The following is a 56,639-nucleotide window of genomic DNA, read 5'->3' on the forward strand; positions in this document are numbered from 1 at the left end:
ACGTGAAACAGGACGCCCCTCGCCATGCTGTGCAATGTCATGATCCATGACCCGACTTCGCCGGGCCGCGTCTCAGAGCTGCAGCTTGAAACCGACGTGCGACGCGGTGAAGCCGAGGCGTTCGTAGAACCGGTGAGCATCCGTCCGGCTGGCGTCCGACGTCAGCTGTACCAACTGGCAGCCCTCGCTCCGGGAGCGGTCCACGGCCCATTCGATGAAACGGGTGCCCAGACCGTTGCCCCGCTCGTCGGCATGGACGCGTACGCCTTCGATGATCGAGCGGGTCGCTCCCTTGCGGGACAGCCCGGGAACGATCGTCAGCTGGAGGGTGCCGACGATCCGGCCCTCCCGCACGGCGACGACCACGTGCTGGTTCGGATCGCTGCTGAGGCGTTCCAGTGCGGCCAGGTACGGGGGCAGGTCGTCCGGGGACTCACGCTGCGAGCCCAGCGGGTCGTCGGCGAGCATCCCGACGATCGCGGGGATGTCGTCGGCGACCGCGGGGCGTATCTCAAGATCTCCCATGGCGTCAGCCTATGCAGCCATGCGGAACGAGAACGGCGCAGCCGTGTCCGCGGTGGATCCGTCTAGGCGGGCGCGGGCAGGCTCGCCGACTCCACGACGCGAACCAGCGGGGCCAGCTCGGGGCTCCTGGCTGCCTCGTCCAGCGCCTCCCGCAGGGCCGCGTCGTTGGTGGGCCGGGCCTCCTCCAGAAGCTTGAGCCCCGCCTCGCTGACGTTCGTGTAGATGCCGCGGCGGTCGGTCGGGCACAGATAGCGCGAGAGCAGGCCTCGGTCCTCCAGCCGGGTCACCAGCCGGGTGGTGGCGCTCTGGCTGAGGACGACCGCGTCGGCGACCTGCTTCATCTGCAGATGGCCGCCGTCGCCGTCGTGCTGGCGGCTGAGGACGTCGAGGAGCGAGTACTCGCGCACGCTCAGGCCGTGCCGCGTCTGCAGGGCTCGTTCGATGTGCGCCTCGATCCTCCCGTGCAGCAGAGAGAGGGCGCACCAGCCCTGGGCGAGAGCGGTGAGCGCGGGGTCCGTCGCTGTCATGGCAATTCCTCCGTCCCGGAGTGGCTGACACCAGGATAGGGCACGGCCGCAATATCCTGCGCTTGCACTTAACCCGCGTCTGCAACTATTGTGAACGCACGTAAAGCGCTCCTGCAATCTTCTGGGAAGGTCGTCCCCCATGCCTCTCGCGCTTCTGGCCCTCGCGATCGGGGCCTTCGGAATCGGAACCACCGAATTCGTGATCATGGGCTTGCTGCCCGAGGTCGCCGACGACTTCGGTGTCTCCATCCCCACCGCGGGTCTCCTCGTGACCGGCTACGCGCTCGGAGTCATGTTCGGCGCGCCCCTCATGACCGTGCTCGGCACCAAGATCTCCCGCAAGCGGATGCTGATGCTGTTGATGGGGCTCTTCATCATCGGCAACCTGATCTCCGCGGTCGCCCCCACCTTCACCGTCATGCTGATCGGACGCGTGATCGCCTCGCTCGCGCACGGTGCCTTCTTCGGCATCGGCTCGGTCGTCGCGGCCGACCTGGTCGCCCCGGACAAGAAGGCCGGTGCCATCGCGATGATGTTCACCGGTCTGACCGTCGCCAACGTCGTCGGCGTACCGCTGGGCACCCTCATCGGGCAGTCCGCCGGCTGGCGCGTGACCTTCACGGTCGTCGCCGCGCTGGGCGTCCTCGGCCTCGCCGGCATCGCCAGGCTGGTGCCCGACATGCCCAAGCCGGAAGGCGTGCACCTGCGCCACGAACTGGCCGCCTTCAAGAACGTCCAGGTCCTGCTCGCCATGGCGATGACCGTGCTCGGCTTCGGCGGAGTCTTCGCGGCGATCACCTACATCGCGCCGATGATGACCAACGTCACCGGTTACGCCGACGGCTCCGTCACCTGGCTGCTCGTCCTCTTCGGCCTCGGCATGGTCGGCGGCAACCTCATCGGCGGCAGGTTCGCCGACCGCGCCCTGATGCCGATGCTGTACGTGTCACTGGGCGCCCTCGCGGTCGTACTCGCCCTGTTCACCCTCACCGCGCACAACAAGATCGCGGCGGCCGTGACCATCACGCTGATCGGAGCCCTCGGGTTCGCCACCGTTCCGCCGTTGCAGAAGCGGGTGCTCGACCAGGCGCACGGCGCCCCGACCCTCGCCTCCGCTGTGAACATCGGCGCCTTCAACCTCGGCAACGCCCTCTCGGCCTGGCTCGGCGGCGTCGTGATCGCGGCCGGCATGGGCTACACCGCCCCCAACTGGGTCGGCGCCGTCCTGGCCGCAGCGGCCCTGCTGCTCGCTGTCCTGTCGGCCGCGCTGGAGCGCCGCGCCGACTCCACCGATCCGGCGGCCCCGGTCGTCGTGAAGGCGGAACAGGCGCACTCCGCTCAGCAGCAGGCCGTCGTCCACCACTGAGCGTCGGCCGCCAACCCCCACACCGCACCACCTCGCAAGGAGAAACCCTCATGAGCACCACCACCGTCACCCCGCTGACCATCCAGGACGCCGAGGCGCTCGTCACGGCCGCCCGTCGTGCCGCGGAAGCCGCGGACGTCAAGGTCAGCGTCACGGTCCTCGACGCGGGCGGCCATCTGCTCGCCTTCCGGCGGGACGACCGGGCCGTCCTGATCTCGGGCGAGACCAGCACCCGCAAGGCCTACACGGCGCTGCAGCTCGGCGCTCCCACCGCGGATCTCGTCGAAGCGGTCCAGCCCGGAGGGCTCTTCCACACCCTGCCGACCGCGCTCGACCGTCCGCTCCTGTTCATCGCCGGCGGTGTGCCGGTCCACCGCGACGGCCGCCTGATCGGCGCGATCGGAGTCGGCGGTGGCGCCCCGGAGCAGGACCACGGCTTCGCCACCGCCGCGGTGCAGTCCCTCGCCTAGGAGGACCGCGCCCGGAGCACCCGTACAGCGAACCGCCCGCTCATCCCCGAGCGGGCGGTTCGCTCTGTTCTGCCCGCGCCACTCGGTTCAGCCGGCGGCCACGGTGAGCGGAGCGAACCGCCGCGTCCAGTCGCCGGGCAACTCCCCGATGCCGTACGTCATGACCGCGTTGAAACTCACGGAGGCGAGCCCGTGCTCCTTGACCCACGCCAGCAGTTCCTCATGGCGTACGTCGATGTCCGTGCGCAGGGGGCGGTCGGTACGCGAGGCCAGCGAGGTGATGAGCGCCTTCGCCGTCTCCGTGTCCCGGGCGATCAGCGGGCCCACGACATGGTTGTCCATGTTGGGCCAGGCGGCCGCGTACCCGATGATCCGGCCGTCCTCCTCCGCGACGCGCAGGTGGTCGGAGAAGGCGGGCAGCCGCGTGATCATGTGCGTCCGGTCCGTGCCGAAGACCTCTTCGTCGAGGCGGAGGATGGTGACGAGATCCTCGGCCGTGGCCGCGCGCGTGGCAACCCCGGGCTCCGGGCCCAGAGGGCTGAAGCGGCCACGGACCATCTCGGCGCGCCCGATGGTCTTGAAGCCCAGTTCCTCGTACAGAGGGCGCCCGTACGGCGTGGCGTGCAGGGTGATCGGGGTGGTGCCCAGTTCGGCCACGACATGGCGCATGAGGCGGCGCCCGATGCCCTGGCGGGCGTACCGCTCGGCGACCAGCACCATGCCGATGGCTGCCAGTTCCGGCTGTTCCCGGGGCCCGTAGGCGGTCACGACGCAGACGGCGACAAGGCCTCCACCGGGGTCGTCGATGCCATGGCCCGTACCGGCGGCGAGCAGCAGACCCCATTTGTGTTCCTCGCGGGGCCAGCCCCGGTTCTCGGAGAGGTCGGCGCAGGCGGAGAGATCGCGGGGCGTCAGACGGCGGATGGGCAGAGCGGCGGGGGAAGGAGTCGGCACGCAGGTCAGGCTGTCCGACGGGCGGCTTCCGCGTCCACCGGTTTGCGGGCGGTCGTACGGATCTTTTGCCCGCGCCGGGTCAGCCCCCAGGGCTTGAGGACCGAGATCGCCGTCATGAAGAGGTAAGCGGACAGCGAGACGATCGGTCCGAACAGGACATCACCGGGGTCGGGCAGCGGTCCGCCGTCCGACACCGCGGCGACCGCGGTGTCGACCCCGGGGCGCAGGGCGAAGACGGTGGCCGTGGTGGTGGCGAGAGTCAGCCAGAACTTCGTGTAGACCCACCGATGCCTCGCCAGGCCCCAGGGCGTGCCCAGGGAAAGCACCAGGCCGGTGAGGAGCGTAAGGAACGCGAGGGGGAGCAGAAGCCAGTCGGCGAAGGTCTTCATGGCGCGGACGGAGGCTTCCACGGTCACCGCGGACCCGGTGGTGGTCGCGGTGATTCCCAGGGCGAGCAGCCCGAGCGTGAGCCCGAGCCAGCAGGCGGACGCGGCTACATGGACGACGAGGTTGGCCCGGCGCGCGGGTCGGCTTAGTTTCACGTGAAACACCGTGCTGCGCGCGAGCGGCTGAGGAATCTGACAGCGGGAGTAACCCCGCGTACTCGCCTCGGCGTACACCGTGTGAATTGGCCTGTCCCGCCCGGCAATTGAAAGAATTGCTGAGACGTCCACCACGCAATTCCTGACGTAAGGAATGGGGGACTTGTGTGTCGGACCGCGGCCGGTATGGTCGACTCCGGTTCGTGTCCGACGAGGTGTCCGCACATCCCGTCGGGGCGATCCCAGAGCAATGCAGCCTAACGGGACAGAAAGATCGAAGACCCGCATTTCCGGTTACGCGACCGGCTGGTGGTAATGGGTGGGATGCTGGCTTGGCTGTAGTGCGGCCAATGTCACATTCTCGGCCCACTTGTCCCCAGTGTGCGAGGACGCGGTCCACTATGGGCGCATTGGCCGACAGGACGGAACGGGGCGAAGCAAGCAGTCTGCGGGGGGAAAGCAGGCATCTTCCGATCGAGGAGGTGCGCAGACCGACCGAAAGATGTTCGAGGCGAGGCACAGCATGGACGCTCCGACCACCACGTCGGCCGACAACGGCACTTCAGGGGGTGGCGGCGGAGGCGGCTGGTTCACACCGCACACGCCACCGGAGCCGCCCGCGGGCGGCGAGCAGGGGGCGACCGAGGGGCGACGCCTGGCCGCGTTGCGGCCGGTTCGCAGGTCCCCGGGGGGAGACGGCGGCGCGGCACCGGGGCGAATACCCCCGAGTGCGCATCCCGGACCGGACACGGATCGAGCCGACGCCGACCGAGCCGAGGCTGACGCCGATGCCGATCAAGCCGGCCCCGATCTCGGCCCCGGCCCCGGCCGCGCAAGTGTCCCCGGCGGGAGCGAAGGCCCCGCCCGTGGCGTCCCGCCCGTGCCCCCGGCGGCCTCACGCGAGGCGACAGCTCGCGCAGTGACGCACAACGACCCTCCCTCTCCGCCGAGGCCGGGCCATGAGCACCCTGGCCGTCCCCATCCGAGCCATCAGCATGCGGGCTACGAGCACGCGGCTCCCGGCCGGCGGCCCTCCCACCCCACAGCTCCCACAGCAGCCGCCCCCACGTCGGTCTCGGCCCACGCAGCAGCCCCCGCAGCAGCCCCCACGGCAGTCTCCGCGCCCGCCCCTGACTCGGTGCCCGCGCCCGCGCCCGCCCCCACGAGGCCCGCCTCCCCCGACGCCGTCCTCATCCGCCGCACCATGGCGGAAGTGGCGCCCGTCGCCGACAAGGTCACCTCGTACTTCTACGCGCTGCTCTTCGTCCGCCATCCCGACCTGCGCCCTCTGTTCCCGGCCGCGATGGACACCCAGCGGGACCGGCTTCTCAAGGCCCTGCTGACGGCGGCCGAACACATCGACAACACCGACGTCCTGGTCTCGTATCTGCAGAACCTCGGCCGCGGCCACCGCAAGTACGGCACACGCCCCGAGCACTACCCGGCCGTCGGGGAATGCCTCCTCGGCGCACTCGGCCGGTTCGCCGGGCCGGTCTGGGACGGGGAGACCGAGGCTGCCTGGGTCAGGGCGTACACGACGATCTCCCAGGTCATGATCGACGCCGCGGCTGCGGACGAACTGCGCGCCCCGGCCTGGTGGTACGCCGAGGTGGTCTCGCACGATCTGAGGACCCCGGGCGTCGCCGTCGTCACGGTCCGCCCCGACCAGCCGTATCCCTTCCTCGCGGGCCAGTACGCGAGCCTGGAGACCCCGTGGTGGCCTCGTGTGTGGCGGCACTACTCGTTCGCCTCCGCGCCCCGCTCGGACGGGCTGCTGTCGTTCCACGTGAAGGCGGTACCGGCCGGCTGGGTCTCCAGTGCGCTGGTGCACAGGGCCCGCCCCGGCGACATCGTCAGGCTCGGCCCGCCCGCGGGTTCGATGACCGTCGACCACACCACCGACAGCGGACTGCTCTGCCTGGGCGGCGGCACCGGCATCGCGCCGATCAAGGCGCTGGTCGAGGATGTCGCCGAACACGGACAGAGGCGCCCGGTCGAGGTCTTCTACGGGGCCCGCACCGACCATGACCTGTACGACATCGACACCATGCTCCGGCTCCAGCAGAGCCACTCATGGCTCTCGGTGCGTCCCATAGTCGACCAGCTGGCGCATCTCCAACTGCCCGACGCGGTCCGTGAATACGGTCCGTGGGACGAGTACGACGCGTATCTCTCGGGCCCGCCCGGCATGATCCGCAACGGCGTGGACGCGCTCCGGGACATCGGTATCCCCTCCGCACGGATCCGTCACGACGCGGTGGAGGACCTGGTCGCGGCACGCGACTGACACGATTGACACCGGACTGGCCCCCGCCCCGCCTCAGGCCCCGGTCCCGGCTCGCGTCAGCGGGGGCGACCGGCCCGGCAACCAGCGGGGCGTCAGCCCAGGTCGGGTGCCTGCATCGCCCGTACGCCCTCGATGTTCCCGTCGAGATAGTGCCGCAGCGACAGCGGTACGAGGTGGACCGAGGCGATGCCGACGCGGGTGAACGGGATTCGCACGATCTCGTACTCGCCGCTGGGCTCTTCGATCTCGGGGCCGTGGCGCAGCGAGGGATCCATGGATTCCAGGTTGCAGACGAAGAAGTGCTGCACTTTGACCCCGGTCGAACTGCTGTCCGCGCCGATGTGCTCGACGGTGTCGACGAAGCAGGGCACGACATCGGTGATCTTGGCGCCGAGTTCCTCGTGCACTTCACGGTGGAGCGCGTCGACGACGGTCGTGTCCTCGGGCTCGACCCCGCCGCCGGGCGTCAGCCAGTAGGGATCGACGCCGGGTTTGGTCCGCTTGATCAAGATCAAGTCGTCGCCGTCCAGCAGGACGGCCCGGGCGGTGCGCTTGACCACGGGTCGGTCGGTCATGGGAGGAATGTGGCCCGGTTGGTTCCACGTGAAACATCGCCGTCCGCACCGGGCGAGGCTTCTGCGTCACGACCAGCCGGTAGCGGCGCGCATCAGCCATTCGTGGGCCCGCGCGATATGCGGCATGGCCAGGGTGCCGGTCCGTACCACCAGGAAGTATGTACGAAGGGGTGGAACCGTCGGCTCGCTCAGCGCCACCACGTCGCCCCGCTCCAGGGCCGGTCCGCACAGATAGCGCGGCAGGACCGCGAGTCCCGCGCCGGTGGTGGCGCAGGCAAGCACGGCCCGCAGGTCGGGAACGATGACCGTGCCCGACGCGGCGGGCAGGGAGTCGAAGACGGAAGCCCAGTAACGGGCGATGAACGGCAGCGACTCGTGCACCTCGACCACGGGCAGGTTCTCCAGGGCGGGCGCGCCCTGGAGCCGTAACTTGTCGGAGTCGATGCGGGCGACCCAGCGCGGGGCGGCGACCAGCACATGCTCCTCGTCGCAGAGCGGAGTCGCGGTGAGCAGCGGGCCCCGGGGGCGTGCCGTGCTGATGGCCAGATCGTGATGCCCGGCGGCGAGTCCTTCGAGCGTTTCCTCCGCGTTGCCGAACGAGGCCCGCAGCGCGAAGCCGTGGCCGTCGTCGCCGATCAGCTCGGTGAGCGCGGGCAGCGCGCGCTCGGCGGTGAACTCCGGTGGCCCGGCGAGGTGGAGGGTGCGCACGGAGGAGTCCGCGTCGAGGCCGGTTTCGGTGATCTCCACGAGGGCGTCGAGATGCGGAGCGGCCTTGTGGGCGAGTTCGTCCCCGATGGTGGTGGGGGTCACCCCGCGGGCCTGGCGCAGGAACAGGGGGCGTCCCAGCTGCCGTTCGAGTGTGCGGATCTGTGAGGTGACGGCCGGCTGGGAGAGGCCGAGCAGGGCGGCGGCCCGGGTGAAGGAGCCGGCCCGGTGCACGGTCACAAAGGTCCGCAGCAGGGCCAGATCCATGGCTTCCCTTCGATCCCCAGCGTGCCGGAAGCCCCCAACTATAAATAAGTCGATAGCTCCCTGTCGCTACCGTGATTGGACACTGACACAGAGTCAACTAGCCTTGTTCGCGCGGTTCTTAGCGCAGAGAACCGGGGCGGTCCGAGCCACGAGGGGGGAGGCTCGGACCGTCCGTTGTGCGTACCGCGGCTACTGGCCGGTCACTCAGCAGGCGCTCACTTCGCGGACTCGGCGAGCGCCCGCCGGACATCGGCCACCAGATCCTCCGGATCCTCGGCGCCGACCGAGAAACGGATGAAGCCCTCCGGGACCGCGTCGCCGCCCCAGCGCCCGCGCCGTTCGGCGGTCGACCGCACGCCGCCGAAGCTCGTCGCGTCGTCCACGAGCCGCAGTGCGTCGAGGAAACGGTCGGCACGCGCGCGCGTGGGCAGGGTGAACGACACCACGCACCCGAAGCGCCGCATCTGCTGTGAGGCGATCTTGTGCGAAGGGTCGCCGGGCAGGCCGGGATAGCGGACACCGAGCTCCTCGGGCCAGTCCCGCAGTGTCTCGGCGATCACCTGGGCGGTCGCGTTCTGCCGGTCCACGCGCATCTGCAGCGTGGCCAGCGAGCGGTGCGCGAGCCATGCCTCCATGGGCCCCGGGATCGCCCCGACGATCTTGCGCCAGCGCCGTACGGAGGCCATCGCCGAGGCGTCGGCACCCGTGACGTACCCCAGCAGGACGTCTCCGTGCCCCGTGAGCTGCTTGGTGCCGCTGGCCACGGAGAAGTCCGCGCCCAGCTCCAGCGGCCGCTGCCCGAGCGGTGTCGCCAGGGTGTTGTCGACCGCGACGAGTGCGCCGCGCGCATGGGCGGCCTCGGCAAGGCGTCGCACGTCGCACACGTCGAGCCCCGGGTTCGACGGGGTCTCGATCCACAGCAGCTTCGCTCCGTCGAGGACGTCGAGCTGCGCGTCGCCGCCGGTCGGCGCCGTGCGCACCTCGATGCCGTACGCCTCCAGCTGTCCGCGGACGAGCGGCAGGACCTGGTAGCCGTCGTCGGGCAGCACGACCGTGTCGCCGGCGCTCAGCTGGGAGAAGAGGACGGCGGAGATGGCGGCCATGCCGGAGGCGAAGACGAGCGTCTCGACGCCGTCCCGGCCCGGAGCCTCCAGCTCGCCGATGGCGCGCTCCAGATGGGTCCAGGTCGGGTTCTCGTCCCGTCCGTACGTGTAGGAGCCCGTGGGCTCGCCCGGCAGGTGGAAGTGGGCGGCGAAGACCGGGCCGGGGAGGGTCGGCTCGTGTTTGACCGGCTCGGGCAGCCCCGCACGCACGGCACGTGTGCCGTCACCCACTCCCTCGGAACCCGCTCCCTCGAAAGAATTCGTCATGCCGCCTGTTCCTCCACTTGCTCGCGTACAGCGGCGAGCAGTCCGCCGCTCGCCGCCTCCACCATCTCAAGACACTCCTCGAAACCGTCCATCCCCCCGTAATAGGGATCAGGTACGTCGAGATCGGCGCCGGCGGAGACGTCGTACGAGCGCAGCAGCCGGACCTTCTCGGCGTCGGCCGGGGTCGGCGCGAGGCGGCGCAGCGCCCTGAGGTGCCCGGCGTCGAGGGCTATCACCAGGTCGAGCCGGGAGAACCAGTCGGGCCGGAAGCGGCGGGCCGCATGTTTGCTGCCGTAGCCGTTCGTCTCCAGTACGGAGACGGTGCGCGGGTCGGCGCCGTCACCCTCGTGCCAGCCGTCGGTACCCGCGCTGTCCACCTCGACCAGAGCGTCGAGCCCTGCCTCGGCCACCCGCGCGCGGAAGACGGATTCGGCCATCGGGGAGCGGCATATGTTGCCGGTGCATACGAAGCACACGCGATAGGGCATCGGGGTCGCTCAGTCCTCGTCGGGAAGGACGACGTTCAGGGCCCAGGAGACGATCGAGATGATCAGGCCGCCCAGGACGGCGGTCCAGAAACCGTCGACGTGGAAGCTCAGGTCGAGCTTGTCCGCCAACCACGAGGTGAGCAGCAGCATCAGGGCGTTGACCACCAGCGTGATCAGTCCGAGCGTGAGGATGAACAGCGGGAAGGTGAGGACCTTCACGACCGGCTTGACCAGGAAGTTCACCAGCCCGAAGAGCAGTGCGACAAGCAGCAGCGTGCCGATCTCCTTGCCCGTGCTGTCACCGCTCAGGGTGATCTTGTCGAGCAGCCACACCGCGACCGCCAGGGCACCCGCGTTGGCGATCGTCTTGACTACGAAATTCTTCATGTGTCTGATCGTGACAGAAGAGATCGAAAACGAGCAGCGGGGCAAGGGCGGAGCAGGGCGATGAAGGCATTCCGGCTGGACGAACTGGAGGCGGAGCGCGCCGCCAACGACGGCGCGTACCTCCAGTTCCTGCGCGAGAAGAACATGTCGGTCGGCCTGTACGCGCTGGACGCGGGCGCACAGGACCCGCAGCAGCCCCACCGCCAGGACGAGGTCTACCTCGTCGTCAGCGGCCGTGCCGCGATCACGGTCGGCATGGAGACGACGCAGGTGGCGCGCGGCAGCGTCGTGTACGTGCCCGCGGGGGTGGCCCACAAGTTCCACCACATCAGCGAGGATCTGCGGGTCGTCGTGGTCTTCTCTCCGCCGGAGAGCTGACGTCCGCCTCAGGGTTCCCTAGGGGAACGGTCAGGGGCAGACAAGGGGTGCGAGGCCCCCGCCGGCACCCCTGTCGCGCCTAGCATCGAGGCAGGACATTCGTGGCCCGCCGGCACGGTGGGGACGATCAGGGACAGCACTCGGAAACGGGCAGAGAGACAAGGAAGCACGAGCGATGCGAGAGATCTTCGCGGGGATGCCGTGGTGGGTTAAGTGGGTCGCGGTGCCGGTCATCGCTCTGGTCGTCTTCGGCGGCCTGATAGCGAGTGTCGTCGGATTCGTGATCGGCCTGCTCTTCAAGCTGCTGCTCTTCGTGGCGCTGGTCGGCGGACTGATCTACGTCGTACGGAAGTTCATGTCGGGCTCCTCGTCGAGGAGCGACTGGTAGAGGGGCGGCACGGGGGACAGGTGAGTGCCGGACCCCACCGTCCGGCAGACCCGTTCCGCTGAGGGAAAGCGTCGGTTCCCTCGGGTGGGGGAAGTTTTCGAGGCATGTCGTCAGCGATCGGTGGCAGACGGTTAAAGTCCGGAACTCGCCGCGGGGTTGATCCTCGGGAGCGGCGTTCCGAATCCTCCCGTGTCACCCTCGCACGGGCGGCCCCCTCGCGCTCGGGAGTGACCTTTGGCCACGGTTGACACCGCACCCCCAGGACCGAAGGTTGCGGCCTCCGAGCCGCATCCCACGACCCTCATCGGTTCGGTGCAGCGTGCGATGCGTCTTCTGGAGTCCGTCGCGCGTCACGAGCACGGAGCGCCCGCGAAGCAGCTGGCCCGTGAGGCCGGACTGGCTCTCCCCACGGCGTACCACCTGCTGCGCACCCTGGTGCACGAGGGATATCTGCGCCGCGACAAGGGGCTGTTCTTCCTCGGTGAGGCGGCCGAGCGGCTGAGCCACAGCGGCGCCCAGCAGAAACGTCGCAGCACGATCGCCGACGCCCTGGGAAGCTGGCGCGATTCGATCGGTGCTCCGGTCTACTACGCGGTCTACCGCGGCGGGGAGATCGAGGTCGAGTGCGTCGCCGACACCCCCGGCAATCCCGCTGTCGAGGAGTGGGCGGACTTCCGGGAGACGGGGCACGCCCACGCGATCGGCCAGTGTCTGCTGTCCCAGCTCGACCCGGAGGGGCGCAGGAACCACCTCGACCGCTACCCCGTGCGATCCGTCACGCCGTACACGGTGCGTGACGATCAGACCTTGATTCGCCGTCTCGAATCCGCCGGACGCATGCAGCCCGTGCTCGAACGTCAGGAGTACGCGCTGGGCACGGTCTGTGCCGCGATCCCGCTCACCCTGGGCAGCACGGCCGCCACCGTGGCCATCTCCATGCCGTCCCACCAGGCCGAACGGCTGCTGCCCGCGGCCCGGCGACTGCAGAGCGAGATCGACACGCTGATGGGGACACTTGCGGTCTCTATCAGCATCTGAAAACTCACTCCTTGTGATCTGGTGTACACGTTCAGCAAGATGCCAGAAGTGTTTAGGTGGACGATTCCCGGCCATGGACGGCAAACGACGGGGTAGGCGATGCGCGAGTCGGTAGTACAGGCAGAGGTCATGATGAGCTTCGTCGTCTCGGAGGAGCTCTCCTTCCGCATCCCGGTGGAGCTGCGTTACGAGACCTGTGATCCCTATGCCGTGCGTCTGACCTTCCACCTGCCCGGCGACGCTCCGGTGACCTGGGCCTTCGGCCGGGAGTTGCTGATCGACGGTGTGGGCCGGCCGTGCGGGGACGGAGACGTGCACATCACTCCCTCGGACTCCGAGAGTTTCGGCGACGTGCTGATCCGACTTCAGGTGGGCGTCGACCAGGCCCTGTTCCGCTGCGGTACGGCGCCGCTGCTGGCGTTCCTCGACCGCACGGACCGGCTGGTGCCGCTGGGCCAGGAGCGTTCCCTCGCCGACTTCGACACGCATCTGGACGAGGCCCTGGACCGCATCCTGGCGGAGGAACAGAGCGCGGGGTGACGCTGCGGCGGCCGACCTGAGATGCCGCTTCCCCGTTCGTCGGCCGTCGTTCTCGGCTGCCTGCTGCCTGCTGCCTGCTGCCTGCTGCCTGCTGCCTGCTGCCCGCTGCCCGCTGCCCGCTGCGGCTTCAGTGCTTGCGGCGCCGGCCGCTCCCGCCGCGCAGCGGTGCCTTGGAGCCGGAGGGGGTCGATGGCTGCGGTTGTTGAGGCTGCTGGGCCGGAGCGGCGTCGCCCTGTCGGTCGGCCGAGACCACCAGGGCCGCGAGGGCCGTGGTGACCGGAACCGAGGCGACCAGTCCGATCGAGCCGACGAGGGTGCGGACGATCTCCGCGGCCACCAGTTCACTGTTGGCCACGGTCCCCACGCTGCTCTGCGCGATGGAGAAGAGCAGCAGCAGAGGCAGGGCCGCGCCCGCGTAGGCGAGGACGAGCGTGTTGACGACGGACGCGATGTGGTCGCGGCCGATACGGATGCCCGCGCGGTACAGACCCCGCCAGCCCATCGTCGGATTGGCCTCGTGCAGTTCCCAGACCGCCGACGTCTGCGTCACCGTGACGTCGTCGAGCACTCCGAGCGAACCGATGATGACACCCGCGAGCAGCAGACCGCTCATGTCGATGGACGGGTAGAGACCGTGGATCAGGCCGGTGTTGTCGTCGGTGTTGCCGGTCAGCGCGGCCCAGTCGATGAACAGTGAGCCGAGCAGCCCGATGAGCACCAGGGACAGCAGTGTGCCCAGCACGGCGACCGACGTCCGGGCGGAGAGGCCGTGGCACATGTAGAGCGCGATCAGCATGATGGCGCTGGACCCGACCACCGCCACGACCAGCGGATTCGACCCCTGCAAGATCGCGGGCAGGATGAAGAACGTCAGGATCAGGAAGCTGACGGCCAGCGCGATCAGCGCCATGACACCGCGCATCCGGCCCACCACGACCACGGCGAGGGCGAAGATACCGGCGAGCAGCGCCATGGGGAACTTGCGGTTCACATCGGTGACCGAGTACTGGAGTTCCTTGGGGGCGTCGGGCGCGTAGGCCACGATCACCTCCTGGCCCTGCTCCAACTGGCGTGAGGAGTCCGGCTGGACGATCTCCGTGAAGGTGCGGCCCTTGTCCTTGCCGGAGTCGACGCGGATCGTCGCCTTCTTGCAGGTGCCTGATTCCTGCTGCTGAGCCGACGAGCCCTCGGCCGTCGAGGTGTCGCCGGTCGGAGTCTCGCCCGAGGCGTTCACCGACTTGCAGTCGACCGTGTCGACCTTGGTCACGGTGGCCTGCTGGGTCTGCCGGTCGAAGCCGACACCCGTGCGCTCGTGTCCGGGAGCGCCGCCCGGCCAGAGCACCGCGAGACCGACAACGACCGCCGCGGCGAAAGGAATCAACACCGCCGCGATGATCTTGCGCAGATGCATGGAGACAGGGGCCGCGGGGCCATGACTGTGCGAGTGGCCGTGCCCGCCACCGACAGGTCCGTCGCCGCCTGGCCGGTCGCCACCGCCTCCGGGGCCATGGGGTCCCTGTCCAGGTCCGCCGCCGTGCCCGTGGCCGTCGTGGCCGTGTCCGTGGGGCGGTTCGGACGGCGGAAGTGGGGGCTGCTGCGTCGTGGTCACCGACCGATCATCGCAAGAACGAGAGGGGCCCACTGTTCACCGCGCCCATTGTGACGCTAGCGTGGAAGCACCTTTGCACACGCGGGAGCTCGGAGCACCGGGCTGAGAGGGCGCTGACCTCCGTATCCGCGATGTTTCACGTGGAACATCGCCGGACGGGAAACGCTGCGTCGACCGCCGAACCTGTTACCGGGTAATGCCGGCGTAGGGAGTAGGTCTCATGACCAACAAGGACGTACGCACGCCTGCCTCCAGTCGGACGGGCGGGGCGCTCGCCCCGGTCGACGGCATCGAGGCGTCCGCATCGGCCGAGGACGGCGGAACAGCCGCCTCGCCCGAGAACGGCGAGGGCGGTAAGTCCGAAACCGCGAAGTCCATCGGCTGGCACAAGGCGTATGTCGCGGGCTCGCGCCCTGACCTGCGGGTGCCGGTCCGTCAGGTGCATCTCACCAACGGTGAGTCGGTCACCCTGTACGACACCTCCGGCCCGTACACCGATCCGGTCGTCGACACCGATGTACGCAGGGGGCTGGCACCCCTGCGCGACAACTGGATCATCGCCCGTGGTGACACCGAGGAGTACGCGGGCCGTCCCGTGAGCCCCGAGGACGACGGGATCAAGCACACCTCGCCGCGCGGCGGACTGCGCAACCTCGACGCGGTCTTCCCGGGGCGTCCGCGTCTGCCCCGCCGGAGCCGTGACGGGCGGGCGGTGACCCAACTCGCCTACGCGCGGCGGGGCGAGGTCACGCCGGAGATGGAGTACGTGGCCGTCCGAGAGAACGTCGACCCCGCGGTCGTCCGTGAGGAGATCGCGGCGGGCCGGGCGGTGCTGCCGGCCAACGTCAACCATCCCGAGATCGAGCCGATGATCATCGGCAAGCGGTTCCTGGTGAAGGTCAACGCCAACATCGGCAACTCCGCGGTCACCTCCTCCATCGAGGAGGAGGTGGACAAGATGACCTGGGCGACGCGCTGGGGCGCCGACACGGTGATGGACCTGTCGACCGGCCGCAACATCCACACCACCCGTGAGTGGGTGCTGCGCAACTCCCCCGTCCCCATCGGCACGGTCCCCCTGTACCAGGCGCTGGAGAAGGTCGACGGACGGGCCGAGGAACTCACCTGGGAGATCTACAAGGACACGGTCATCGAGCAGGCCGAGCAGGGCGTGGACTACATGACCGTCCACGCGGGCGTGCGCCTGCCGTACGTCCCGCTGACCGCGAACCGCAAGACCGGCATCGTCTCGCGCGGCGGCTCGATCATGGCGGCGTGGTGTCTGGCGCACCACAAGGAGTCGTTCCTGTACGAGCACTTCGAGGAGCTCTGCGAGATTCTCGCCGCGTACGACGTCACGTACTCGCTCGGCGACGGGCTGCGGCCCGGGTCGATCGCGGACGCCAACGACGCCGCGCAGTTCGCGGAGTTGCGGACCCTGGGCGAGCTCAACAAGGTCGCGAAGCGTTTCAACGTACAGACCATGATCGAGGGCCCGGGGCATGTCCCGATGCACAAGATCAAGGAGAACATCGATCTTCAGCAGGAGATCTGCGAGGAAGCCCCGTTCTACACGCTCGGCCCGCTGACGACCGACATCGCGCCGGCGTACGACCACATCACCTCCGGCATCGGTGCCGCGATGATCGCCTGGTGGGGCACGGCGATGCTCTGCTACGTCACGCCCAAGGAACATCTGGGCCTGCCCAACCGTGACGACGTCAAGACGGGGGTCATCACCTACAAGATCGCGGCCCACGCGGCGGATCTCGCCAAGGGGCATCCGGGCGCACAGGAGTGGGACGACGCGCTGTCGGACGCCCGCTTCGAGTTCCGGTGGGAGGACCAGTTCAACCTGGCCCTGGATCCGGACACCGCACGGGAGTTCCACGACGAGACGCTGCCGGCCGAACCGGCCAAGACGGCGCACTTCTGCTCGATGTGCGGGCCGAAGTTCTGCTCGATGAAGATCAGCCACAGCATCAACGAGCAGTTCGGCGGTACGGCGGACGTGGGGGCCACACCCGAAGAGGTCGCCGACGGGATGCTCCAGAAGTCCAAGGAGTTCGCCGCCGCGGGCAACCGGGTCTATCTGCCCATGGCTGCGAGCGAATAGGGTTCGTTCACCTTTGGCCGACCGAACGGTCGTGGTGCTGCGATGCCGAGGTCCTGGACGATCATTTCCAGGACCTCGGTGATCCGGCCCGTCCGGCGCGCGGGTGGGGCCGGTGGTGAGAGAGGTGCGCTATTGCTTTTCGAGCCACCAGATCAGCAGGGAGACTGCGCCGGCCCCAAGAGCCGTGCAAGCTCCCTTGAATGCGTTGGCGCCTGCGGAGCGCGCCCATTGCTTCCAGTTCGTTGAGCTGGTCTTGTGTGGTGAGTAGCCCTCCGGGATGGAGTCTGTAGACTCCATGGCAGAGCTCCTTTCGGTTTCGTAGACGGGGGTGCTTGGCGCAAGGGAGTCCGCGACCTGAAGCTTGCCGGCCGGGTCGCAGGGCTCCCTTTTGCTGTGTTCATTCGGAACAATCTTGGTTTCTTTTCGGCCAGCGGTTTGTGTGATGCTGCTGGCATTTTAAAGTGTTTACTATGCATATACCTCCATTTATCGTAATGTGATGGGTGCTTCAGTGCGTCTTGGCAGCATCGAAGACGGCATCCATACTGATATGGATGCCGAAATGCCTCGGTGTTGCCACTTTTCGCAGGTGAAGGCGTGGGGGATTGCATGGCGATCGATGGTGCTGAAGGCCTGTGGCGGAAGAGTTCGGCGAGCGGCACTGGCGACTGTGTTGAAGTGGCTTTCATCGAAGAGGTGGCGGTACGCGACTCACGTGATCCCGATGGTGTCCTCCTGGAATTTACGGCATATGCTTGGGTCTCTTTCCTTTCCGGGTTGAAGGGTTTTGACGGAAGGGTGGGCGGCGCACCGTAACGCGTCGCGTTCTGTGTGAAGAGGTCAAGCGCGGGCTTCCGCCAGGATTCTGCCTAGCAGGCTCCCCTTTGCTGCTGTCATTCCTGGCCGAACAGGAACTCCCGCGTCACCTCTTTGGCCACCTCCCTTTCTACCTCCCAGAAGTCGTCAAGGTAGTCGGTCGGCCGATGCTGGGATGTTCGACCGAGTGCCTTCTCGCTGAAGATCACCTCGCCGTTCGCATTCTCCAGGTAGGCGACCAGTTCGTCCTCGTCGTCAGGAAACTGAAAGAGAACGTATGTATTTCTGAATTGTCGATAGATTCCGGCGCTGAACGGAACAGTGAGTACTTTGACATTGGGCATCTCGTTGACCGCCAGCAACTTCTCGTACTGTCGCTTCATGGTCTCCCGTGAACCTACGGTTCTGCGGATTACCGACTCGTCCAGGATAAAGAAGAGTTCAGGCCCGTCCGTATGGACGAGTCGATCCTGCCGTTCGAGGCGCAGCTGAACGAGTTGCTCTGTTCGCTCGGCGCCCGTGTTGAGGCGTGTGAGGATCTCGCGAGCGTATTCCTCTGTCTGTAGGAGGCCCGGAACAAGATCCGGCTGAAAGCTTCGGAGGATCGAGGCGGAACTTTCGTATCCGAGATAGGTTTCGAATTCCTGGGAGACCCACGTACGGAAGGGTGACCACCACGGTGGTCGCCGAGCTTCGCGAGCGATGTCAGTCAGTGTCCGCAGCTGCTCCGGATCGGTGATGCCGTAGTGCGACAGCAGCACGCGTACGTCTGTGACCGACACGCCGACGGTGCCGGCCTCGATCCGAATCACCTTTGAGGGTGACCAGTCGAGCTGCTCAGCCACCTCGCGCTGCTTCAGTCCTGCGCCCTCCCTCGCCTTCTTGAGGCGGTCACGCAGTCGTGCACGCTGGAATCCGGGCTCTTCCTGTGGCACCGAGGTCTCCGTCCTGACGCAGATGGCGTTGTCCGTCAGTAGGCTAGTGGCCTCAAGGCCCTCCGGCATGCCGCTTTCGGCCGCTCGGCCGAGCGGCCACCCGCCGATCGCTGCCACTCTGAACGCCTGACTGCCATGGGCTGCGAAGCGAAGCGCTCGCTGCCTCAAGGCCGCCTACCTGCCTGCCTCTGTGCCGAGTGCGTCATGCTGGATTGCCACATGGCATATAGCATCCTTCGATCCATCAGATAAAACAAGCCCACCTGCAAATCTGTGCATGAGAGTTGATTAGTGGGGCTCGCCTTACGGTAGAACGCTTATTGACTCACACGTGGTGATGAATGATGGAAGAGGAGAGAGTGTCGTATTCGGCGACACAATTGAGCAGAACGTAAAAAGAAAAGATCGACGACGGATTCCCGTCGTCGATCATTCTTGCCGAAGCCCTGGTGCTTGTCGGCGCACGCGCCGTCCGCAGTCCAGCTCCTACTCCGGAGCGTGCTCCGGGCCCCCGAAGTCCGGGCTGCTGAAGTCCGGGCTTGAGTAGCTGGGGCGGGGGCCGGCCGCCGCACCCCCGTCGGGGCTGCTGAAGCCCGGGCGGTTGTAGCCGAGCTGCGGCATCCGGCTGACCGGTTCCGTCGGCTTCGTACGGCCGAGGGCCGCCGTGCCCGGGTCGGCGAGAGCCTCCCTGAGGAACGGCATGAGGCCGCGCTCCAGGAGTGCTTCGTGCCAGGCTTCCCTGGCCAGAGCGACCTCCTCGCTCCGCTCCCCGTGCACACCGGCCTGGAGCGAGCTGGCGCCGTTGCGCAGGGCGGCGAGCAGCAGGCCGACCGCGGCGACCAGGATCGAGACCGCGGTGATGGCGCCGAAGACCCAGCCGGTGGTGAGCAGGGTCCGTGCGATGCCCGGCTCGGGGCTGAGCATCTTCAGGATGTAGCCGACGAGCAGGAAGATCGCCGCGGCGGTGCCGGCGAGGACCGGGGCGAGCACGGCGACGACCGCGGCGGCACCGGCCCCTGTGGTCTCGGCGACTTCGCCCATGGCGGTGGCGAGCCCCACCGCGCTCGTGCCCGGATCCGAGGAGCTGCTGGATCCTTCGCGGACGGGAGGGGCGGACGGCGCAGGCTGGCGCAGTTCCTCGCGGACCTTCACGTAGTGCTGGTACTCGCTCGCCGCGGCCGCCGTGATGAGTGCGGTGGCGTTGAGCGCCATCGTGCGCAGTTGCTCGGGGTTGAGCCGCTGACCGACAGCGGCGAGTTCCGGACGGTGTGGTGCGGAGCGCAGCGCCTCGTCGAGGATCCGCTCGTACTCGTGGCGGTCCTCGCTCAGCAGGTGCTGCGGAACGCTGTTCATGTGCATCCCCCGATGCTCCGTAGGGCTGGGTGACTCGGCATGCTGACGAGCCGTCGGGCAGAAACGGAGGGGAGCCTGCTACGGATAAGCCGATGGTAGAGCGATGACGGCACAGGGTGACAGGGGGTTTCCAGAATTTGCCCCCGGACCGCACGCGTCCTCCATCCCAGGACGGGTGCCCCGTGAACGCCTAGCTATCCAGGGGAAGCTGCTGGACCAGCAGTTTTCCGGCCATGGTCACGCCGCCGTCCATCGCGATCGCGAGCTTGTCCGCGTACACATGAGGTTCTTCGACCGCGAGAGGCGGCGAATTCTCGCCGTCCTCGGAGCCGACCTCGCCCCGGAGGTACGGAATGGGGCTGTGACCATGGACGATGCGTGAACCGCCGTAGGTCTCCAGCAGGGAGCGGACCGCCTGCGCACCGCCGTCGTCGCGGAACGCGAAGCGCTTGGTGAACTTGCGGAACAGGTCCCAGCACTCGTCCGCGTCATTGCGGGTGAGGGTTTCGCGGATGGTGTCGTTGACCGCTTCGATGGAGTCGCCGTAGTCGAGATAGGCGGTCGTGTCGGAGTGCACGAGCAGATGCCCGTCGGCCAGTTCCATCGCGTCCAGGCGGGCCATCCACTGCAGATGATGGTCCTGGAGCCGCTCCATGTCGGTCTTCTGGCCGCCGTTGAGGAGCCAGGCGGCCTGGAAGGTGGCGGTTCCCGCGCCGGAGTTGACGGGGGTGTCCCCGAACCGCCGGGCGCCCAGGAGCAGCAGCTCGTGGTTGCCCATCAGCGCCTTGCAGTAGCCGCCGACCGCGGCGGCCTCGGCGGACAGCCGCATGACGAGGTCGATCACGCCGATGCCGTCGGGCCCGCGGTCGGTGAAGTCGCCGAGGAACCACAGCCGGGAGGTCCCGGCCGCCCAGCGGCCTTCGAGGTCGATGAGTCCCTTCTCGTGCAGCGCGGAGACGAGTTCGTCGAGGTATCCGTGCACGTCGCCGACGACGTACAGCGGACCCGGTCCCTCGTCGGGCTGCGGGATCGGCGCGGCCTCGGGGTCGACCGGCACCTGGACCGTGTCGCCGCGGTTGATGACCGGCAGGTCGCGCTCCGTCGGCGTGTAGCCCTCCGGCTCGGCGGCGGGGACGCCGGCCTCACCGTGCGGCGGTCCGCCCGCGTAGGAACCGGATCGGACGTACGGCTCCGGGGGCCCGGTGTACGGGTCGGCCGCCTGGTCGTACGGCTCGGCGGAGCGGTCGTACGGTTCGGCCGACCGGTCGTACTGCCCGGGCGGTGCCGGGTGCGGTCCGGGCGGCTGCGCGTACGGACCGGCTTCGTGGACGTACGCCGGTACGCGGAAGTCGCGCACCGTCGGCGTCCGCATCTCGGGTCCCTGACCGGCCCCCTGAGTCATCGACCCCTCCACCACCATCGCGCCGCATCTGCACCGCGTCGGACTGCCTGGTCGCAGCGGCCCGCGGTGTCGTCCGCCCATCATAGGAATGCGGATCGCGCCATGTGATGACCCAGGGGTGGTGAATCGGAGCAGAACCCCAGTTCACCGTGGTTTTCTCCCGAATTGGGAGGGCCTTTCCGCGTCGGAGGTCACCCCTGCTCCGGAGACCTCGGCGGACTGACGGTCGTCCGCGGCGGCCGTCGCTCCGAGGAGGTGCGCACGATCAGCTCCGTCGGTATCACCTGCTCGACCGGTTGGTCCGATTCGACCCCCTCGATGGCGTCGATGAGGAGCTGGACCACGGCCGTGCCGATTCGTCTCGGTTTGAGCGAGAGGGTCGTGACGGGCGGTTCGGTGTTGGCGTAGACGGTGGACTCGCTGCAGCACACGAGCAGCAGGTCGTCCGGTACGCGCAGACCGTAACGCCGGGCCGCCGCGAGGAGGTCGGTGCCGTTCGGGTCGAAAAGACCGTAGACGGCGTCGGGACGGTCGGGCCGGGCGAGCAGCCGGTCGGCGGCCACCGCCCCCGCGCACGGGTCGTGCGCGGGATAGGCCTCGTACACGGGATCCTGGCCCACACGCTCGCACCAGCGGAGGTACGCGGTCGTCGAGAGGTGCGTGTACGTGTCCGTGGTCGTCCCGGTCAGCAGGCCGATCCTGCGGGCTCCGGCAGCGGCCAGGTGGTCGAGGATGCCCAGGACCGCGGCCTCGTGGTCGTTGTCCACCCAGGCGGTCACCGGCAGCGAGCCGGCCGGGCGGCCGTCCGAGACCACCGGTAACCCCTGGCGGACGAGTTCGCTGACGACCGGGTCCTGGTCGGAGGGGTCGATGACGACCGTCCCGTCCAGGGCCACGTTCGACCACACGTCGTGGCGCGAGGTCGCCGGGAGGATGACCAGGGCGTAGCCCCGGGCGAGCGCGGCCGAGGTGGCGGCTCTGGCCATCTCCGCGAAGTACGCGAACTCCGTGAAGGTGAAGGGTTCGTCCCCGTAGGTCGTCACGGTCAGGCCGATGAGGCCCGACTTGCCGGTACGGAGGGTTCGGGCCGCCGCGGAGGGCCGGTAGCCCAGCCGATCGGCGACCTCGCGGACATGGCGTCTGGTGGCGTCCGGGAGCCGTCCCTTGCCGTTGAGGGCGTCGGAGACCGTCGTGATGGAGACTCCGGCGGCCGCGGCCACGTCTCTGATGCCCGCCCGGCCCGGCCGGTTTCCTCGACGCGAGGTATCCGACCGGCTCACCTGGTGCTTCCCTGCTGCTGTCATGGCGAGCCGATAGTAGGGCTCATGCGGTGGGGTAGTGCGGACGCATATGCACTCGTTGACAGGCACGTTTCTGCATGGTCATTACTGCCTAACTCCCTTGGAAAGCAAGGGAGTTGACCGATTCAATGGCGATACGTCACTTGTCGACGCGCATGAGCCTGCCAAAGGGGCCATGTCTCGAAGAGGTCTCAACTCACCTTCACGAGGGATGCGCGCCACGGCGCGAGCCACCGGCGCGGGCTGTGGCGGGCGGCGCGCCCCCTCTTTCGTACGCCTTCGTGCGCTGATGCCCGGGAGTGCGCAGGCGGATCTTCCGTGCCGGCCGGGAGGTCGGTCCCGGCCGTACTCAGCGGCTCCGAATCCTCTTAAGGTGAGCAGTATTGGTAGCCGGTGGTGGTGATGAGCCGGAGACGGTCACGAGGAGGACTGCGGTGAGCGAGACGAGCCCGAGGCTGCGAGCCGAGCTGGACGGTATCCCCACGTACAAGCCGGGCAGGCCCGCGGCGGCGGGCGGTCCGGTGGCGTACAAGCTGTCCTCCAACGAGAATCCCTATCCGCCGCTGCCGGGTGTGCTGGAGAGCGTGACCGCGGCGGTCGGGACCTTCAACCGCTACCCCGACATGGCGTGCACGGGGCTGATGAGCGAGCTGGCGGACCGGTTCGGGGTGCCGCTCACGCATCTGGCCACCGGTACGGGCTCGGTCGGCGTGGCCCAGCAGCTGGTGCAGGCGACCTCCGGACCGGGTGACGAGGTGATCTACGCCTGGCGGTCCTTCGAGGCGTACCCGATCATCACCCGGGTGAGCGGGGCGACGCCGGTCCAGGTGCCGCTGACGCCGGGGGATGTCCACGACCTCGATGCGATGGCGGACGCGATCACCGACCGGACCCGGCTGATTTTCGTCTGCAACCCCAACAACCCCACGGGTACGTCGGTGCGCCGGGCCGAGCTGGAACGATTCCTCGACCGGGTGCCGGGCGACGTCCTGGTGGTTCTCGACGAGGCGTACCGGGAGTTCGTGCGGGACGCCGAGGTGCCGGACGGCGTCGAGCTGTACCGGGAGCGGCCGAACGTGTGCGTGCTGCGTACGTTCTCCAAGGCGTACGGTCTCGCCGGGCTGCGGGTCGGCTTCGCGATCGCTCATGAGCCGGTGGCGGCGGCGCTGCGCAAGACGGCCGTGCCCTTCGGGGTGAGCCAGCTCGCGCAGGACGCGGCGGTCGCCTCGCTGCGCGCCGAGGACGAGCTGCTCGGGCGGGTCGGTTCGCTGGTCTGCGAGCGCACGCGGGTGGTCGACACGCTGCGCGGCCAGGGCTGGACGGTGCCGGACACCCAGGCGAACTTCGTGTGGCTGCGGCTCGGGGAGCGCACGGTCGACTTCGCCGCCGTGTGCGAGCAGGCCGGGGTCGTCGTGCGGCCGTTCGCGGGCGAGGGAGTCCGGGTGACGGTGGGCGAGACCGAGGCCAACGACATCTTCCTCAAGACGACGGAGAACTTCCGCAAGGAGATCTAGCCGGACCGACATCTGACCGGACCGTCGGCAAGAGCTGTTGATCAAGGCCCTGGCGCCCCGCGAGAGCGGGCTGCCGGGGCCTTGTGGCGTTCGTCTCGTTCGTTGCTCGCGCGCGCCTCTGACCTGGTGTTTCGCGCCGTACGCGCCGGGGCCCGCAGCAAGGCACCCCCACCTGTCACCGCTCGAACGGGCATGCGTCATAATTGCTTGTGAATGTGAACGCGTTCACAAGCGCGTCCCATTTGCTCCCTGGATGTCTGGGGCAAGCGGGACAAACTGCCGCGGTTACCACGGCGACGTAAGGAGTTGACGACGTGGAATTGGCTTTGGCGCCGGAGACGATAGCGCGATGGCAGTTCGGCATCACCACCGTCTACCACTTCCTCTTCGTCCCGCTCACGATCTCGCTCGCCGCGCTCACCGCGGGCCTGCAGACCGCCTGGGTGCGCACGGAGAAGGAGAAGTACCTCAGAGCCACCAAGTTCTGGGGCAAGCTCTTCCTGATCAACATCGCGATGGGTGTCGTCACGGGCATCGTGCAGGAGTTCCAGTTCGGTATGAACTGGTCCGACTACTCACGTTTCGTCGGTGACGTCTTCGGTGCCCCGCTCGCCTTCGAGGCCCTGATCGCCTTCTTCTTCGAGTCCACGTTCATCGGGCTGTGGATCTTCGGCTGGGACAAGCTGCCGAAGAAGATCCACCTGGCCTGCATCTGGATGGTCTCGATCGGCACGCTGCTGTCCGCGTACTTCATCCTCGCGGCCAACTCCTGGATGCAGCACCCGGTCGGCTACCGCATCAACGAGCAGAAGGGCCGTGCCGAGCTCACCGACTTCTGGCTGGTCCTGACCCAGAACACCGCGCTCAACCAGGTGTTCCACAGCTTCTCGGCGGCCTTCCTGACGGGCGGCGCCTTCATGGTGGGCATCGCGGCGTTCCACCTGATGCGCAAGAAGCACATCCCGGTGATGCGGACCTCGCTGCGGCTCGGCCTGGTCACCATGGCGGTCGGCGGCCTGCTCACCGCGATCAGCGGCGACACCCTCGGCAAGGTCATGTACGAGCAGCAGCCCATGAAGATGGCCGCCGCCGAGGCCCTGTGGGACGGCGAGGAGCCCGCCCCCTTCTCCGTGTTCGCCTACGGGGACGTCGACAAGGGGCACAACTCGGTGGCCCTGGAGATCCCCGGTCTCCTGTCCTTCCTCGCCCACAGCGACTTCGACTCGTACGTGCCCGGCATCAACGACACCAACAAGGCCGAGCAGGAGAAGTTCGGCCCCGGCGACTACAAGCCCATCGTCCCCGTCGCCTACTGGGGCTTCCGCTGGATGATCGGCTTCGGCATGGCGTCCTTCTCCCTGGGCCTGCTGGGACTGTGGCTGACCCGGAAGAAGTTCCTGCTGCCGGCCGCCCGGCGCACGGGTGAGGACGAGGTACCGCATCTGGTGCTGCTGAGGAAGCCGCTCGGCTCCAGGCTCACCCGGCTGTACTGGCTCCTGGCGGTCTGGACGATGGCCTTCCCGCTGATCGCCAACTCGTGGGGCTGGATCTTCACCGAGATGGGCCGCCAGCCCTGGGTCGTCTACGGCGTCATGCAGACCCGTGACGCGGTCTCCCCCGGTGTGTCCCAGACCGAGATGATCATCTCGCTTGCCGTCCTGACGACGATCTACGCGATCCTCGCCGTCGTCGAGGTGAAGCTGCTCGCGAAGTACATCAAGGCCGGACCGCCCGAGCTCACCGAGGCCGACCTCAACCCGCCCACGAAGATCGGCGGCGACCCCCGGGACGCCGACAAGCCGATGGCCTTCTCGTACTAGGCCCAGGGAGCTGCTGAGTCATGGAACTTCACGACATCTGGTTCGTCCTCATCGCCGTCCTGTGGACCGGCTACTTCTTCCTGGAGGGCTTCGACTTCGGGATCGGCGTCCTCACCAAGCTGCTCGCCCGCGACCGGACCGAGAAGCGGGTGCTCATCAACACCATCGGCCCGGTCTGGGACGGCAACGAGGTGTGGCTGCTCTCGGCGGGAGGCGCGACCTTCGCCGCCTTCCCCGAGTGGTACGCCACGCTCTTCTCCGGCTTCTATCTGCCCCTGCTGCTCATCCTCGTCTGCCTGATCCTGCGCGGAGTCGCGTTCGAGTACCGGGCCAAGCGGCCCGAGGAGCAGTGGCAGCGCAACTGGGAGAACGCGATCTTCTGGACCTCGCTGCTCCCGGCGTTCCTGTGGGGTGTGGCCTTCGGCAACATCGTCCGGGGCGTGAAGATCGACCAGAACTTCGAGTACGTGGGCAGTCTCGGTGACCTGCTCAATCCGTACGCCGTCCTGGGCGGGCTGGTGACGCTGACGCTGTTCACCTTCCACGGAGCGGTGTTCGCGGCGCTCAAGACCCTCGGTGACATCCGGGAGCGGGCGCGGAAACTGGCTCTGCGGCTCGGAGTGGTGACGGCCGCGCTCGCGCTGGTCTTCCTGCTCTGGACCCAGGTCGAGAACGGCGACGGCACGAGTCTGGTCGCGCTGGTCGTGGCGGTGGTCGCGCTGGTCGCGGCGATCGGCGCGAACCAGGCGGGGCGTGAGGGCTGGGCCTTCGGGCTGTCGGGCCTCACCATCGTCGCCGCGGTCGCGATGCTGTTCCTGACGCTCTTCCCGAACGTCATGCCGTCCTCGCTGAACGACGAGTGGAGCCTCACGGTCAGCAACGCCTCGTCCAGCCCGTACACGTTGAAGATCATGACCTGGTGTGCGGTGATTGCCACACCGGTGGTCATGCTCTATCAGGGCTGGACGTACTGGGTGTTCCGCAAGCGGATCGGTACCCAGCACATCGCCGACGCCGTGCACTGAGGCCCATCGATCCGGGGGCATGTTTCACGTGAAACATGCCCCATGAGAAGAAGGTGTGTTTCACGTGAAACCGATCGACCCGCGACTTCTTCGATACGCCCGTGCCACCCGTCTCTTCCTGATGGCGGTCGTGGGACTGGGAGTTGTGGGAGCGGGGCTGGTCGTCGCCCAGGCCATGCTCATCGCCGAAGTGGTGGTCGGCGCCTTCCAGCACGGGCTGTCGACGGCTGAACTCCGCACGCCACTGCTTCTGTTGGCGGCTGTCGCGGTCGGACGCGCGCTCATCTCCTGGCTCACCGAACTCGCGGCGCACCGGGCGAGCGCGGCGGTCAAGTCGGAGCTGCGCGGACGGTTGCTGGAACGGGCCGGCGCGCTCGGTCCGGAGTGGCTGGGTGGGCAGCGGACAGGTTCACTGATCGCGCTCGCCACCCGAGGGGTGGACGCCCTCGACGACTACTTCTCGCGCTATCTGCCGCAGTTGGGGCTCGCGGTGGTCGTACCGGTCGCGGTGCTCGCGCGGATCGTCACCGAGGACTGGGTGTCGGCGGCGATCATCGTCGGCACCCTGCCGCTCATCCCGATCTTCATGATGCTCATCGGCTGGGTCACGCAGTCCCAGATGGACCGGCAGTGGCACCTGCTGTCCCGGCTGTCGGGGCACTTCCTGGACGTCGTCGCGGGGCTGCCCACGCTCAAGGTCTTCGGGCGGGCGAAGGCGCAGGTCGAGTCCATCCGGCGGATCACCGGGGAGTACCGGCAGGCGACCATGCGGACCCTGCGGATCGCCTTCATCTCGTCCTTCGCGCTGGAACTGCTCGCCACGATCTCGGTCGCCCTGGTCGCGGTGACCATCGGCATGCGGCTCGTCCACGGCGAGATGGAGCTGTACGACGGACTGGTCGTGCTGATCCTCGCCCCCGAGGCCTATCTGCCGCTGCGCCAGGTCGGGGCGCAGTACCACGCGGCGGCGGAGGGACTGTCGGCCGCCGAGGAGATCTTCTCGGTCCTGGAGACGCCGGTGCGGGAGCCCGGGACCGCTGTGGCGCCCGCCCCCGGTGAGCTGCGCTTCGAGGGAGTGACGGTCCGCTACCCCGGGCGGACGTCCGACGCGGTGTCCGATGTGTCCTTCACGGTGGCCCCCGGAGAGACGGTGGCGCTCGTCGGGCCCAGCGGCGTCGGCAAGACGACTCTCCTCAATGTGCTGCTGGGGTTCGTCCGGCCCACGCAGGGGCGGGTCGAGGTCGGAGGGGTCGATCTGACGGACGCCGACCCGCAGAAGTGGCGTTCGCACGTCGCCTGGGTGCCGCAGCGGCCCCATCTGTTCGCCGGGTCCGTCGCCGAGAACGTGCGGCTGGCGCGACCGGAGGCGGACGACGCCGCGGTGCGGGAGGCGCTGGCCGACGCCGGGGCCCTGGAGTTCGTGGACGCGCTCCCCGACGGACTGCGCACGCTCCTGGGCGAGGACGGTGCCGGGCTGTCCGCCGGGCAGCGGCAACGGCTAGCCCTGGCGCGGGCGTTCCTCGCGGACCGGCCGGTGCTGCTGCTCGACGAGCCGACGGCCTCACTCGACGGGGCGACCGAGGCCGAGGTGGTGGCGGCGGTCCGGCGCCTCGCCGTCGGACGGACCGTCCTCCTGGTCGTCCACCGGCCCGCCCTGCTGGGCGTGGCCGACCGGGTGGTGCGCCTGGAACCGGCGGCTTCGGCGGACCGAACCGCCGCAGGGCCCGGCGCCACGCGGCCGGACCGCTCCGACGTGGTGGCGTCCGTGCCCGTGGCAGACGCGGAAAAGACGGCCGCGGTCCCGGACGGCCGCGGCGACGTGCTGGCGCGTGTCCGTGCCATGGCCGGTCCGCGCCGGGGTCGCCTCGCGCTGGCCCTTCTGCTCGGCAGCCTCGCGCTCGGAAGCGCCGTCGGCCTCATGGCCACCTCGGGCTGGCTGATCTCCAGGGCCTCGCAGCAGCCGCCCGTGCTGTATCTGATGGTCGCCGTGACGGCCACGCGGGCCTTCGGGATCGGTCGGGCCGTCTTCCGGTACGCCGAGCGGCTGGTGTCGCACGAGGCGGTGCTGCGGATGCTCGCCGACACCAGGGTCGCCGTGTACCGGCGTCTCGAACGGCTGGCACCCGCGGGGCTGCGCACCACCCGGCGTGGTGATCTGCTCTCACGGCTCGTCAGCGATGTGGACGCGCTGCAGGACTACTGGCTGCGCTGGCTGCTGCCCGCCGCCGCGGCGGCCGTCGTCTCCGCCGGTTCGGTCGGGTTCACGGCCTGGCTGCTGCCCGAGGCGGGTGCCGTGCTCGCCGTCGGGCTGCTGGCCGCGGGCGTGGGCGTGCCGCTGGTGACCGGCGCCGTCGCGCGCCGCGCCGAGCGCCGGCTGGCACCGGCACGCGGTGTCCTGGCGACCCGGGTGGCCGATCTCCTCACGGGAACCGCCGAGTTGACCGTCGCGGGCGCGCTGCCCGCCCGTACCGCCGAGGCGCGGCGGGCCGACGCCGAACTCACCCGCATCACCTCGCGCGCCGCCACCGCCACCGCGCTCGGCGACGGACTGACCGCGCTGATCTCCGGCCTCACCGTCACGGCCGCCGCGCTCGTCGGCGCCCAGGCGGTCCTCGACGGGCGCCTCAGCGGCGTGGCGACGGCCGTCGTCGTCCTCACACCGCTGGCCGCCTTCGAGGCAGTCCTGGGCCTGCCGCTCGCCGCCCAGTACCGACAGCGGGTGCGCAGAAGCGCGGAGCGCGTGTACGAGGTCCTGGACGCGCCCGAGCCCGTACGGGAACCGGAGCGGCCGGCGAGGGCGCCCGGATCGCCGTTCCCGGTCGTGGTGAAGGATCTGGCCGTCCGGTACGAGGGGCAGGAGCGGGACGTGGTCGCCGGGGTGGACCTGGTGCTCGAACAGGGGCGCCGGACCGCTGTCGTCGGGCCGTCCGGATCCGGCAAGACGACGCTGGCGCAGGTGCTGCTGCGCTTCCTGGACCCACGCGGAGGGACGTACACGCTCGGGGGTGTGGACGCGTACGGCATGGACGGTGACGACGTGCGGCGACTGGTCGGGCTCTGTGCGCAGGACGCGCACCTGTTCGACAGCTCGGTGCGCGAGAACCTGCTGCTCGCGCGGAAGGACGCGACGGACTCCGCGCTGCGGGACGTGCTGGGCCGGGTGCGACTGCTCGACTGGGCCGAGGGCCTGCCCGACGGGATCGACACGATGATCGGTGAGCACGGGGCCCGGTTGTCCGGGGGACAGCGGCAGCGGCTGGCGCTCGCCCGTGCGCTGCTCGCGGACTTTCCCGTGCTGGTGCTCGACGAGCCCGCCGAGCACCTCGACCTGCCGACCGCCGACGCCCTCACCGACGATCTGCTGGCCGCGACCGAGGGACGTACGACGCTGATGATCACTCATCGGCTCGCGGGCCTCGAAGCGGTGGACGAGGTGATCGTCATGGCCGAGGGACAGGTGGTGCAGCGGGGCGCCTTCGACGAGTTGGTGCGTGCCGAAGGGCCGTTGCGGGAGATGGCCGAGCGGGAGAGCCGGATGGAGATGCCAGCCTTCGCACGGTGAGACAAGCGCACGGAATCACATGCCAGGGTTCGACTTTCCCAGACAAATGGGACTAACTAGGCTCGGTGCATGTCAGTCGAGCCGGGCCCCGGTGGCGCCCCGAACCCAGACGACGTGCCGCGGCTGCTGGAGGCGATGCGGGCGGTCGGAAGCGGTCTGCGGCTGCGGTCCACGCTGGAACGCATCTGCGAGACCGCGGCGGACCTGGCGGACGCACGCTACGCGGCGGTCGGACTGACGGCGGAGTGCGGGGACGGCCTCGCCGAGCACGCGGGCCCGGACACCGACGGACAGCCGGTCCGCTGGATCGGGCGGCTGCCGGACGGCTACGCGGAGACGGAGGGGACCGAGGGGCCATGTCGTTCACCCGAGGCCGGCTTCCTGGCCGTACCCGTCCGCGTACAGGGCGAGAGCCTCGGCACCTTCTACCTCGCCGAGAAGCGCGACGGACGCCCGTTCGCTGAGCACGACCTCGACATGGTGCGCGTACTCGCGCGCGAGGCGGGCATCGCGGTGGGGAACGCGCGCCTGTACGGGGCCGCCAAACGGCGGGAGCGCTGGATCGACGGATCGGTGGCCGTCACCACCGCACTTCTCTCCGGTGGAGACGCCGACGAAGCCCTTCAGGTGGTCGCCGAACAGGCCCGCCGGCTCTCCGACTCGATGGCCGGGCTCGTGCTCCTGCCCGCGGCGGCGGGCGGCCTGGAGATCGTCGCCGTGGCGTCCGAGCATCCGTCGAGGGCCCTGGGCCTCGTCGTGCCGCCCGAGAACGCGGTGGCGGGCCAGATCCTCGCGGGCAACGCCGTGTTCGTCGAGGACGCGGCCTCGGACCCGCGGATGCTCGCCGACCTCTCCCGGGGCTACGGGCCGACGATGCTCCTTCCGCTCCAGAGCGGCGGCCGGGTCCTGGGGACCCTCGTCATGGCACGCGCGGCGGACGCCCGCCCGTTCACGGATGCCGAGCGCACCCTGGCGACACAGTTCGCCTCCCAGGCCGCCCTCGCGCTCATGATGGCCGAGGCGCAGCGGGACCGGGAACAGCTCGCGGTCTACGAGGACCGTGACCGGATCGCCCGTGACCTGCACGATCTCGTCATCCAGCGGCTGTTCGCCACCGGGATGCTGCTGGAGAGCGCCCAGCGGCGGTCCGTGCTGCCCGAGGTGCGCAAGGGCGTCGGCAAGGCCGTCGACGAACTCGACGTCACCATTCAGGAGATCCGTACGGCCATCTTCGCACTCCAGCAGGGACCCGCGGAGTTTCCGACCCGGCTGCGGACGCGCGTCCTGCGGGAGATCAACATGGCCGCCGTACCGCTCGGCTTCAAGCCGTCCCACCGATTCGTCGGGTCCGTGGACACGGTGGTCGGCGAACTCACGGCCAAGAACCTCGTCGCGGCCCTGCGCGAAGCCCTGTCCAACGCCTTCCGGCACGCGGGAGCGGCCCACATCGACGTCACCGTGGACGCGACCGTACGGCTTCCGGGCGAGCGGACCGGCGTGCGTCTGACGGTGACGGACGACGGCGTCGGTATCCCCGAAGGGGGCCGGCGCAGCGGCCTGAAGAACCTGAAGCGGCGCGCGGAGTCGCTGGGCGGGGACAGCTGGTACGGCCCGGGGTCCGGGGAGGACGGCGGCGGCACGTCGGTGGTCTGGGAGGCGCCGTACTGAGTCCGGACGGGCCGTGCGTGCCGTGCTTGCCGTGCGGACCGGGTGGGCCGGGCGGCGCGAGGCGCGTGGGGCGACTCGCCGAAACGGCATCGGCGGGGCCCTGTTCAGCCCAGCGCGGTGGTCCATCCGTGCCTGCCGCTCCCCCAGGTGTACGACTTGAACAGGACCGGAGCCGTCCCCGCGCGACACGATCCATGTCATGCGCTCACGTCGACCTCGCCGTCACCTGCTCGTCGCGGCGCTGTTGTGCGCGCCCGCCGTCCTGGCGGCGGGGCCCGCGACGGCCACCGGGGACGCCGACGGCTCCGACGGCTCCGGCGGGGCCGGCGCCGAGGTGGTGCGGCTGTACGAGGAGGCGGCGGCGGCGACGCAGCGGTACGAGGCGGGGCGCCGCCAGGCCGACGAGCAGCGGCGCCGGGCCCAGCGACTGGAGCGGCTTCTCGACCGGGAGCGGCGGGACATCGCGGTGCTGCACGGGGACCTCGGCCGCATCGCACGCGCCCAGTACCGCACCGGCGGTGGGCTCCCGCACACCGCGCAGCTGCTGCTCGCGGACAGTCCCGAGGAGCTGATGCGCGGTCGGCGTGCCCTCTGGCGGGCGGATCTGGCGGTCGACAACGCCGTCACCAAGAGCCGCCGGGCCGAGCGCAGGCTCACCGCCGACGAGTCCAGGGCGGCATCCGCCTGGCAGGTGCTGGAGCGGCGCAACGACGAACTCGCCGGGATCAAGCGCGGCATCGAGCGAAAACTGGAGGAGGCCCAGGGCACGCTCCAAGGGCAGGCGGACGCCTCGGCCGCCGCCGGTGCGTGCCGGGGCCCCGTCCGGCTCGACCAGCCGGACGAGGCCTTCACCCAGCCGTGGATCCCGCCGGTGGAGACGTACGGACTGTCCGCGGGGTTCGGCAGCGGCGGTGAACGCTGGGCGAGCCGGCACACCGGGCAGGACTTCGCGGTGGACATCGGCACGCCGGTGCGTGCGGTGGGCCGGGGGCGGGTGGTCAAGGTGTCGTGCGGCGGCCCGTTCGGCATGGAGGTCGTGGTGCGGCACGCGGGCGGCTACTACACGCAGTACGCCCATCTGGCGGCCGTGACCGTGGACCAGGGGGAGCGGGTGTCCACGGGCCAGTGGGTCGGCCAGTCGGGCACGACCGGCAATTCGACGGGCCCGCATCTCCACTTCGAGGTACGCCTGACGCCGCAGCCGGGATCGGGAGTCGACCCCCGGGAGTGGCTCGCCGAGCGGGGAGTGCGGCTGTAGCCGTAGGAGCGGGCCGGCCGCCGACTGCCGACTGCCGACCGCCGGCCAGCCGGACGACGGCAGCCGGACGACGGGCTGCGGGCGAACTGGCTCAGTGGTCCGATCCGCCGCCGTCGTCCGTGCCTACCGGCGCTCCGCGAGTATCCGCTCGATGACGACGGCCACGCCGTCCTCGGTGTTGGCGGCCGTGCGTCCGGACGCCGCGGCGATCACGTCGGGGTGCGCGTTGCCCATCGCGTACGACGTGCCCGCCCAGGTGAGCATCTCGACGTCGTTCGGCATGTCACCGAAAGCGACGACCTCCTCGTGCGAGATACCGCGCTCGGCGCAGCACAGCGCGAGCGTGCTGGCCTTCGAGACGCCGGGGCCGCTGATCTCCAGCAGCGCGCTGGGGCTGGACCGGGTCACGTTGGCCCGGTCGCCGATGGCCAGCCGGGCGGTCATGAGGAAGTCGTCCGGGGCGATCTCGTGGTGGAACGCGAGGATCTTGAGCACCGGCTCGTCGGCGCCCGGGGCGTCCGGGGCCAGAAGTTTCTCGGCGGGCGCGACGGTGTCGGGCGCCTCCAGGTGCAGCTTCGGGTACGCGGGCTCCTGGTAGAAGCCGTAGGTCTGCTCGATGGCGAAGAGGGTGCCCGGAGCGGCGTCGCGCAGCAGCCGTACGGCGTCGAGCGCGTTCTCCCGCGCCAGTTCGCGCACCTTGACGAAGCGGTGGGCGCCGGGGCCGCCGTGCAGATCGACCACGGCGGCGCCGTTTCCGCAGATGGCGAGGCCGTGGCCGTGGACGTGGTCGCTCACGACGTCCATCCAGCGGGCCGGGCGCCCGGTCACGAAGAAGACCTCGATGCCGGCCGCCTCGGCGGCGGCGAGGGCTGCCACCGTGCGCGGTGAGACGGACTTGTCGTCGCGCAGCAGGGTGCCGTCGAGGTCCGTGGCGATCAGGCGGGTCGGGAGGGGGGAGGCCGGGATCCCGGGCCGTCGGGTCGCTGAGGTCACCGCGCCATTCTCCCGCATATGCGCGCACGGGCGTGCGGCGGTCCGCACATGTGAGTGACGCAACCCCTCACCTGCCGTTTTTCCCCCACAAGCCGCGAGCTGCAAGCCGCAGCCGCTGGGCGGGGCGCCCCGGAAGGGGCGCGGGGAACGGCGCGAGCAACCAGAGACGACCCGCAGTCGCGTACCGGGCTTCGGCCCCTGACCGGGCTTGGGCCCCTCCCCGGCGGGCGCCGGACTTCGAAGGGGCGTCAGCCCAACTGCGCGACCGCTTCCAGCGCGATCTGCTCGAAGACCTTCTCGTCCGCCGCGAAGTCGGAGTCCGGGATGGGCCAGTGGATCACGATGTCCGTGAAACCCAGCTCCTTGTGGCGGCCCGCGAAGTCGACGAACGCGTCGAGGGACTCCAGCGGACGCCCGCGGTCCGGGGTGAAACCGGTGAGCAGCACCTTGTCGAGCTCCCGCACATCGCGCCCGACCGTCCCGCACGCGACGGCCAGCTTCTCCAGCTGGCCGCGCAGGGCGTCCACCGACTGCTCGGGCGTGCCCGTCTCGAAGATCTTCGGGTCCCCGGTGGTCACCCACGCCTGTCCGTGCGCGGCGGCGAGCCTCAGCCCGCGCGGCCCGGTGGCGGCCACTGCGAAGGGCAGCCGGGGGCGCTGCACACAGCCGGGGATGTTGTAGGCCTCACGCGCCGAGTAGAACGTGCCGTCGTACGACACGGTGTCCTCGGTGAGCAGCCGGTTGAGCAGCGGTACGAACTCGCCGAAGCGGTCCGCGCGCTCGCGCGGTGTCCACGGCTCCTCGCCGGTGCGCAGCAGTGTCGTGGCGTCGAACCCGGAGCCGCCCGCGCCGATGCCCAGCGTGATCCGGCCACCGGAGATGTCGTCGAGGGAGATCAGTTCCTTGGCGAGGGCCACCGGGTGCCGGAAGTTCGGTGAGGTCACCAGGGTGCCGAGGCGCAGCCGGTCGGTGGCGCCCGCGGCGGCGGTCAGCGTCGGCACGGCGCCGTACCAGGGGCCCTCGCGGAACGTGCGCCAGGCCAGGTGGTCGTAGGTGAAAGCGGTGTGGAACCCGAGCTGCTCGGCGCGCTGCCAGGTGGAACGTCCTCCCTCGTGCCAGCGGAGGTACGGCAGGATCACGGTGCTCAGGCGCAGACTCATGCCGCAGAGCCTAAGCGCAGCCGTGCGGCACACCGAAGCGGCCGACCGGCGGGGTGGCGGTGTGGCCGGGATTCCGGCCATGGCCGGAGTCCCGTCGGGTAAGCGGCAGCGGCACGCGGCGGCCCGGCGCGGGCCACCCCGCTCACCGGTTCCTCAGTGCGTGGCCGGAAACCGCAGGTAGCGTGGGGGTACGGCGGCCGTGAGCCAGACGCCGTTGGCGCTGACCGTGAAGACGTGCCCGTCGCGGCTCATGGCGCCGGCGTCCACGGAGAGCACGACGGGGCGGCCCCGGCGGGCTCCGACGCGGGTCGCCGTCTCGCGGTCGGCCGAGAGGTGCACGTCGTGCCGGTTCATGGGCCGCAGCCCCTCGGCGCGGATCGAGTCCAGGCTGCGGGCGACGGTGCCGTGGTACAGGTACGCGGGCGGGGTCGCCGAAGGCAGCCCCAGGTCGACCTCCACGGAGTGGCCCTGGCTGGCGCGGATCCGGGTGCCCTCGATCGCGAAACGCCGCTTGTCGTTGGTGGCCACCACATGGTCCAGCTCGTCCCGGGTGAACGGGAAGCCGTGCGCCGCCGCCGCGTCCATCAGCGTGCCGATCTCGACCCAGCCGCCGTCGTCGAGCGTGAGCCCGATGCGCTCGGGCTGGTGCCGCAGATGCTTCGAGAGGTACTTCGACACCTTCACGGTGCGCTTCTCTTCAGCGGTGCGCTGCTCGCCGGCGGTGTGCCGCTCGCCAGCGGTGTGCCGCTCGCCCGCGATGCGCTTCTCGTCCGTGGCGCGCCTCTCGTCCATGGGTCTCTCGTTCATCCCGTCAGGGTGCCTGGAGAGACACTGATCACGCATTTGATTTTGGCCCGGAGGTTTGATCCACAGCCAAATGCGTTATCCACAGCCGGAGTTGGCGAATCTGTGGACAACTCCCTGACATTTTATGATGGTTCGTCAACGTCCGCCGTTTGAGAGCGATGTGCGGCAAGTGTGTCCAAGGCCCGCGCTCTGATCTCGCGTTCAGCGGCCAGCGCGATGAACTCGGCCGCGTGCTCCGCGCCGACAAGCCCTTCCACGGCGGACATTGTCGTGGCCGGAACGGTCACAGTACGCGTCTCCTCCTGGTCCGCCAGGGGTTTCTCCACACCGAGATGCCGGCGCAGCTGTCGATGGGCGAACAACTGCATGGCCCGGGCCAGTTCGGCATCCACCGTCTGGCGTGCGAGCGGCCTGAGCCGTCGTACGAGGGCTGCCGCTTCCGTGGCGTCGGCGTCGTTCGGCGGGTGTTCGCCGAGGTAGCGGGCGAAGACGTGCTCGGCCGTGAACTCCAGGAACCGGGAAGCGATGTGCTCCACCTGACCCCTCAACTCCCGCAGATGGCCCGAGATCGCGGACAGCGGGACGCCCGCCTCGTACAACTCGGCGGCCACCGCCAGCTCTTGGGGGCTCGGCACGAGGAACGTGTCGTCCTGGTCCGGGATCCGTTCGAGCACTCCCAGCTCGACCGCCTCGGCCACCGCCGCGTCGTCCGGGTGACCGCCGAACCGTTCGTCGAGCTCGGCCCGCGAGATACGGACCGCCTCCTCGTCGGTCCACGGCCCGTCGACCTCCGCGACCAGACCGAGCACGCCGCCCAGGCCGCGCCCCGCGTCCCAGGCCTCCAGGAGCTCCTTGATGGAGGCCAGGGTGTAACCGCGGTCCAGCAGGTCCGCGATCTGCCGCAGCCGGGCCAGATGGGCGTCCGCGTAGAGGTTGGCGCGCCCGCGCCGCTCCGGGCGGGGGAGCAGCCCGCGGTCCTGATAGGCGCGGATCGTGCGGACCGTGGCGCCACTGCGGTGCGCCAGGTCCTCGATCCGGTACGCGGCGCCGGCCGGCTCGTCGATCACAGTCCCTGTCCTTTCGGTTCCCTGCCCTTTCAGTTCCCTGCGCTTTCGGTTCCCTGCCCTCCCGAGCGCCCGTCGCTACGCGATCGCCGCCCCGCCGATCGGCCCCCCGGACCGAGGAAGACCCGGCGGGGCGTGAGGGCGTGGTGGTCTGTCACAGCGGCGGCTCCATCCGTGCGATCGCACGCAGCGCCCTGGGAGCGAACCGGGACATGAGACGGCCGCCGCGGGCCTCCGCCGTCACGGGCACCACGGCCTGGTTGCGGACGACGGCCCGGACGATGGCCCGGGCGACCTTCTCCGGCGGGTAGTTGCGCAGCCCGTACAGCCGCGCCGACCTCTTCCGGCGCCGTTCCTCCTCGTCGGCGTCGACTCCGGTGAAGCGCGCGGTCGACGTGATGGCGGTGTTGACGAATCCGGGGCAGATCGCCGAGACGCCGATGCCCTGGCCCGCCAGTTCGGCACGCAGACACTCGCTGAGCATCAGCACCGCCGCCTTGGAGGTGCTGTAGGCGGGCAGTGCCTTCGAGGGCAGATACGCGGCAGCCGACGCGGTGTTGACGATGTGGCCGCCCTGCCCGCGCTCCGCCATCTGTTTCCCGAAGAGCCGGCAGCCGTGGATCACGCCCCACAGATTGACGTCCAGGACGCTTCGCCAGTCCTCCGCGGTGGTGTCGAGGAAGGAGCCGGACAGCCCGATCCCGGCGTTGTTCACCAGGACGTCGACCACCCCGTATTCGGCGGCGACCTTCGAGGCCAGTTGTTCCATGGCCTGCTCGTCCGAGACGTCGACGGTCTCGGCCCAGGCCTCCGGGGCGCCGGCGAGCCGGGACAGTTCCGCGGTGCGCGCCGCGCTCCGCGCGTCCCGGTCGACGGCCACCACGCGCGCGCCGGCCTCCGCGAACGCGAGGGCGGTGGCCCGTCCGATGCCGCTGCCCGCGCCGGTGACCAGGACGAGCTGCCCGCCGAAACGCTCGGCGTGCGGGCCGCTCACTGCGGGCGCAGGCCGTCCGCCCTCGGTCGCGGTCACGAACTCGGTGATCCAGGCCGCCACCTGGTCGGGCCGGGTGCGCGGGATCCAGTGCTTGGCCGGCAGGGTGCGGCGCACCAGCTGCGGGGCCCACTGCTCCAGTTCGTCGTAGAGCCGCTCCGAGAGGTAGGCGTCGCCCAGGGGCGTGATGAGCTGCACGGGCGCGTGGGCGTACGCGTCGTCGCGGGGCCTGCCCAGGCGGGGGCGGATGTTGTCGCGGTACAGCCAGGCGCCGTTGGCCGCGTCCCGGGGCAGCGACGAGGTCGGATAGCCGCCGGCGGGGACCTTCTCCAGGCGGCGAAGGATCTTCGGCCACTGCTTGCCGAGGGGGCCGCGCCAGGCCAGTTCGGGCAGGGCGGGGGTGTGCAGCAGGTACACGTACCAGGACTTGGCGCCCTGGCCGAGCAGTTGCCCGACCTTGCGGGGCGTGGGGCGGGACACGCGCTTCTTGATCCAGTGCCCGAAGTGGTCCAGGGACGGACCGGACATCGAGGTGAAGGACGCGATCCGTCCTCTCGTGCGCTCGACCGTGGTGAACTCCCAGGCCTGCACCGAACCCCAGTCGTGGCCGACCAGATGGACCGGCCGGTCCGGGCTGACCGCGTCGACGACCGCCAGGAAGTCGTCCGTCAGCTTCTCCAGGGTGAACCCGCCGCGCAGGGGCCGGGGCGCGGTGGATCCACCGTGGCCGCGCACGTCGTACAGCACGACGTGGAAGCGCTCGGTCAGGCGCCCGGCGACCTCGGACCACACCTCCTTGGAGTCCGGATAGCCGTGCACGAGCACCACCGTGGGCTGCGTCGCGGGATCTCCCCACTCGGCGACGCACAGCTCGACACCACCCGTACGCACCCGGCGCTCGCGGCCGCCCGCGAGGGGCACTCGTCCTTCGGCAAGGGTCACTCGTCCTCCGCCCGGCGCCGCACGTGCGGCACGTCGTCGTACAGCCGGAACGCGCTCTGCTCGGGGTCCCGGGAGTCCGTGACCACGAGGATCTCCTGCCGTACGCGCCCGTAACTTGACACTGATGAATGTGACCATTGTCGGCGGCTGCGTCAAGGGGTGGGTGCGAGACCTGTGGAAAACCGTGTGGTTGTGGACAACACGGCCGACTCGGGTGACCCGGGCGACCCGGGCACAGCGGCGGGCGTCGGTTGTTCGACCTGAGGGGGACCCCTACGGGCCCGTACGCCTGAAGAGTGACAGCGATACAGCTCCCAGGTCTGACGACCGATGTGGCCTGCGCCACTACCTTCGAAATGTGACTGTGATCGCGACCGAAAGCCTGAGCAAGCGGTTCCCCAGGGTGACCGCTCTTGACCGGCTCTCCGTGGACGTCGGACCCGGTGTGACCGGACTCGTCGGAGCCAACGGAGCCGGCAAGTCCACACTGATCAAGATCCTGCTGGGGCTGTCCCCCGCCACCGAGGGCCGCGCCGCGGTGCTCGGCCTCGATGTCGCCACCAAGGGCGGCGACATCCGGGAGCGCGTCGGATACATGCCCGAGCACGACTGTCTGCCGCCCGACGTCTCGGCCACCGAGTTCGTCGTCCACATGGCGCGCATGTCCGGCCTGCCCCCGGCGGCGGCCCGCGAGCGCACCGCGGACACGCTGCGCCACGTCGGCCTCTACGAGGAGCGGTACCGCCCCATCGGCGGCTACTCGACGGGCATGAAGCAGCGCGTGAAACTCGCGCAGGCGCTGGTCCACGACCCGCAGCTGGTCTTCCTCGACGAGCCGACGAACGGCCTCGACCCGGTCGGCCGCGATGAGATGCTGGGCCTGATCCGGCGCATCCACACCGACTTCGGCATCTCCGTCCTGGTCACCTCGCACCTGCTCGGCGAGCTGGAGCGCACCTGCGACCACGTCGTCGTCATCGACGGCGGCAAGCTCCTGCGGTCCAGCTCCACCACGGACTTCACGCAGCGCACGGCGATCCTCGCGGTCGAGGTCACCGACACGGACGAGCACCCGGACGGCACGGGCGCACTGCGCGAGGTGCTGCACGCGCGCGGGGTCGAGACCCACGACGGCAGCGGACTGCCCGGCGCGGGCCACATCCTCCTGCTCACCGCGCAGGGCGAGGAGACGTACGACCTCGTACGGGACGTCGTCGCCGACCTGGGCCTCGGTCTGGTGCGCATGGAGCAGCGCAGGCACCACATCGCGGAGGTCTTCAAGGACAGCGACGAGCAGGCGGCCAGGGACGCCGAAGCGCGGTCGGCCCTGAAGAACGGCGACGAACAGCGGAAGGAGGCGGTCGGCCATGGCGGTTGAGCAGCCCCAGGCACAGGTCCCGGCTCCGGCCCGCGGGGGCGAGCAGACCCGGATCCACAACATCGGCTACCGCAACTACGACGGCCCGCGCCTGGGCCGCGCGTACGCCCGCCGCTCGCTCTACTCGATGTCCCTGCGCGGCTCGTACGGCCTCGGCCGCTCGGTGAAGTCCAAAGTGCTGCCGATGCTGCTCTTCGTGGTGATGTGCGTCCCCGCGCTGATCATGGTCGCGGTCGCCGTCGCCACCAAGGCGAAGGACCTGCCCGTCGACTACACGCGCTACGCGGTCATCATGCAGGCCGTCATCGGTCTGTACGTCGCCTCCCAGGGACCCCAGTCCGTCTCCCGCGACCTGCGCTTCAAGACCGTCCCGCTGTACTTCTCCCGTCCCATCGAGACCGCCGACTACGTACGCGCCAAGTACGCGGCGCTGGCGTCGGCACTGTTCATGCTCACCGCCGCCCCGCTGCTCGTGCTGTACGTGGGGGCGCTGCTGGCCAAACTGGACTTCTGGGACCAGACCAAGGGGTTCGGACAAGGGCTCGTCTCCGTGGCACTGCTTTCCCTGCTCTTCGCGGGCATCGGCCTGGTCATCTCGGCGGTCACCCCGCGCCGCGGCTTCGGTATCGCCGCCGTCATCGCCGTGCTGACCATCTCCTACGGAGCGGTGTCCACCGTCCAGGCCATCGCCTACGACCAGTCCAGCACCGACGCGATCGCCTGGCTCGGCCTCTTCTCGCCGATCACGCTGATCGACGGGGTGCAGACCGCCTTCCTGGGCGCCACCTCCGCCTTCCCCGGCGGCGAGGGCCCGTCGAGCGCCCAGGGCGTCGTCTTCCTGGTCGTCGTCCTGGGGCTGATCGCAGGCTGCTACGGCCTCCTGATGCGCCGCTACCGAAAGGTCGGACTGTGACCGCCCGCCCGTCGTCCGCCACCACCCTTCGAAGGAACGGGCCGCGCCCATGAGCACCCTCACCATCGACCACGTCTCGCGCTGGTTCGGCAACGTGGTGGCCGTCAACGACATCACCATGACCATCGGCCCCGGCGTCACCGGCCTGCTCGGCCCGAACGGCGCCGGAAAGTCCACCCTCATCAACATGATGGGCGGCTTCCTGGCCCCCTCCACCGGCTCCGTCACCCTCGACGGCCGGCCGACCTGGCGCAACGAGGAGATCTACAAGGAGATCGGCATCGTCCCCGAGCGCGAGGCGATGTACGACTTCCTCACGGGCCGCGAATTCGTCGTCGCCAACGCCGAGCTGCACGGCCTCGGCGACAAGGCCGCGCACCGGGCCCTCGCCACGGTCGAGATGGAGTACGCGCAGGACCGGAAGATCTCGACGTACTCCAAGGGCATGCGCCAGCGCGTGAAGATGGCCTCCGCGCTCGTCCACAACCCCTCGCTGCTGCTGCTCGACGAGCCCTTCAACGGCATGGACCCGCGCCAGCGCATGCAGCTGATGGACCTGCTGCGGCGGATGGGCGACGAGGGCCGCACGGTCCTCTTCTCGTCGCACATCCTGGAGGAGGTCGAGCAGCTCGCCTCGCACATCGAGGTGATCGTCGCCGGCCGGCACGCGGCGAGTGGCGACTTCCGCCGGATCCGCCGCCTGATGACCGACCGCCCGCACCGCTATCTGGTCCGCTCCAGCGACGACCGCGCACTCGCGGCGGCGCTGATCGCCGACCCGTCGACGTCCGGCATCGAGGTGGACCTCCAGGAGGGCGCCCTGCGCATCCAGGCCGTCGACTTCCCGCGCTTCACGGCACTGCTGCCGCGCGTGGCCCGCGACCACGGCATCCGACTGCTCACGGTCTCGCCGTCCGACGAGTCCCTTGAGTCCGTCTTCTCGTATCTCGTCGCGGCGTAGGAGGCCGAAAGATGTACGACCCCACAGTCGCCCGGCTCACCTACCGCGGCCTCCTCGGCCGCCGCCGGGCCCTCATCCTGGGCGCCCTGCCCGTCCTGCTGATCGTCATCTCCGCGGCCGTACGCGGTTTCACGGGCGCCGACGACCAGGTGGCCGCGGACGTCCTCGGCGGCTTCGCGCTCGCCACGATGGTGCCCATCATCGGCGTCATCGCGGGCACCGGTGCGATCGGCCCCGAGATCGACGACGGCTCGGTCGTCTACCTGCTCGCCAAGCCGGTCAAGCGCCCCACGATCATCTTCACCAAGCTGATCGTCGCCATCGCCGTCACCATGGTGTTCTCGGCGGTCCCGACGTTCCTCGCCGGGCTGATCCTCAACGGCAACGGCCAGCAGGTCGCCGTCGCCTACACCGTGGCCGCGCTCGTCGCCTCCATCGCGTACGCCGCGCTGTTCCTGCTGCTCGGCACCATCACGCGGCACGCGGTGGTCTTCGGGCTCGTCTACGCCCTCGTGTGGGAGGCGCTCTTCGGGACGCTGGTCTCCGGGGCGAAGACGCTCAGCGTCCAGCAGTGGTCGCTCGCGGTGGCCCACAAGGTCTCCGGCGGGGATCTCGTCACCTCCGACGTGGGTCTGACCACCGGCACGGTGCTGCTGGTCGTGGTGACCGTCGCCGCCACCTGGTTCGCGGGACAGAAACTGCGGACGCTGACGCTGGCCGGCGAGGAGTAGGCCGCTCCCGGGCCCCGACAGGCGGGGCTTCGGACGGCCGATGCGGCTCCACGCGCGCGTGGAGCCGCATTTGTCTTGGGTCCCGCGGTGGATTTCTGATCTTGAAGTGGGTTTTACGCCGGTGACGGCACACTTGCCCGAGGGGATGCGACGAGGAGGAACGGGGATGACGGCACAGGCGCCACGCGGTGACGGACGAGGTGACGGACAGGGCCGCGGCGAAGACCACGCGGAGGCCGCCGGGGAGGTCTGGGACGAACTCGTCCTGGACGAGGACTTCATACGCTCCGCCGATACGGCCGAGCCGTCCGCGCGCGCCCGTATGCTCGCGGCCCGCTGGCGCGAGGGCGGCCCCGATCCACAGCCCTGGCGCTCCGACGAGCCGCCCGCCGGATGGTTCTTCAGCAAGGCGCGGCGACGCAGGTGGCGGCGGCGCTGAATCCCTTCGCCCGCCGTACGCCCTTTCAACCGGTGGCGTCCGATTATTCGGTGGCGTCCGACTCGTCCCACGGGCACAGTGGTCATGTCCAGGCCGCCGGATTCCTCCGGCGCCGCAGTCCGGGTGAGGAGCACGGCGATGCCCGTCAGTGGCGGTTCGCCGGGCTCCCGGCAGGGCAGCGCGCGGGCTCCGGAGTAGTCAGCTCCGTCGAGTCCGCCCCGTACGGGAGCTGCCCGGGGCGGCCGCTTCGAGCGCGTACCTCCGCGCGGGCCGCCCCTCCCGGGCGGGACTCCGAGGCGCCGCGCGGCAGACGGGAATTGTCAGACAGGCCCTAGCCCAGCAGCCTCTCCAGCACCACCGCGATGCCGTCCTCGTCGTTCGACAGGGTCATCTCGTCGGCCACGGCCTTGAGTTCCGTGTGGGCGTTGGCCATCGCCACGCCGTGCGCCGACCACGCGAACATCGGTATGTCGTTCGGCATGTCGCCGAAAGCGATCGTGTCGGCGGCCTTCACGCCCAGGCGGCGCGCCGCCAGGGAGAGCCCCGTGGCCTTGGACAGGCCCAGGGGCAGGATCTCCACGATGTTCTCGCCCGCCATCACGATGTTCACCAGCGAGCCCGCCGCCGCCCGCGCCGCGGACGTCAGCTCGTCGTCGGTGAGACGGGGATGCTGGATGTACATCTTGGTCAGGGGCGCGGCCCACAGCTCGGCCACATCGGTGAACGGCACGGACTGCAGCAGGCCCTGCACGCGGTAGCCGGGCCCGACCAGCACGTTACCGTCGAGACCGTCACGGCTCGCGGCGAGGGCCAGCGGGCCGACCTCCGCCTCGATCTTGGCGAGCGCGAGCCCCGCCAGCTGCCGGTCGAGGGTCACCGACGTGAGCAGCCGGTGCGCCCCGGCGTCGTACAGCTGGGCGCCCTGGCCGCACACCGCGAGGCCCTCGTACCCGAGGTCGTCGAGGATGTGCCGGGTCCAGGGGACCGCCCGGCCGGTGACAACGAGGTGCGCGGCACCCGCCACGGTGGCCGCGGCGAGCGCCTCACGGGTGCGCTCCGAGACCGTGTCGTCGGAGCGCAGCAACGTTCCGTCGAGATCGGTCGCGACGAGCTTGTACGGGAACGCCCCGGCCGCCCCGGACGACTGGGACGCCCCGGACGTCGCGGAAGCCGCCCTGTCGGACTCGGTCGACTCGGTCGACTCGGTGGTGCCGGTCACTTGGAGATCGGCTCCAGCAGTTCACGGCCGCCCAGATACGGACGCAGCACCTCGGGCACCCGTACGGAACCGTCGGCCAGCTGGTGGTTCTCCAGGATCGCCACGATCGTGCGCGGAACGGCGCACAGCGTGCCGTTCAGGGTCGCGAGCGGCTGCACCTTCTTGCCGTCCCGCATGCGCACCGAAAGCCGGCGGGCCTGGAAGCCGTCGCAGTTCGAGGCCGAGGTCAGCTCGCGGTACTTGCCCTGGGTCGGGATCCACGCCTCGCAGTCGAACTTGCGCGAGGCGGACGAACCCAGGTCGCCCGAGGCCACGTCGATGACCTGGAAGGGCAGCCCGAGGCCGGTCAGCCACTGCTTCTCCCAGTCCAGGAGCCGCTGGTGCTCGTTCTCCGCGTCCGCCGGATCGACGTACGAGAACATCTCGACCTTGTCGAACTGGTGCACGCGGAAGATGCCCCGGGTGTCCTTGCCGTACGTGCCGGCCTCGCGGCGGAAGCACGGCGAGAAACCCGCGTAGCGCAGCGGCAGCTTGTCCGCGTCGAGGATCTCGTCCATGTGGTACGCCGCGAGCGGGACCTCGGAGGTGCCGACCAGGTAGAAGTCGTCCTTCTCCAGGTGGTACACGTTCTCCGCGGCCTGGCCGAGGAAGCCGGTGCCCTCCATGGCGCGCGGGCGGACCAGCGCCGGGGTCAGCATCGGGATGAAGCCGGCCTCCGTGGCCTGCGCGATCGCCGCGTTGACGAGGGCGAGCTCAAGGAGCGCGCCGACACCCGTCAGGTAGTAGAAGCGCGAGCCGGACACCTTGGCACCGCGCTCGACGTCGATGGCGCCCAGCGCCTCGCCGAGCTCCAGGTGGTCCTTGGGCTCGAAGCCCTCGGCGCCGAAGTCGCGGATCGTGCCGTGCGTCTCCAGGACGACGAAGTCCTCCTCGCCGCCGACCGGGACGTCGGGGTGCACGAGGTTGCCGAGCTGCTGCAGGAGCCGCTTGGTCTCCTCGTCCGCCTCGTGCTGCTCGGCGTCGGCCGCCTTGACGTCCGAGGCGAGCCGGCCCGCCTTCTGGAGCAGTTCGGCCTTCTCGTCTCCCGAGGCCTTGGGGATGAGCTTGCCGAGCGCCTTCTGCTCGGAGCGCAGCTCGTCGAAGCGGACGCCGGACGACCTGCGCCGCTCGTCGGCGGAGAGCAGGGAGTCGACGAGCGCGACATCCTCTCCACGGGCGCGCTGGGAGGCGCGAACACGGTCGGGGTCCTCACGAAGCAGGCGAAGGTCAATCACCCCACAAGGCTACCGGTGCGGAGTTCCGGGACACGACCCGGTATTCCGATCTGTCGCTTCTGTCCTGCTTTGCGGAAATTGTCGAATCGTTTGGATTGTGTCGGTCCGCGTCAATCGAAAAGGGCCCGGCTCCCTGCAAGGGGGCAGGCGGATTGCGGCGGGTTGACTCGATTCCCTTGTGGGACAAGGGACTTGGCGGGGCGGTTGTCCACAGGAATCCACACCCTCGAAAAGTTATCCACAGGCTGTGCGAAAGATCTGTGGACATCGGAAGCGATCGTTCCGAAAGCCGCATCCGGGGCGAGGAATTCCCGAGCCAAACCCTCTCTACACCCACGTTCGAGTGGAAATGGGTCACTCTAAGGGATTGGTCAGGGAAAACAGGTGGACGAAGGGTGACCCGCGGGGTTGTGGACGCAGTTGTGGACTGTAGGCCGATTTGTCGACTGTGTCGTGCTTCGTTGTCGACTTGTCCCCAGGTCGAGAAGCGAGCCTGTGGATAACTTCTGTGGACGAAGAAAATCTGCAGGTAGGACCAGCAGGCAGGGCCGGCTAGAAGCGGCCGTCCTGGCAGCGCGCCAGCCAGTCCGAGGCCGCCGCGAACTCACCGTCCGACGTACCGGCCCGCGGTGCCCGGACGTCCGCCGGATCGACGTCGGCCTGCGGATAGGACCCGAGGAACCGCACCTTCGGGCAGACCCGCTTGAGCCCCATCAGCGCCTCGGCCACCCGCCGGTCCGCGATGTGCCCCTCCGCGTCGATGGCGAAGCAGTAGTTGCCGATGCCCTCGCCGGTCGGCCGGGACTGCAGCAGCATCAGGTTGACGCCGCGGACCGCGAACTCCTGGAGCAGTTCGAGCAGGGCACCGGGATGGTCGTCGCGCTGCCAGATCACCACGGACGTCTTGTCCGCACCGGTCGGCGCCGCGGGCCGTGCAGGCCGGCCCACCAGGACGAACCGGGTCTGGGCGTTCTCCGCGTCGTGGATCTCGGTCTCCAGGGCCTCCAGGCCGTACCGCGCCGCCGCGAACTCGCCCGCGAAGGCCGCGTCGTAACGCCCCTCCTGCACCAGCCGGGCACCGTCCGCGTTGGACGCCGCCGACTCCCAGACGACGTCCGGGAGGTTGTCCCTCATCCAGTTGCGCACCTGCGGCTGGGCGGCCGGGTGCGCGCTGACCGTCTTGATGTCGGACAGCTTCGTGCCGGGGCGGACCAGCAGCGCGAAGGTGATCGAGAGGAGCACCTCGCGGTAGATCATCAGCGGCTCGCCGACGGCCAGCTGGTCGATCGTCGTGGTGATGCCGCCCTCCACCGAGTTCTCGATCGGCACGAACGCGGCCTCGACCTCACCGGCCCGGACGGCGTCGAGCGCCGCCGGAACGGACACCATCGGGAGGAGCTGCCGGGTGGCCGACTCCGGAAGAGTCCGCAGGGCGACTTCGGTGAAGGTGCCCTCGGGGCCGAGATACGCGTAGCTGGCTGGCATGGCCTCACCCTAATGGGCCTTGCGGAACTGGGCTCACGCTTCCGGAACCACGCCCCCTGAGTGGCTCTCAGCCCTCCAGCAACTTCTGTCCCACGTACTCCCCCTTCGCCACCCCGCCCGGCACCGCGAACAGCCCGCTCGACTCGTGCCGGATGAAGGGGGACAGCGCGTCCCCGCGGTCGAGCTTGCGCTGCACCGGTACGAAACCGCGCAACGGGTCGGCCTGCCAGCAGACGAAGAGCAGCCCCGCGTCCGGCACCCCGTCCGCGTCGATGCCGTCGTGGAAGGAGAAGGGCCGCCGGAGCATCGCCGCGCCGCCGTTCTCGTCGGGCCGGGTGATCCGCGCGTGCGCGTTGATGGGGACCACCAGCTTGCCGTCGCCGCCGGTCTTCTCCAGATCCATCGCGGTCGTCTCGGTACCGCCGGACAGCGGCGCCCCGTCGGACTTCCGGCGGCCGATCACGTTCTCCTGGTCCTTGACCGACAGCTTCTCCCAGTCGTCGAGCAGCATCCGGATACGGCGTACGACGGCGTACGAGCCGCCCGCCATCCAGGCCGGGTCGCCCGCCTCGGGCACGAAGATCCGCCGGTCGAAGTCGGACTCCGAGGGCTTGGGATTACGGGTGCCGTCGATCTGCCCCATCAGATTGCGGGCCGTCAGCGGCCGGGTGGTGGCGCCGGGCGAGCGGTTGAAGCCGTTCATCTGCCAGCGGACCCCGGCCGCCCGGCCCGCGTCCCGCTGGATCGCGCGCAGGGCGTGGAAGGCGACGAGGGAGTCGTTCGCGCCGATCTGGACCCACAGGTCGCCGTTGCTGCGGGCCTTGTCGAGATGGTCCGAGGAGAAGTCGGGCAGCGGGTCGAGGGCGATCGGGCGCTGCTTCTGCAGTCCCGTACGGGCGAAGAAGCTGTGGCCGAAGCCGAAGGTGACCGTGAGGGACGAGGGTCCGGCGTCGCGCGCCACGTCCGTGTCGTCGTTCGCGGACGCCTCGCCCGCCATCAGCCGCTCGGCGGTCGCCGACCAGCGCCGCAGCAGCGCGGCCGCCTCCTTGCGGCCCGCGCCCGCCGCCAGATCGAAGGCGACGAGGTGGCCCTTGGCCTGCAGGGCGTTCGTGATGCCCGGCTGATGTTTCCCGTGAAACATCACCTCGTCCGCGCCCACCGAGTTGAGGAGCGCGGTCCGGTCGGCGGCGGGCGCGGCGGCGTAGCCCGCGGCTCCGCCTGCCGCGCCGAGCGCGAGGCCCGTGGCACCGGCGGTGCCGAGCAGGCGCCGCCGGGAGACGACGCCCCTGGAGCCACCGGAACCGGAAACACCCTCCTTGGGGGAGGCCTTCGGAGCTGGGGCCTTCGGAACTGCCGTCTTCGGAACGGAGGTCTCCGAAACAGGGGTCTTCGGAGTGGACTGTTCAGCCATGGTGTCGTTCAGCCGATCTGCGCGTTCTTGTCCACGGTCACCTGGTCGATGTCGGACGTCCGCACGGTCACCTCGATCTGCCAGCTGCCCGCCATGGGGATCTGCACCCCGCTCGCCGTCCAGTGTCCGGTGGCGATGCGGTCGGGGACCACGGGCAGCGGCCCGATGTCCTTCGCCTTGAGAGTGAAGGCGACCTTGACCTCGGGGATGTCGAAGGCCTTGCCGTTCGGCCGTTCCACGTAGACGTGCATGTCGTTGCCGCCGACACGGGCCGGGTCCAGTTCGACGCGGGCTATCCCCTTGCCGTCCTGGCCGCCGGTGTCGAACGGGATGTCCAGCGACAGCGCCTCACCGGTCTGTTCCGCGGACGCGGCGGCGGTGGCGGCCTTCGCCTCCTCCTCCGTACGCCCCGGCTCGGTGGAGGTGAGCACGGTGGTGACGGCCAGCAGGACGACCGCGACGCCCGCCTCGGCGAGTACCGAGCGGCGCAGGCCCGAGCGGAGCGGATCGGCGTCGCGCAGGCGCTTGACGCGTGCGGTGGCCACCGCGGCCCGCTGCCGGGCCAGCTGGGCGGCCCGCTTGCCGCCGCCCCCGCCTTCGCCGCCCGCGGGGACCGTCTCCTTCTCCTTGGGGCTTTCCTCGGCCCCGACGGATGCTTTGGAGCCCTTGACCCCCTTGGCCCCCTTGGAGCTGTTGGACGCCTTGGCTCCCTTGGGGCTCTTGGACCCCTTGCCCCCGGCCGATCCCGTCGACCCCGTCGACCCGGACGTTCCGGCCGAACCGCTCGGCTTCTTCGAAGCCGCGGCCCCGACCGACGCCTTCACCCGCTCCTTGGCAGGCGCCGGCGTCTGCGCCAGCCGGGCGGTCCAGCGTCGCGAGACGAACGCGATGCCGACGAGGACGACCACCAGGCCGACCTTGATCAGCAGCAGCTGCCCGTACCAGGTCCCGGTGAGCGCGGACCACGAACCGACCTGCCGCCACGACTGGTAGATCCCGGTCACGACCAGTACGGCCACGCTGCCGAACGCGACCTGGGAGAAGCGCTGTACGGCGGACCGCTCGATCGAAGGCGCCCGGTAGAGCGCCACGAGCAGCGTCGACAGCCCGCCCAGCCAGACCGCGACGGCGAGCAGATGCAGCACGTCGGCGGGCATCGCGATCCCCGCCTGGAGACCGGTCGAGGCGTGCTCGGCCATCGCCCACGTCGCGGCGAGACCGGCCGCCACGACGAACCCGCCGATGGCGAGCCCGAAGGTCAGATCGCCCTTCTCCTCCTCGTCCTCGCGCTTCTCGTACGCCCCGAAGAGCACGGCGATGAACAGCGCGGCGGCGGCGAGCAGCAGCAGCCTCGACACCAGGGCGGCGCCCGTCTTGGTCTGCAGTACGTCGCTGAGCAGGTTCAGGTCGAAGACGTCCCCGAACTTCCCCGAGCCGGTGTACGACCCGCGCAGCATCAGCAGGGCGAGCGTGGCCCCGGTCAGGGCGAGCCATCCGGAGACCACGAGCCGCTGCACCGCCCGTACCCCGGTGCCGGGCTGCCAGCAGGCCAGTACGAAGGCCGAGCCGCCGACGAGCAGGATGAATCCCGCGTACGAGACATAGCGCGCGAAGCCGTAGAGGCCGCCCACGAGCCCGCCGCCGGCCTCCTGGTCGGACACGGCGACGGTGGTCGTGGAGGGTGCCCCGATGGAGAAGGTGAAGGCGCCGGAGACGGGATGGCTGTCCGCCGACACCACCTGGTAGGTCACGGTGAACGTGCCGTCGGGCAGGCCCGAGTGCAGTTTCACGGCGTACGTGTTGCCGCCCTGCCCGGACGTCTTGCCCGTGTCGACGCGCTTGCCCTTGGGATCGAGCACGCGCACCGAGCCGTCGGACATCGCGACCTGCTCGGAGAACGTGAGCGACACCTGGGCGGGGGCCTCGGCGACCACCGCTCCCTGCTGCGGGTCGCTGCCGGTCAGGGCGGCGTGCGCGGAGACGGGCACGGCCCCGGCGAGGAGCGCGCCGGTGACGGCGAGGAGCAGCAGCAACAGCGTCCGCACACGGGGAGCGATGGTCTGGCTCAAGGGTGGTCCCTCCCTCAGTGGTGCGATGTCATGGACAGAGCGGACAGAGCGGATGGAGCAGGTAGAGCAAACACGGTGGATGGGGCGGTCGGAGCAGTCGGAGCGGTCGGAGCGGTCGTGGCGGAAGACGACCGCCAGGACGATTTCGTCGCCGCCGACGGCTGGTAGGTGGCGGACTTCACCGGCATCTCGACCTTGATCGGATCGGATTCGGTGAAGCGCAGCTCCAGGGACACCGTGTCGCCCTCCTTCGGCTTGCGCTTCAGCTTCTCGAACATGAGGTGGTCGCCACCGCTTTCGAGGACGAGCTTGCCGTGAGCGGGGATGTCGAGGTCCTTCACCTGTTCCATCGACTGTCCGACGGTCGTGTGGATGGTGACCTCGCCGGCCACGTCGCTTGTGACGGAGGCCAGCCGGTCGTCCGCGCCGCCGTCGTTGGCGATGACCAGGAAACCGGCCGCCATGGAGTCCGACACGGGCTGCGGCATGTAGGCGGAGCCCACCGAGAGCCCGCTGCCGGAGCCCCCCGAGCCGCCGGAGTCCGAGTCCCCGCAGCCCGTCAGGATCAGTGCGGCGGCAGCCACGAGGGCCGCCGCGGACGCCGCAGGACGGGTCACGGCTTCGCGCCCTTGATCAGCGCGGGGAGATCCTTGGTGTAGTCGTCGACGGTGGCGTCCTCGCCGTACAGCACGTAACCGCCGTCGGTCTTCGGGGAGAAGGCGATGACCTGCGTGCCGTGCATGGAGGTGACCTTGCCGTCCTTGCCCTTGGTCGGCGCCTCGATGGAGATGCCCAGTGTCCGGGCGCCCGCCTGGATCGTGTCGAAGGAGCCGGTCAGGCCGACGACGTCCGAGTCGATGCCCTTGAGCCACTTGCCGAGCGCGGCGGGAGTGTCGCGCTCCGGATCGGTGGTGACGAAGACGATGCGGAGCGAGTCCTTCTCGGCCTGGGACAGCTTCTTGTCCTGGGCCAGCTGCTTCTTGGCGACGGCGATGTTGTTCATCGTCAGCGGGCAGACGTCGGGGCAGTTGGTGTAGCCGAAGTAGATCAGCGTCGGCTTGCCCGCGGTCGCCTCGCGGAGGTCGTACTTCTTGCCGTGCGTGTCGGTGAGGACCAGGTCCGGCTTCTCGAACGGCTTGTCGAGGACCGTGGCGGCCTTGTCCGAGCCGGTCTCGGTGGACACCTCGGCGACGGCGTTGTCACCGCCGCTGTCGCCACTGCCGCAGGCGGAAAGGGTCAGAGCGGCCGCGGCGAACAGAGCGGCCACGGCGTACGTCTTCTTGCGCATAGTGCATTCTCCTGGGGACTCCGCACGCGATCTCCTGTGTACGGGCCCCGGCCCCGGCCGGAAACGGACCGGCCGGGATCGCGATGGGCGTCCGACGTCGGATCGGTCGGACCTGACCTGCGCGGAGGCCGTACCGGACCGGCGGGGGCCGGTCCGGACCTGCGCGCAGGTCTTACTGGACTTATGCGTTGGTACGCCGACGGCCGGCGAGAACGCCGAACGCCACGCCCGCCACGCCGACGACGATGCCCACGACGCCCAGCACACGGGCGGTGGTGTCGCTGCTGTCGGTGGTGGCGGCCTCGGTGGTCGAGGCGGCGGCCTTCGCGTCGTCGGCCTCCTCGGCGTCGGCGTCGTCGTCGGAGGCGGCGGACCCGTGGTGGTCGTCGGTCGCGGCGGACAGCGCGAGCACCGGAGCGGGCGTCTCGGGCTCCTCCTCGCCCTTCTCCTGGGTCTCGATCCAGCGCACGACCTCGTCGTTGGAGTACGTCTGGATCGCCTTGAAGACCAGTTCGTCGGCGTCCTCGGGCAGCGCGCCGATGGAGAGCGGGAACTTCTGGAAGAAGCCGGGCTGGATGCCCTTGCCGTCCGCGGTCCAGGTGACCTTGGTGACGGCCTCGTTGATCTTCTCGCCGTGCAGTTCGAGCGGCTTGTCGAGCTTGGACTTGGTGACCTTGACGTTCCAGCCGTCGACGGGCTGCGGCATGACCGAGGCGAGCGGGTGGTCGGCCGGGAAGTTGATCTCCAGCTTGGTGGTCGAGGCCTTGTCGCGCTCGTTCGGCACCTTGAAGTTGACCGTCGCGTAACCGCCCTTGGCGGCCGTGCCCTCGGGCTGCACGCTGACGTGCGCGAACGCGGGGCCGGACAGGACGAGGACGGCGGAGGCGGCGACGACACCGGTCGCGGCGATACGAGAAGCCTTCATGGCAGACAACACTTCGCTTTCAGCACTGGTTCGGTGAAGAACCGTTCGGCGAGGAACCGTTCGGTCAGGAACTGGGGGTTGCGCGCGTGGAAGAGCGGGCACGCGCGCGTGCCGCACGACGGCATCCCCCGGAGTGGTACGTCCGAAGAAGTACGTCCGAAGCGGTGCGTCGTGTCAGGCGGCGAGGGCGAATGCCTCACCGGCCGGCGGACCGCGCCGGCTCACCGAGTGCTGCAGAGCGGTCGTACGCGGGGCCGCTGGCTCGTAGGCCCAGCCGCGCGGTGCGCCGGGCAGCGCCGGGAGCACCCCGGGCAGACCCGACAGCAGGGCCCGTACGAGCGCCAGGGCTCCGCGCAGGGAGACCAGCGGCCCTTCCGCCACCCCGTGCGCCGAGAGCCGCAGGAGGCGCCGCAGGGCGATGTCCCCGCGGCGCAGCAGCCATCCGGCGGCGACCGCGGCGAGGACGTGGCCGAGGAGCATCGGCAGCGACGGCAGCACCGACGCCGGCGATCCGGCGGCTGCCGACATGGCGCCCGTCTGCTCGTGCAGGGCGTGCGAGGTGCCGGTGCCCGTGCCGCCGATGCCGCCTGTGCTGCCCGCACCTGTGCCGAGTTGTGCGTCGGCGAGGATCCGCTGGGCCTGGGCGGGGCTGAGGGTCGCGACGGACGCGCCGCACACCAGCCGCGCGGCCCGGGCCACCAGCGAGGTGTCCACCCCGGTGGAAGCGGTGGAAGTGGCGGCCGACGTGCCGTGCTGGCCGAGTCCGAAGAGCGTGTGCAGCACCGTCTGGCCGGTCGCGAGGAGCACGGTGATGCCCGGCAGCGAGCGCTCCCGCCCGGCGAGCGGCGCCGCGACGGCGAAGACGGCGAGGAATCCCACCCCGAGCGACCACAGAGGAACCGTCGCGCAGGAGGCGATGGAGTGACCGGCCGCGGCCAGCACGACACAGACCGCGGTGAACACCGCGGCCCTCAGGACCCGGAGATCACCTCCGGTGCGCGCGCGCTGGCGGGGGGCAGTCATGGCGGGCTCATCATCGCACTGGCCTTACCCGCCCCATACGGCAGGTCCACAAGATGATGTGCGGACCGGAAGATGAGGTTCTGGGGCCATTCGCCCGCACATGCGTCAGGTGTGTGTCGGATACATACCGGCCATACACCGGCAGATGGCGTCGGTACATCCCCCGTATGGGCGTTGTCACGTCGACCGCACGCTTAGTTCCGGGTTCCGGCGGCAATACGTAACGGTATGTCGAGCCGCGGCCAGGAGGCTGGAGCATGAGCATCTGGTGGTCCCTCCATCTCCGGCGTGAGGCGGCGAGTGTTCCGCTCGCCCGGCGCCTGCTGATCGGCACGATGGAGTCCGCGGGGGTGGATCCCGACATCTCCTACGACATCTCCGTCGCGCTGAGCGAGGCCTGCGCCAACGCCGTCGAGCACGGGGGCGACACGGACCGCGGCAAGCCCACCGAGGCCTACCGCGTCACCGCCTATCTGGACGGCGAGAAGTGCCGTATCGAAGTGACCGACTCCGGCCCGGGCTTCCCTTCGGGACGTGGCCGTGCGCCCCTGCGGCCCTCCCACAGCGACGCGGAGCACGGCCGGGGCCTGTGTCTGATCCAGGAACTCGCCGACCACGTCCACATCGGCAGCTCCGTCAGGGGCGGTGCCGTGGTCAGCTTCGACAAGATCCTCAAGTGGCGCGAGGGCACGCCGCTGCTGGCCACCTGACCGCACGTCCCGAGGGCCACCGAGAGGCACGTCCGGCGAGCCTCCAAGAGGGGTGCTTTCCCGCCGATTTCAGCTTCCCCAGCATTCTCAGGGCGCTCACAGCTTTCACCCATGTCCCTGACGGGTCGCCTCCCTAGCTTTTCTGTCATGACGGGAACACACAAAGGCACGAGCATCACGCGGCGCCGGGCCCTCGCGGTCACCGGCGGCACGGCCGCGGCCGGCGGTCTCGCGATCGCGGGATACCAGGCCGCCTTCGCCGACGGGACGACCGCCACGGCCGCGGAGACCGCCACGGAGACGGCCTCCGCGAGCGCGTCCGCCACATCCGGCAGCGGCACCTGCGTCCTCATGTCCAGCGTCACCGAAGGCCCGTACTACCTGGACGGCGCCCTCGTCAGGAAGGACATCACCGAGGGCAAGAGCGGTGTCCCGCTGACGCTGCGGATCACCGTGCAGGACACCACGGAGTCCTGCGCCCCGGTCGCCGGCGCGGCCGTGGAGATCTGGCACTGCGACGCCTGGGGCTACTACTCGGGCTACACGACGGCCAACCCCGGCGGCTCCGCGCCCGCCGAGAGCGAGGACGGCTCGACCGCCGACGACAAGACCTATCTGCGGGGCTACCAGGTCGCCAACGCCAACGGGGTCGTCACGTTCGAGACCATCGTCCCCGGCTGGTACACGCCGCGCACCTGCCACATCCACGTGAAGGTGCACACCGGCGGCGAGAAGGAGGACGGCACCTACGAGGGCGGCAAGGTCAACTACACCGGCCAGCTCTTCTTCGACGACGACATCGCCGAGCAGATCTTCGAACTGGAGCCCTACGCCAAGCACTCGGGCACCTGGACCAAGCTCGACGACGACATGGTCTACGACGGCGGGGGCGCCTCCAGCGGCCTGCTCACCCTCAAGCCCGTGCACAAGAAGGACCCCTCCAAGGGCTACAAGGGCTCCATCACCCTCGGGATCGACCCGGACGCCGAGAACACCGGCGCGGGCAGCGGCGGCGGTGGCGGCGGCACGCCCCCGAGCGGCGCTCCGAGCGGTGCCCCCAGCGACGCCCCCAGTGCGTCGGCCTCCTCCTCCGCCTCCTCCTCGTAAGGAGGCCGCGGGCGATGAGCAGCCGTGCGGACGAGACGCTGGCGCGGGCCGCGGTGGCCGCGCTCACCGGGCAGCTGGCGCTGACACCCAAGCCGGGACTGCCCGACCCGCGTGACCTCGGTGCCCGGGTGACCGGTGAGGACCACTGCTCGCTGCGCTGGTCGGCCAGGGCGCTGGAGCCGGGACTCGCGGCGATGGCCGCCGCCGCCCGCCGCACCGGTTCGGCGACCCCCGAACTCCGGGCGGAACTAGGCGCGATCGGGCGCGGCACCGAGCACTCGGTGGCCCTGGCGGGTGGTGGGCACCGCGGAGCACTGTGGGTGCTCGGCCTGCTGGTCGCCGCCGCGGCCCTGGAACCCCGGGCCGCCGGACGGGACCTGACCGCGGCCGCCAAGCGGATCGCGGCCTACTCCGACCGGCGGGCGCCCCGCCGGCCCTCCCGCGGCTCCTCGGTCTCCGCGAAGTACGGAGCGGCCGGCGCCCGGGGCGAGGCGAGAGCCGGCTTCCCCCATGTGCGCCGGGCACTGGACACGCTGGCCGCGGCTCGCCGCGCGGGCGTCCCC

Annotated in this window: 50 protein-coding genes, 2 pseudogenes and 1 riboswitch (1 of these 53 running past the window's edge); of the genes and pseudogenes, 23 read left to right on the forward strand and 29 right to left on the reverse strand. The window is 69.9% G+C overall.

Annotated elements, in window-relative coordinates:
* Window positions 1-72: 72 nt before the first annotated feature.
* The gene (locus ACFWGJ_RS01415; RefSeq protein ID WP_387320184.1) at window positions 73-525 is read right to left on the reverse strand and encodes a GNAT family N-acetyltransferase; all 453 of its coding nucleotides are present in this window, start codon (window positions 523-525) and stop codon (window positions 73-75) included.
* A 62-nt stretch (window positions 526-587) separates the two neighbouring features.
* Entirely contained in the window at window positions 588-1,052 is a 465-nt protein-coding gene (locus ACFWGJ_RS01420) for a MarR family winged helix-turn-helix transcriptional regulator (protein WP_210881431.1), read from the reverse strand.
* A 139-nt stretch (window positions 1,053-1,191) separates the two neighbouring features.
* Between ACFWGJ_RS01420 and ACFWGJ_RS01425 the strand changes: the two genes are divergently transcribed.
* A complete protein-coding gene (locus ACFWGJ_RS01425; RefSeq protein WP_387320185.1) occupies window positions 1,192-2,418 on the forward strand; it encodes an MFS transporter in 1,227 nt (408 codons plus the stop codon).
* Window positions 2,419-2,468: 50 nt separating this feature from the next.
* Window positions 2,469-2,888, forward strand: coding sequence for a heme-binding protein (locus tag ACFWGJ_RS01430; RefSeq protein WP_387320186.1), 420 nt, complete (start codon window positions 2,469-2,471; stop codon window positions 2,886-2,888).
* A gap of 87 nt (window positions 2,889-2,975) precedes the next feature.
* On the opposite strand, the gene ACFWGJ_RS01435 is transcribed toward ACFWGJ_RS01430, so the two are convergent.
* Entirely contained in the window at window positions 2,976-3,842 is an 867-nt protein-coding gene (locus ACFWGJ_RS01435) for a GNAT family N-acetyltransferase (RefSeq protein WP_387320187.1), read from the reverse strand.
* Window positions 3,843-3,847: 5 nt separating this feature from the next.
* Window positions 3,848-4,384, reverse strand: a complete 537-nt coding sequence (locus ACFWGJ_RS01440) for a DUF2269 family protein (protein ID WP_387320188.1) — start codon at window positions 4,382-4,384, stop codon at window positions 3,848-3,850.
* A 502-nt stretch (window positions 4,385-4,886) separates the two neighbouring features.
* Between ACFWGJ_RS01440 and ACFWGJ_RS01445 the strand changes: the two genes are divergently transcribed.
* A complete protein-coding gene (locus ACFWGJ_RS01445; RefSeq protein WP_387320189.1) occupies window positions 4,887-6,671 on the forward strand; it encodes a globin domain-containing protein in 1,785 nt (594 codons plus the stop codon).
* A gap of 92 nt (window positions 6,672-6,763) precedes the next feature.
* Here the strand turns inward: ACFWGJ_RS01445 and ACFWGJ_RS01450 are convergent, their stop codons facing one another.
* The 5 genes from ACFWGJ_RS01450 to ACFWGJ_RS01470 form a co-directional block, all read right to left on the reverse strand.
* Window positions 6,764-7,246: an NUDIX domain-containing protein gene (locus tag ACFWGJ_RS01450; protein WP_387320190.1), complete on the reverse strand. Its 483-nt coding sequence runs from the start codon at window positions 7,244-7,246 to the stop codon at window positions 6,764-6,766.
* Between the two features lie 66 nt (window positions 7,247-7,312).
* Window positions 7,313-8,218, reverse strand: a complete 906-nt coding sequence (locus ACFWGJ_RS01455; RefSeq protein ID WP_387320191.1) for a LysR family transcriptional regulator — start codon at window positions 8,216-8,218, stop codon at window positions 7,313-7,315.
* Window positions 8,219-8,433: 215 nt separating this feature from the next.
* A complete protein-coding gene (locus ACFWGJ_RS01460) occupies window positions 8,434-9,588 on the reverse strand; it encodes a cystathionine gamma-lyase (RefSeq protein ID WP_387320192.1) in 1,155 nt (384 codons plus the stop codon).
* Window positions 9,585-10,076 carry a low molecular weight protein-tyrosine-phosphatase gene (locus ACFWGJ_RS01465; protein WP_387320193.1) on the reverse strand — a complete coding sequence of 164 codons (492 nt, stop codon included), beginning with the start codon at window positions 10,074-10,076 and terminating at the stop codon, window positions 9,585-9,587. The genes ACFWGJ_RS01460 and ACFWGJ_RS01465 overlap by 4 nt, the downstream gene beginning before the upstream one ends.
* 9 nt (window positions 10,077-10,085) lie before the next feature.
* On the reverse strand, window positions 10,086-10,463 hold the full coding sequence (locus tag ACFWGJ_RS01470; RefSeq protein WP_381834448.1) for a phage holin family protein: 378 nt from the start codon (window positions 10,461-10,463) through the stop codon (window positions 10,086-10,088).
* 60 nt (window positions 10,464-10,523) lie between these two features.
* On the opposite strand from ACFWGJ_RS01470, the gene ACFWGJ_RS01475 reads away from it, so the two are divergent.
* The 4 genes from ACFWGJ_RS01475 to ACFWGJ_RS01490 all read left to right on the forward strand — a co-directional run bounded on the left by ACFWGJ_RS01475 (window position 10,524) and on the right by ACFWGJ_RS01490 (window position 12,807).
* Window positions 10,524-10,841, forward strand: a complete 318-nt coding sequence (locus tag ACFWGJ_RS01475; protein ID WP_381834445.1) for a cupin domain-containing protein — start codon at window positions 10,524-10,526, stop codon at window positions 10,839-10,841.
* A gap of 175 nt (window positions 10,842-11,016) precedes the next feature.
* Window positions 11,017-11,229 carry a DUF5326 family protein gene (locus ACFWGJ_RS01480; RefSeq protein ID WP_189771436.1) on the forward strand — a complete coding sequence of 71 codons (213 nt, stop codon included), beginning with the start codon at window positions 11,017-11,019 and terminating at the stop codon, window positions 11,227-11,229.
* A 234-nt stretch (window positions 11,230-11,463) separates the two neighbouring features.
* On the forward strand, window positions 11,464-12,267 hold the full coding sequence (locus ACFWGJ_RS01485; RefSeq protein ID WP_381832441.1) for an IclR family transcriptional regulator: 804 nt from the start codon (window positions 11,464-11,466) through the stop codon (window positions 12,265-12,267).
* Between the two features lie 99 nt (window positions 12,268-12,366).
* Complete coding sequence (locus tag ACFWGJ_RS01490) at window positions 12,367-12,807, forward strand: SsgA family sporulation/cell division regulator (protein WP_267028137.1); 441 nt, start codon at window positions 12,367-12,369, stop codon at window positions 12,805-12,807.
* Window positions 12,808-12,934: 127 nt separating this feature from the next.
* On the opposite strand, the gene ACFWGJ_RS01495 is transcribed toward ACFWGJ_RS01490, so the two are convergent.
* Window positions 12,935-14,416 (reverse strand): YibE/F family protein, encoded by a 1,482-nt coding sequence (locus ACFWGJ_RS01495; RefSeq protein ID WP_381832436.1) that lies wholly within the window; start codon window positions 14,414-14,416, stop codon window positions 12,935-12,937.
* A gap of 71 nt (window positions 14,417-14,487) precedes the next feature.
* Window positions 14,488-14,644: riboswitch (TPP riboswitch) on the forward strand.
* On the opposite strand from ACFWGJ_RS01495, the gene thiC reads away from it, so the two are divergent.
* Window positions 14,637-16,532 carry a phosphomethylpyrimidine synthase ThiC gene (thiC, locus tag ACFWGJ_RS01500; protein ID WP_387320194.1) on the forward strand — a complete coding sequence of 632 codons (1,896 nt, stop codon included), beginning with the start codon at window positions 14,637-14,639 and terminating at the stop codon, window positions 16,530-16,532. Its footprint overlaps the riboswitch before it by 8 nt.
* A gap of 609 nt (window positions 16,533-17,141) precedes the next feature.
* The gene (locus tag ACFWGJ_RS01505; protein WP_381833895.1) at window positions 17,142-17,348 is read left to right on the forward strand and encodes a DUF397 domain-containing protein; all 207 of its coding nucleotides are present in this window, start codon (window positions 17,142-17,144) and stop codon (window positions 17,346-17,348) included.
* A 77-nt stretch (window positions 17,349-17,425) separates the two neighbouring features.
* Here the strand turns inward: ACFWGJ_RS01505 and ACFWGJ_RS01510 are convergent, their stop codons facing one another.
* The 4 genes from ACFWGJ_RS01510 to ACFWGJ_RS01525 all read right to left on the reverse strand — a co-directional run bounded on the left by ACFWGJ_RS01510 (window position 17,426) and on the right by ACFWGJ_RS01525 (window position 22,342).
* A complete protein-coding gene (locus tag ACFWGJ_RS01510) occupies window positions 17,426-18,400 on the reverse strand; it encodes a helix-turn-helix domain-containing protein (protein WP_387320195.1) in 975 nt (324 codons plus the stop codon).
* A gap of 369 nt (window positions 18,401-18,769) precedes the next feature.
* The gene (locus ACFWGJ_RS01515; protein WP_387320196.1) at window positions 18,770-19,642 is read right to left on the reverse strand and encodes a hypothetical protein; all 873 of its coding nucleotides are present in this window, start codon (window positions 19,640-19,642) and stop codon (window positions 18,770-18,772) included.
* 184 nt (window positions 19,643-19,826) lie between these two features.
* Window positions 19,827-21,053, reverse strand: a complete 1,227-nt coding sequence (locus ACFWGJ_RS01520; protein WP_387320231.1) for a metallophosphoesterase — start codon at window positions 21,051-21,053, stop codon at window positions 19,827-19,829.
* Window positions 21,054-21,229: 176 nt separating this feature from the next.
* A complete protein-coding gene (locus ACFWGJ_RS01525; RefSeq protein WP_107020452.1) occupies window positions 21,230-22,342 on the reverse strand; it encodes a LacI family DNA-binding transcriptional regulator in 1,113 nt (370 codons plus the stop codon).
* Window positions 22,343-22,773: 431 nt separating this feature from the next.
* Between ACFWGJ_RS01525 and hisC the strand changes: the two genes are divergently transcribed.
* The 6 genes from hisC to ACFWGJ_RS01555 all read left to right on the forward strand — a co-directional run bounded on the left by hisC (window position 22,774) and on the right by ACFWGJ_RS01555 (window position 33,186).
* Window positions 22,774-23,853: a histidinol-phosphate transaminase gene (gene hisC, locus ACFWGJ_RS01530; RefSeq protein WP_387320197.1), complete on the forward strand. Its 1,080-nt coding sequence runs from the start codon at window positions 22,774-22,776 to the stop codon at window positions 23,851-23,853.
* Between the two features lie 314 nt (window positions 23,854-24,167).
* Window positions 24,168-25,673, forward strand: a complete 1,506-nt coding sequence (locus ACFWGJ_RS01535; RefSeq protein WP_210881411.1) for a cytochrome ubiquinol oxidase subunit I — start codon at window positions 24,168-24,170, stop codon at window positions 25,671-25,673.
* A 20-nt stretch (window positions 25,674-25,693) separates the two neighbouring features.
* The gene (gene cydB, locus ACFWGJ_RS01540) at window positions 25,694-26,698 is read left to right on the forward strand and encodes a cytochrome d ubiquinol oxidase subunit II (RefSeq protein WP_381833855.1); all 1,005 of its coding nucleotides are present in this window, start codon (window positions 25,694-25,696) and stop codon (window positions 26,696-26,698) included.
* Between the two features lie 64 nt (window positions 26,699-26,762).
* A complete protein-coding gene (gene cydD, locus ACFWGJ_RS01545; protein WP_387320198.1) occupies window positions 26,763-30,260 on the forward strand; it encodes a thiol reductant ABC exporter subunit CydD in 3,498 nt (1,165 codons plus the stop codon).
* A 69-nt stretch (window positions 30,261-30,329) separates the two neighbouring features.
* Window positions 30,330-31,928: a GAF domain-containing sensor histidine kinase gene (locus ACFWGJ_RS01550; RefSeq protein WP_387320199.1), complete on the forward strand. Its 1,599-nt coding sequence runs from the start codon at window positions 30,330-30,332 to the stop codon at window positions 31,926-31,928.
* 199 nt (window positions 31,929-32,127) lie between these two features.
* Complete coding sequence (locus tag ACFWGJ_RS01555) at window positions 32,128-33,186, forward strand: peptidoglycan DD-metalloendopeptidase family protein (RefSeq protein ID WP_387320200.1); 1,059 nt, start codon at window positions 32,128-32,130, stop codon at window positions 33,184-33,186.
* Between the two features lie 123 nt (window positions 33,187-33,309).
* On the opposite strand, the gene ACFWGJ_RS01560 is transcribed toward ACFWGJ_RS01555, so the two are convergent.
* The 6 genes and pseudogenes from ACFWGJ_RS01560 to ACFWGJ_RS01585 all read right to left on the reverse strand — a co-directional run.
* Window positions 33,310-34,197, reverse strand: coding sequence for a Cof-type HAD-IIB family hydrolase (locus ACFWGJ_RS01560; protein WP_387320201.1), 888 nt, complete (start codon window positions 34,195-34,197; stop codon window positions 33,310-33,312).
* Between the two features lie 230 nt (window positions 34,198-34,427).
* Window positions 34,428-35,339: an LLM class flavin-dependent oxidoreductase gene (locus ACFWGJ_RS01565; RefSeq protein ID WP_387320202.1), complete on the reverse strand. Its 912-nt coding sequence runs from the start codon at window positions 35,337-35,339 to the stop codon at window positions 34,428-34,430.
* A 153-nt stretch (window positions 35,340-35,492) separates the two neighbouring features.
* Window positions 35,493-36,146: an RNA 2'-phosphotransferase gene (locus tag ACFWGJ_RS01570; RefSeq protein ID WP_387320203.1), complete on the reverse strand. Its 654-nt coding sequence runs from the start codon at window positions 36,144-36,146 to the stop codon at window positions 35,493-35,495.
* Window positions 36,147-36,268: 122 nt separating this feature from the next.
* Entirely contained in the window at window positions 36,269-37,213 is a 945-nt protein-coding gene (locus tag ACFWGJ_RS01575) for a MerR family transcriptional regulator (protein WP_387320204.1), read from the reverse strand.
* 151 nt (window positions 37,214-37,364) lie between these two features.
* Window positions 37,365-39,122, reverse strand: a complete 1,758-nt coding sequence (locus ACFWGJ_RS01580; RefSeq protein ID WP_387320233.1) for an SDR family oxidoreductase — start codon at window positions 39,120-39,122, stop codon at window positions 37,365-37,367.
* Window positions 39,123-39,139: 17 nt separating this feature from the next.
* Window positions 39,140-39,244: pseudogene (locus ACFWGJ_RS01585) on the reverse strand (Xaa-Pro aminopeptidase); the annotation flags it as partial.
* A 263-nt stretch (window positions 39,245-39,507) separates the two neighbouring features.
* On the opposite strand from ACFWGJ_RS01585, the gene ACFWGJ_RS01590 reads away from it, so the two are divergent.
* The 5 genes from ACFWGJ_RS01590 (at window position 39,508) to ACFWGJ_RS01610 (ending at window position 43,565) form a co-directional block, all read left to right on the forward strand.
* Window positions 39,508-40,521 (forward strand): ABC transporter ATP-binding protein, encoded by a 1,014-nt coding sequence (locus ACFWGJ_RS01590; RefSeq protein ID WP_387320234.1) that lies wholly within the window; start codon window positions 39,508-39,510, stop codon window positions 40,519-40,521.
* Window positions 40,511-41,434: an ABC transporter permease gene (locus tag ACFWGJ_RS01595; RefSeq protein WP_381832695.1), complete on the forward strand. Its 924-nt coding sequence runs from the start codon at window positions 40,511-40,513 to the stop codon at window positions 41,432-41,434. The genes ACFWGJ_RS01590 and ACFWGJ_RS01595 overlap by 11 nt, the downstream gene beginning before the upstream one ends.
* Before the next feature lie 49 nt (window positions 41,435-41,483).
* Window positions 41,484-42,395 (forward strand): ABC transporter ATP-binding protein, encoded by a 912-nt coding sequence (locus tag ACFWGJ_RS01600; protein WP_383941801.1) that lies wholly within the window; start codon window positions 41,484-41,486, stop codon window positions 42,393-42,395.
* Window positions 42,396-42,406: 11 nt separating this feature from the next.
* Window positions 42,407-43,126: an ABC transporter permease gene (locus tag ACFWGJ_RS01605; RefSeq protein WP_210881397.1), complete on the forward strand. Its 720-nt coding sequence runs from the start codon at window positions 42,407-42,409 to the stop codon at window positions 43,124-43,126.
* A 166-nt stretch (window positions 43,127-43,292) separates the two neighbouring features.
* Entirely contained in the window at window positions 43,293-43,565 is a 273-nt protein-coding gene (locus ACFWGJ_RS01610; RefSeq protein WP_387320205.1) for a hypothetical protein, read from the forward strand.
* A gap of 331 nt (window positions 43,566-43,896) precedes the next feature.
* On the opposite strand, the gene ACFWGJ_RS01615 is transcribed toward ACFWGJ_RS01610, so the two are convergent.
* The 9 genes and pseudogenes from ACFWGJ_RS01615 to ACFWGJ_RS01655 all read right to left on the reverse strand — a co-directional run bounded on the left by ACFWGJ_RS01615 (window position 43,897) and on the right by ACFWGJ_RS01655 (window position 54,259).
* The gene (locus ACFWGJ_RS01615; protein ID WP_387320206.1) at window positions 43,897-44,784 is read right to left on the reverse strand and encodes an HAD family hydrolase; all 888 of its coding nucleotides are present in this window, start codon (window positions 44,782-44,784) and stop codon (window positions 43,897-43,899) included.
* On the reverse strand, window positions 44,781-46,058 hold the full coding sequence (gene serS / locus ACFWGJ_RS01620) for a serine--tRNA ligase (protein WP_189771472.1): 1,278 nt from the start codon (window positions 46,056-46,058) through the stop codon (window positions 44,781-44,783). The genes ACFWGJ_RS01615 and serS overlap by 4 nt, the downstream gene beginning before the upstream one ends.
* A 552-nt stretch (window positions 46,059-46,610) precedes the next feature.
* Window positions 46,611-47,543 (reverse strand): prephenate dehydratase, encoded by a 933-nt coding sequence (gene pheA, locus ACFWGJ_RS01625; protein ID WP_387320207.1) that lies wholly within the window; start codon window positions 47,541-47,543, stop codon window positions 46,611-46,613.
* 67 nt (window positions 47,544-47,610) lie between these two features.
* Entirely contained in the window at window positions 47,611-48,954 is a 1,344-nt protein-coding gene (efeB, locus tag ACFWGJ_RS01630; RefSeq protein ID WP_387320209.1) for an iron uptake transporter deferrochelatase/peroxidase subunit, read from the reverse strand.
* Between the two features lie 8 nt (window positions 48,955-48,962).
* On the reverse strand, window positions 48,963-51,023 hold the full coding sequence (locus ACFWGJ_RS01635; RefSeq protein ID WP_387320210.1) for a copper resistance CopC/CopD family protein: 2,061 nt from the start codon (window positions 51,021-51,023) through the stop codon (window positions 48,963-48,965).
* 155 nt (window positions 51,024-51,178) lie between these two features.
* Window positions 51,179-51,640, reverse strand: a pseudogene (locus ACFWGJ_RS01640) (copper chaperone PCu(A)C); the annotation flags it as partial.
* The gene (locus ACFWGJ_RS01645; protein ID WP_387320211.1) at window positions 51,637-52,311 is read right to left on the reverse strand and encodes an SCO family protein; all 675 of its coding nucleotides are present in this window, start codon (window positions 52,309-52,311) and stop codon (window positions 51,637-51,639) included. The gene ACFWGJ_RS01645 and the pseudogene ACFWGJ_RS01640, both read right to left, overlap by 4 nt.
* Before the next feature lie 181 nt (window positions 52,312-52,492).
* The gene (locus tag ACFWGJ_RS01650) at window positions 52,493-53,236 is read right to left on the reverse strand and encodes a YcnI family protein (protein WP_387320212.1); all 744 of its coding nucleotides are present in this window, start codon (window positions 53,234-53,236) and stop codon (window positions 52,493-52,495) included.
* Between the two features lie 174 nt (window positions 53,237-53,410).
* Window positions 53,411-54,259: a hypothetical protein gene (locus ACFWGJ_RS01655; protein ID WP_387320213.1), complete on the reverse strand. Its 849-nt coding sequence runs from the start codon at window positions 54,257-54,259 to the stop codon at window positions 53,411-53,413.
* A 257-nt stretch (window positions 54,260-54,516) separates the two neighbouring features.
* Between ACFWGJ_RS01655 and ACFWGJ_RS01660 the strand changes: the two genes are divergently transcribed.
* From ACFWGJ_RS01660 to ACFWGJ_RS01670, 3 genes are all read left to right on the forward strand, one after another.
* Complete coding sequence (locus ACFWGJ_RS01660) at window positions 54,517-54,969, forward strand: ATP-binding protein (protein ID WP_107020479.1); 453 nt, start codon at window positions 54,517-54,519, stop codon at window positions 54,967-54,969.
* 147 nt (window positions 54,970-55,116) lie between these two features.
* A complete protein-coding gene (locus tag ACFWGJ_RS01665) occupies window positions 55,117-56,076 on the forward strand; it encodes an intradiol ring-cleavage dioxygenase (RefSeq protein ID WP_387320214.1) in 960 nt (319 codons plus the stop codon).
* A 14-nt stretch (window positions 56,077-56,090) separates the two neighbouring features.
* Window positions 56,091-56,639, forward strand: partial view of a triphosphoribosyl-dephospho-CoA synthase gene (locus ACFWGJ_RS01670; protein ID WP_387320216.1) — the 5' portion only. The gene runs 291 nt beyond the window's last position; 549 of the gene's 840 nt are visible here — the first part of the coding sequence; its start codon is at window positions 56,091-56,093; the stop codon falls past the right edge of the window.

The organism is Streptomyces sp. NPDC060205 (assembly GCF_042728395.1).
GTDB lineage: Bacteria > Actinomycetota > Actinomycetes > Streptomycetales > Streptomycetaceae > Streptomyces.

What these genes read in the sequence shown, in the direction of transcription:
- ACFWGJ_RS01565 (WP_387320202.1), bottom strand. Translation starts at nt 35,339, where the DNA reads ATGAGTCTGCGCCTGAGCACCGTGATCCTGCCGTACCTCCGCTGGCAC.
- ACFWGJ_RS01560 (WP_387320201.1), bottom strand. Translation starts at nt 34,197, where the DNA reads ATGCGGGAGAATGGCGCGGTGACCTCAGCGACCCGACGGCCCGGGATC.
- ACFWGJ_RS01600 (WP_383941801.1), top strand. Translation starts at nt 41,484, where the DNA reads ATGAGCACCCTCACCATCGACCACGTCTCGCGCTGGTTCGGCAACGTG.
- ACFWGJ_RS01415 (WP_387320184.1), bottom strand. Translation starts at nt 525, where the DNA reads ATGGGAGATCTTGAGATACGCCCCGCGGTCGCCGACGACATCCCCGCG.
- ACFWGJ_RS01650 (WP_387320212.1), bottom strand. Translation starts at nt 53,236, where the DNA reads ATGAAGGCTTCTCGTATCGCCGCGACCGGTGTCGTCGCCGCCTCCGCC.
- ACFWGJ_RS01655 (WP_387320213.1), bottom strand. Translation starts at nt 54,259, where the DNA reads ATGACTGCCCCCCGCCAGCGCGCGCGCACCGGAGGTGATCTCCGGGTC.
- ACFWGJ_RS01465 (WP_387320193.1), bottom strand. Translation starts at nt 10,076, where the DNA reads ATGCCCTATCGCGTGTGCTTCGTATGCACCGGCAACATATGCCGCTCC.
- ACFWGJ_RS01425 (WP_387320185.1), top strand. Translation starts at nt 1,192, where the DNA reads ATGCCTCTCGCGCTTCTGGCCCTCGCGATCGGGGCCTTCGGAATCGGA.
- efeB (WP_387320209.1), bottom strand. Translation starts at nt 48,954, where the DNA reads ATGGCTGAACAGTCCACTCCGAAGACCCCTGTTTCGGAGACCTCCGTT.
- ACFWGJ_RS01525 (WP_107020452.1), bottom strand. Translation starts at nt 22,342, where the DNA reads ATGACAGCAGCAGGGAAGCACCAGGTGAGCCGGTCGGATACCTCGCGT.
- ACFWGJ_RS01665 (WP_387320214.1), top strand. Translation starts at nt 55,117, where the DNA reads ATGACGGGAACACACAAAGGCACGAGCATCACGCGGCGCCGGGCCCTC.
- ACFWGJ_RS01450 (WP_387320190.1), bottom strand. Translation starts at nt 7,246, where the DNA reads ATGACCGACCGACCCGTGGTCAAGCGCACCGCCCGGGCCGTCCTGCTG.
- ACFWGJ_RS01610 (WP_387320205.1), top strand. Translation starts at nt 43,293, where the DNA reads ATGACGGCACAGGCGCCACGCGGTGACGGACGAGGTGACGGACAGGGC.
- ACFWGJ_RS01475 (WP_381834445.1), top strand. Translation starts at nt 10,524, where the DNA reads ATGAAGGCATTCCGGCTGGACGAACTGGAGGCGGAGCGCGCCGCCAAC.
- cydB (WP_381833855.1), top strand. Translation starts at nt 25,694, where the DNA reads ATGGAACTTCACGACATCTGGTTCGTCCTCATCGCCGTCCTGTGGACC.
- ACFWGJ_RS01555 (WP_387320200.1), top strand. Translation starts at nt 32,128, where the DNA reads ATGCGCTCACGTCGACCTCGCCGTCACCTGCTCGTCGCGGCGCTGTTG.
- ACFWGJ_RS01480 (WP_189771436.1), top strand. Translation starts at nt 11,017, where the DNA reads ATGCGAGAGATCTTCGCGGGGATGCCGTGGTGGGTTAAGTGGGTCGCG.
- thiC (WP_387320194.1), top strand. Translation starts at nt 14,637, where the DNA reads ATGACCAACAAGGACGTACGCACGCCTGCCTCCAGTCGGACGGGCGGG.
- ACFWGJ_RS01660 (WP_107020479.1), top strand. Translation starts at nt 54,517, where the DNA reads ATGAGCATCTGGTGGTCCCTCCATCTCCGGCGTGAGGCGGCGAGTGTT.
- ACFWGJ_RS01550 (WP_387320199.1), top strand. Translation starts at nt 30,330, where the DNA reads ATGTCAGTCGAGCCGGGCCCCGGTGGCGCCCCGAACCCAGACGACGTG.
- ACFWGJ_RS01595 (WP_381832695.1), top strand. Translation starts at nt 40,511, where the DNA reads ATGGCGGTTGAGCAGCCCCAGGCACAGGTCCCGGCTCCGGCCCGCGGG.
- ACFWGJ_RS01460 (WP_387320192.1), bottom strand. Translation starts at nt 9,588, where the DNA reads ATGACGAATTCTTTCGAGGGAGCGGGTTCCGAGGGAGTGGGTGACGGC.
- ACFWGJ_RS01645 (WP_387320211.1), bottom strand. Translation starts at nt 52,311, where the DNA reads ATGCGCAAGAAGACGTACGCCGTGGCCGCTCTGTTCGCCGCGGCCGCT.
- ACFWGJ_RS01430 (WP_387320186.1), top strand. Translation starts at nt 2,469, where the DNA reads ATGAGCACCACCACCGTCACCCCGCTGACCATCCAGGACGCCGAGGCG.
- ACFWGJ_RS01455 (WP_387320191.1), bottom strand. Translation starts at nt 8,218, where the DNA reads ATGGATCTGGCCCTGCTGCGGACCTTTGTGACCGTGCACCGGGCCGGC.
- ACFWGJ_RS01470 (WP_381834448.1), bottom strand. Translation starts at nt 10,463, where the DNA reads ATGAAGAATTTCGTAGTCAAGACGATCGCCAACGCGGGTGCCCTGGCG.
- ACFWGJ_RS01515 (WP_387320196.1), bottom strand. Translation starts at nt 19,642, where the DNA reads ATGCACATGAACAGCGTTCCGCAGCACCTGCTGAGCGAGGACCGCCAC.
- ACFWGJ_RS01490 (WP_267028137.1), top strand. Translation starts at nt 12,367, where the DNA reads ATGCGCGAGTCGGTAGTACAGGCAGAGGTCATGATGAGCTTCGTCGTC.
- ACFWGJ_RS01505 (WP_381833895.1), top strand. Translation starts at nt 17,142, where the DNA reads ATGGCGATCGATGGTGCTGAAGGCCTGTGGCGGAAGAGTTCGGCGAGC.
- ACFWGJ_RS01570 (WP_387320203.1), bottom strand. Translation starts at nt 36,146, where the DNA reads ATGAACGAGAGACCCATGGACGAGAGGCGCGCCACGGACGAGAAGCGC.
- pheA (WP_387320207.1), bottom strand. Translation starts at nt 47,543, where the DNA reads ATGCCAGCCAGCTACGCGTATCTCGGCCCCGAGGGCACCTTCACCGAA.
- ACFWGJ_RS01445 (WP_387320189.1), top strand. Translation starts at nt 4,887, where the DNA reads ATGTTCGAGGCGAGGCACAGCATGGACGCTCCGACCACCACGTCGGCC.
- ACFWGJ_RS01420 (WP_210881431.1), bottom strand. Translation starts at nt 1,052, where the DNA reads ATGACAGCGACGGACCCCGCGCTCACCGCTCTCGCCCAGGGCTGGTGC.
- ACFWGJ_RS01605 (WP_210881397.1), top strand. Translation starts at nt 42,407, where the DNA reads ATGTACGACCCCACAGTCGCCCGGCTCACCTACCGCGGCCTCCTCGGC.